This window comes from Exiguobacterium sp. S22-S28 (genome assembly GCF_043359615.1).
Taxonomy (GTDB): domain Bacteria; phylum Bacillota; class Bacilli; order Exiguobacteriales; family Exiguobacteriaceae; genus Exiguobacterium_A.
In genome coordinates, this window is the sequence record NZ_JBHFFC010000027.1 from 53,800 (window position 1) to 108,564 (window position 54,765).

General features: G+C 49.0%; 66 protein-coding genes (2 of these 66 cut by a window edge). 29 read left to right on the plus strand and 37 right to left on the minus strand.

The window, feature by feature from the left end:
* Positions 1-822 carry the 5' portion of a methyl-accepting chemotaxis protein gene (locus tag ACHA8N_RS10270; protein ID WP_393965620.1) on the minus strand. The gene continues 885 nt to the left of window position 1, outside the view, so 822 of the gene's 1,707 nt are visible here — the first part of the coding sequence; its start codon is at positions 820-822; its stop codon lies beyond the left edge, outside the window.
* 171 nt (positions 823-993) lie between these two features.
* Here ACHA8N_RS10270 and ACHA8N_RS10275 point away from each other — a divergent pair, with 171 nt between their 5' ends.
* A complete protein-coding gene (locus ACHA8N_RS10275; RefSeq protein ID WP_393965621.1) occupies positions 994-2,046 on the plus strand; it encodes a C45 family autoproteolytic acyltransferase/hydrolase in 1,053 nt (350 codons plus the stop codon).
* An 87-nt stretch (positions 2,047-2,133) separates the two neighbouring features.
* Here ACHA8N_RS10275 and ACHA8N_RS10280 read toward each other — a convergent pair whose 3' ends face one another.
* The 9 genes from ACHA8N_RS10280 to ACHA8N_RS10320 form a co-directional block, all read right to left on the minus strand.
* Entirely contained in the window at positions 2,134-2,979 is an 846-nt protein-coding gene (locus tag ACHA8N_RS10280) for an oxidoreductase (RefSeq protein WP_393965622.1), read from the minus strand.
* Between the two features lie 84 nt (positions 2,980-3,063).
* Positions 3,064-3,450, minus strand: a complete 387-nt coding sequence (locus ACHA8N_RS10285; RefSeq protein WP_393965623.1) for a MerR family transcriptional regulator — start codon at positions 3,448-3,450, stop codon at positions 3,064-3,066.
* A gap of 159 nt (positions 3,451-3,609) precedes the next feature.
* The gene (locus ACHA8N_RS10290) at positions 3,610-4,083 is read right to left on the minus strand and encodes a GNAT family N-acetyltransferase (protein WP_393965624.1); all 474 of its coding nucleotides are present in this window, start codon (positions 4,081-4,083) and stop codon (positions 3,610-3,612) included.
* An 18-nt stretch (positions 4,084-4,101) separates the two neighbouring features.
* On the minus strand, positions 4,102-4,689 hold the full coding sequence (locus tag ACHA8N_RS10295; RefSeq protein ID WP_393965625.1) for a GNAT family N-acetyltransferase: 588 nt from the start codon (positions 4,687-4,689) through the stop codon (positions 4,102-4,104).
* 51 nt (positions 4,690-4,740) lie between these two features.
* Positions 4,741-5,493: a VLRF1 family aeRF1-type release factor gene (locus tag ACHA8N_RS10300; protein ID WP_393965626.1), complete on the minus strand. Its 753-nt coding sequence runs from the start codon at positions 5,491-5,493 to the stop codon at positions 4,741-4,743.
* A gap of 14 nt (positions 5,494-5,507) precedes the next feature.
* Complete coding sequence (locus ACHA8N_RS10305) at positions 5,508-6,677, minus strand: hypothetical protein (RefSeq protein ID WP_393965627.1); 1,170 nt, start codon at positions 6,675-6,677, stop codon at positions 5,508-5,510.
* A gap of 15 nt (positions 6,678-6,692) precedes the next feature.
* Complete coding sequence (locus tag ACHA8N_RS10310) at positions 6,693-7,529, minus strand: YitT family protein (RefSeq protein ID WP_026828448.1); 837 nt, start codon at positions 7,527-7,529, stop codon at positions 6,693-6,695.
* Between the two features lie 12 nt (positions 7,530-7,541).
* Positions 7,542-8,672, minus strand: a complete 1,131-nt coding sequence (locus ACHA8N_RS10315) for a M20/M25/M40 family metallo-hydrolase (protein WP_393965628.1) — start codon at positions 8,670-8,672, stop codon at positions 7,542-7,544.
* Between the two features lie 162 nt (positions 8,673-8,834).
* Complete coding sequence (locus ACHA8N_RS10320; protein ID WP_393965629.1) at positions 8,835-9,176, minus strand: cation efflux transmembrane domain-containing protein; 342 nt, start codon at positions 9,174-9,176, stop codon at positions 8,835-8,837.
* 224 nt (positions 9,177-9,400) lie between these two features.
* Between ACHA8N_RS10320 and ACHA8N_RS10325 the strand changes: the two genes are divergently transcribed.
* Positions 9,401-10,543 carry an AI-2E family transporter gene (locus ACHA8N_RS10325; protein ID WP_393965630.1) on the plus strand — a complete coding sequence of 381 codons (1,143 nt, stop codon included), beginning with the start codon at positions 9,401-9,403 and terminating at the stop codon, positions 10,541-10,543.
* Here the strand turns inward: ACHA8N_RS10325 and ACHA8N_RS10330 are convergent.
* Positions 10,493-11,059, minus strand: a complete 567-nt coding sequence (locus ACHA8N_RS10330) for a DedA family protein (RefSeq protein ID WP_393965631.1) — start codon at positions 11,057-11,059, stop codon at positions 10,493-10,495. The genes ACHA8N_RS10325 and ACHA8N_RS10330 overlap by 51 nt on opposite strands.
* 54 nt (positions 11,060-11,113) lie before the next feature.
* On the opposite strand from ACHA8N_RS10330, the gene cls reads away from it, so the two are divergent.
* Together cls and ACHA8N_RS10340 are read left to right on the plus strand one after the other, a co-directional pair.
* Positions 11,114-12,553, plus strand: a complete 1,440-nt coding sequence (gene cls, locus ACHA8N_RS10335; protein WP_393965632.1) for a cardiolipin synthase — start codon at positions 11,114-11,116, stop codon at positions 12,551-12,553.
* 437 nt (positions 12,554-12,990) lie between these two features.
* Entirely contained in the window at positions 12,991-13,536 is a 546-nt protein-coding gene (locus tag ACHA8N_RS10340) for an HAD-IIIA family hydrolase (RefSeq protein ID WP_147511253.1), read from the plus strand.
* Here the strand turns inward: ACHA8N_RS10340 and ACHA8N_RS10345 are convergent.
* The 7 genes from ACHA8N_RS10345 to ACHA8N_RS10375 all read right to left on the minus strand — a co-directional run bounded on the left by ACHA8N_RS10345 (position 13,519) and on the right by ACHA8N_RS10375 (position 18,517).
* Positions 13,519-13,842 (minus strand): NUDIX domain-containing protein, encoded by a 324-nt coding sequence (locus ACHA8N_RS10345; RefSeq protein ID WP_393965633.1) that lies wholly within the window; start codon positions 13,840-13,842, stop codon positions 13,519-13,521. The two genes, ACHA8N_RS10340 and ACHA8N_RS10345, sit on opposite strands and share 18 nt — an antisense overlap.
* Before the next feature lie 12 nt (positions 13,843-13,854).
* Positions 13,855-14,427, minus strand: coding sequence for a YdeI/OmpD-associated family protein (locus ACHA8N_RS10350; protein WP_393965634.1), 573 nt, complete (start codon positions 14,425-14,427; stop codon positions 13,855-13,857).
* A 13-nt stretch (positions 14,428-14,440) separates the two neighbouring features.
* Complete coding sequence (locus tag ACHA8N_RS10355; protein ID WP_393965635.1) at positions 14,441-15,103, minus strand: Type 1 glutamine amidotransferase-like domain-containing protein; 663 nt, start codon at positions 15,101-15,103, stop codon at positions 14,441-14,443.
* A 171-nt stretch (positions 15,104-15,274) separates the two neighbouring features.
* A complete protein-coding gene (locus tag ACHA8N_RS10360; protein WP_247857294.1) occupies positions 15,275-15,583 on the minus strand; it encodes a PTS sugar transporter subunit IIB in 309 nt (102 codons plus the stop codon).
* Positions 15,580-15,909 (minus strand): PTS sugar transporter subunit IIA, encoded by a 330-nt coding sequence (locus ACHA8N_RS10365; protein WP_071500674.1) that lies wholly within the window; start codon positions 15,907-15,909, stop codon positions 15,580-15,582. The genes ACHA8N_RS10360 and ACHA8N_RS10365 overlap by 4 nt, the downstream gene beginning before the upstream one ends.
* Complete coding sequence (locus ACHA8N_RS10370; RefSeq protein WP_071500673.1) at positions 15,909-17,192, minus strand: PTS sugar transporter subunit IIC; 1,284 nt, start codon at positions 17,190-17,192, stop codon at positions 15,909-15,911. The genes ACHA8N_RS10365 and ACHA8N_RS10370 overlap by 1 nt, the downstream gene beginning before the upstream one ends.
* On the minus strand, positions 17,189-18,517 hold the full coding sequence (locus tag ACHA8N_RS10375) for a 6-phospho-beta-glucosidase (protein ID WP_393965636.1): 1,329 nt from the start codon (positions 18,515-18,517) through the stop codon (positions 17,189-17,191). The genes ACHA8N_RS10370 and ACHA8N_RS10375 overlap by 4 nt, the downstream gene beginning before the upstream one ends.
* A gap of 188 nt (positions 18,518-18,705) precedes the next feature.
* Here ACHA8N_RS10375 and ACHA8N_RS10380 point away from each other — a divergent pair, with 188 nt between their 5' ends.
* From ACHA8N_RS10380 to ACHA8N_RS10400, 5 genes are all read left to right on the plus strand, one after another.
* Positions 18,706-19,440, plus strand: a complete 735-nt coding sequence (locus ACHA8N_RS10380) for a GntR family transcriptional regulator (protein ID WP_393965637.1) — start codon at positions 18,706-18,708, stop codon at positions 19,438-19,440.
* Positions 19,437-20,141: a chitin disaccharide deacetylase gene (gene chbG, locus ACHA8N_RS10385; protein WP_393965638.1), complete on the plus strand. Its 705-nt coding sequence runs from the start codon at positions 19,437-19,439 to the stop codon at positions 20,139-20,141. Before ACHA8N_RS10380 ends, chbG begins: the two co-directional genes overlap by 4 nt.
* Positions 20,142-20,327: 186 nt before the next feature.
* Positions 20,328-21,344, plus strand: a complete 1,017-nt coding sequence (locus ACHA8N_RS10390) for an ROK family transcriptional regulator (RefSeq protein WP_393965639.1) — start codon at positions 20,328-20,330, stop codon at positions 21,342-21,344.
* Entirely contained in the window at positions 21,341-22,519 is a 1,179-nt protein-coding gene (locus tag ACHA8N_RS10395; protein WP_393965640.1) for an MFS transporter, read from the plus strand. The genes ACHA8N_RS10390 and ACHA8N_RS10395 overlap by 4 nt, the downstream gene beginning before the upstream one ends.
* 25 nt (positions 22,520-22,544) lie before the next feature.
* Positions 22,545-22,925: a VOC family protein gene (locus tag ACHA8N_RS10400; protein ID WP_393965641.1), complete on the plus strand. Its 381-nt coding sequence runs from the start codon at positions 22,545-22,547 to the stop codon at positions 22,923-22,925.
* 146 nt (positions 22,926-23,071) lie between these two features.
* Here the strand turns inward: ACHA8N_RS10400 and ACHA8N_RS10405 are convergent, their stop codons facing one another.
* A complete protein-coding gene (locus ACHA8N_RS10405; protein ID WP_393965642.1) occupies positions 23,072-24,640 on the minus strand; it encodes a sensor domain-containing diguanylate cyclase in 1,569 nt (522 codons plus the stop codon).
* 430 nt (positions 24,641-25,070) lie between these two features.
* On the opposite strand from ACHA8N_RS10405, the gene ACHA8N_RS10410 reads away from it, so the two are divergent.
* The gene (locus tag ACHA8N_RS10410; RefSeq protein ID WP_393965643.1) at positions 25,071-25,514 is read left to right on the plus strand and encodes a hypothetical protein; all 444 of its coding nucleotides are present in this window, start codon (positions 25,071-25,073) and stop codon (positions 25,512-25,514) included.
* Between the two features lie 229 nt (positions 25,515-25,743).
* On the opposite strand, the gene ACHA8N_RS10415 is transcribed toward ACHA8N_RS10410, so the two are convergent.
* From ACHA8N_RS10415 to ACHA8N_RS10425, 3 genes are read right to left on the minus strand one after another with little or no spacing between them, the layout of a single operon-like run.
* Positions 25,744-26,727 (minus strand): FecCD family ABC transporter permease, encoded by a 984-nt coding sequence (locus tag ACHA8N_RS10415; protein ID WP_393965644.1) that lies wholly within the window; start codon positions 26,725-26,727, stop codon positions 25,744-25,746.
* Positions 26,728-27,720 carry a FecCD family ABC transporter permease gene (locus tag ACHA8N_RS10420; protein WP_026833106.1) on the minus strand — a complete coding sequence of 331 codons (993 nt, stop codon included), beginning with the start codon at positions 27,718-27,720 and terminating at the stop codon, positions 26,728-26,730.
* Between the two features lie 55 nt (positions 27,721-27,775).
* Positions 27,776-28,702: an ABC transporter substrate-binding protein gene (locus tag ACHA8N_RS10425; RefSeq protein WP_393965645.1), complete on the minus strand. Its 927-nt coding sequence runs from the start codon at positions 28,700-28,702 to the stop codon at positions 27,776-27,778.
* Between the two features lie 170 nt (positions 28,703-28,872).
* Here ACHA8N_RS10425 and ACHA8N_RS10430 point away from each other — a divergent pair, with 170 nt between their 5' ends.
* Entirely contained in the window at positions 28,873-29,634 is a 762-nt protein-coding gene (locus tag ACHA8N_RS10430) for an arylamine N-acetyltransferase family protein (RefSeq protein ID WP_393965646.1), read from the plus strand.
* Positions 29,635-29,641: 7 nt separating this feature from the next.
* Positions 29,642-30,127, plus strand: coding sequence for an NUDIX hydrolase (locus tag ACHA8N_RS10435; protein WP_393965647.1), 486 nt, complete (start codon positions 29,642-29,644; stop codon positions 30,125-30,127).
* Positions 30,128-30,186: 59 nt separating this feature from the next.
* Here ACHA8N_RS10435 and ACHA8N_RS10440 read toward each other — a convergent pair whose 3' ends face one another.
* From ACHA8N_RS10440 to ACHA8N_RS10455, 4 genes are all read right to left on the minus strand, one after another.
* Positions 30,187-30,897 (minus strand): DUF554 domain-containing protein, encoded by a 711-nt coding sequence (locus ACHA8N_RS10440; RefSeq protein ID WP_026828470.1) that lies wholly within the window; start codon positions 30,895-30,897, stop codon positions 30,187-30,189.
* Between the two features lie 52 nt (positions 30,898-30,949).
* Positions 30,950-31,867, minus strand: coding sequence for a DMT family transporter (locus ACHA8N_RS10445; RefSeq protein WP_393965648.1), 918 nt, complete (start codon positions 31,865-31,867; stop codon positions 30,950-30,952).
* Positions 31,852-32,523 (minus strand): GntR family transcriptional regulator, encoded by a 672-nt coding sequence (locus tag ACHA8N_RS10450; RefSeq protein WP_393965649.1) that lies wholly within the window; start codon positions 32,521-32,523, stop codon positions 31,852-31,854. The genes ACHA8N_RS10445 and ACHA8N_RS10450 overlap by 16 nt, the downstream gene beginning before the upstream one ends.
* Before the next feature lie 100 nt (positions 32,524-32,623).
* Complete coding sequence (locus ACHA8N_RS10455; protein WP_393965650.1) at positions 32,624-33,391, minus strand: CPBP family intramembrane glutamic endopeptidase; 768 nt, start codon at positions 33,389-33,391, stop codon at positions 32,624-32,626.
* 162 nt (positions 33,392-33,553) lie between these two features.
* On the opposite strand from ACHA8N_RS10455, the gene ACHA8N_RS10460 reads away from it, so the two are divergent.
* From ACHA8N_RS10460 to ACHA8N_RS10475, 4 genes are read left to right on the plus strand one after another with little or no spacing between them, the layout of a single operon-like run.
* Complete coding sequence (locus tag ACHA8N_RS10460) at positions 33,554-33,877, plus strand: PadR family transcriptional regulator (protein ID WP_393965651.1); 324 nt, start codon at positions 33,554-33,556, stop codon at positions 33,875-33,877.
* Positions 33,878-34,639: an HAAS domain-containing protein gene (locus tag ACHA8N_RS10465; RefSeq protein ID WP_393965652.1), complete on the plus strand. Its 762-nt coding sequence runs from the start codon at positions 33,878-33,880 to the stop codon at positions 34,637-34,639. It begins immediately after the preceding gene.
* Between the two features lie 3 nt (positions 34,640-34,642).
* A complete protein-coding gene (locus tag ACHA8N_RS10470; RefSeq protein ID WP_199699991.1) occupies positions 34,643-34,816 on the plus strand; it encodes a hypothetical protein in 174 nt (57 codons plus the stop codon).
* A gap of 57 nt (positions 34,817-34,873) precedes the next feature.
* On the plus strand, positions 34,874-35,116 hold the full coding sequence (locus tag ACHA8N_RS10475) for a hypothetical protein (RefSeq protein ID WP_393965653.1): 243 nt from the start codon (positions 34,874-34,876) through the stop codon (positions 35,114-35,116).
* 78 nt (positions 35,117-35,194) lie between these two features.
* Here ACHA8N_RS10475 and ACHA8N_RS10480 read toward each other — a convergent pair whose 3' ends face one another.
* Together ACHA8N_RS10480 and ACHA8N_RS10485 are read right to left on the minus strand one after the other, a co-directional pair.
* On the minus strand, positions 35,195-35,752 hold the full coding sequence (locus tag ACHA8N_RS10480) for a GNAT family N-acetyltransferase (RefSeq protein ID WP_393965654.1): 558 nt from the start codon (positions 35,750-35,752) through the stop codon (positions 35,195-35,197).
* Between the two features lie 19 nt (positions 35,753-35,771).
* Positions 35,772-37,007, minus strand: a complete 1,236-nt coding sequence (locus ACHA8N_RS10485; protein ID WP_393965655.1) for an MDR family MFS transporter — start codon at positions 37,005-37,007, stop codon at positions 35,772-35,774.
* Between the two features lie 102 nt (positions 37,008-37,109).
* Here ACHA8N_RS10485 and ACHA8N_RS10490 point away from each other — a divergent pair, with 102 nt between their 5' ends.
* On the plus strand, positions 37,110-38,735 hold the full coding sequence (locus ACHA8N_RS10490) for an ABC transporter substrate-binding protein (protein ID WP_393965656.1): 1,626 nt from the start codon (positions 37,110-37,112) through the stop codon (positions 38,733-38,735).
* A gap of 178 nt (positions 38,736-38,913) precedes the next feature.
* Positions 38,914-40,068, plus strand: a complete 1,155-nt coding sequence (locus tag ACHA8N_RS10495; protein ID WP_393965657.1) for a globin domain-containing protein — start codon at positions 38,914-38,916, stop codon at positions 40,066-40,068.
* Between the two features lie 297 nt (positions 40,069-40,365).
* Here ACHA8N_RS10495 and ACHA8N_RS10500 read toward each other — a convergent pair whose 3' ends face one another.
* Positions 40,366-41,565 (minus strand): MFS transporter, encoded by a 1,200-nt coding sequence (locus ACHA8N_RS10500; RefSeq protein ID WP_393965658.1) that lies wholly within the window; start codon positions 41,563-41,565, stop codon positions 40,366-40,368.
* A gap of 233 nt (positions 41,566-41,798) precedes the next feature.
* Here ACHA8N_RS10500 and ACHA8N_RS10505 point away from each other — a divergent pair, with 233 nt between their 5' ends.
* Positions 41,799-42,095 (plus strand): hypothetical protein, encoded by a 297-nt coding sequence (locus tag ACHA8N_RS10505; protein WP_393965659.1) that lies wholly within the window; start codon positions 41,799-41,801, stop codon positions 42,093-42,095.
* An 80-nt stretch (positions 42,096-42,175) separates the two neighbouring features.
* Here the strand turns inward: ACHA8N_RS10505 and ACHA8N_RS10510 are convergent, their stop codons facing one another.
* The gene (locus tag ACHA8N_RS10510; RefSeq protein WP_393965660.1) at positions 42,176-42,934 is read right to left on the minus strand and encodes an SDR family NAD(P)-dependent oxidoreductase; all 759 of its coding nucleotides are present in this window, start codon (positions 42,932-42,934) and stop codon (positions 42,176-42,178) included.
* Positions 42,935-43,017: 83 nt separating this feature from the next.
* Here ACHA8N_RS10510 and ACHA8N_RS10515 point away from each other — a divergent pair, with 83 nt between their 5' ends.
* On the plus strand, positions 43,018-43,401 hold the full coding sequence (locus ACHA8N_RS10515; protein WP_147511224.1) for a MerR family transcriptional regulator: 384 nt from the start codon (positions 43,018-43,020) through the stop codon (positions 43,399-43,401).
* Here ACHA8N_RS10515 and ACHA8N_RS10520 read toward each other — a convergent pair.
* Positions 43,398-44,468, minus strand: coding sequence for a threonine aldolase family protein (locus ACHA8N_RS10520; protein ID WP_393965661.1), 1,071 nt, complete (start codon positions 44,466-44,468; stop codon positions 43,398-43,400). The genes ACHA8N_RS10515 and ACHA8N_RS10520 overlap by 4 nt on opposite strands.
* Before the next feature lie 131 nt (positions 44,469-44,599).
* On the opposite strand from ACHA8N_RS10520, the gene ACHA8N_RS10525 reads away from it, so the two are divergent.
* Both ACHA8N_RS10525 and ACHA8N_RS10530 read left to right on the plus strand, forming a co-directional pair.
* Complete coding sequence (locus ACHA8N_RS10525) at positions 44,600-45,265, plus strand: hypothetical protein (protein WP_393965662.1); 666 nt, start codon at positions 44,600-44,602, stop codon at positions 45,263-45,265.
* Positions 45,266-45,475: 210 nt separating this feature from the next.
* Positions 45,476-45,772, plus strand: coding sequence for a hypothetical protein (locus ACHA8N_RS10530; protein ID WP_147511221.1), 297 nt, complete (start codon positions 45,476-45,478; stop codon positions 45,770-45,772).
* A 71-nt stretch (positions 45,773-45,843) separates the two neighbouring features.
* Here the strand turns inward: ACHA8N_RS10530 and ACHA8N_RS10535 are convergent, their stop codons facing one another.
* The 5 genes from ACHA8N_RS10535 to ACHA8N_RS10555 form a co-directional block, all read right to left on the minus strand.
* Entirely contained in the window at positions 45,844-46,986 is a 1,143-nt protein-coding gene (locus tag ACHA8N_RS10535; protein WP_393965663.1) for a GGDEF domain-containing protein, read from the minus strand.
* Positions 46,987-47,166: 180 nt separating this feature from the next.
* A complete protein-coding gene (locus tag ACHA8N_RS10540; protein WP_393965664.1) occupies positions 47,167-47,418 on the minus strand; it encodes a phage holin in 252 nt (83 codons plus the stop codon).
* The gene (locus ACHA8N_RS10545; RefSeq protein WP_393965665.1) at positions 47,418-48,077 is read right to left on the minus strand and encodes a M15 family metallopeptidase; all 660 of its coding nucleotides are present in this window, start codon (positions 48,075-48,077) and stop codon (positions 47,418-47,420) included. Before ACHA8N_RS10545 ends, ACHA8N_RS10540 begins: the two co-directional genes overlap by 1 nt.
* Positions 48,078-48,091: 14 nt before the next feature.
* A complete protein-coding gene (locus ACHA8N_RS10550; protein WP_393965666.1) occupies positions 48,092-48,904 on the minus strand; it encodes a DnaD domain protein in 813 nt (270 codons plus the stop codon).
* A 135-nt stretch (positions 48,905-49,039) separates the two neighbouring features.
* Positions 49,040-49,240, minus strand: coding sequence for a hypothetical protein (locus ACHA8N_RS10555; protein ID WP_147511217.1), 201 nt, complete (start codon positions 49,238-49,240; stop codon positions 49,040-49,042).
* A 136-nt stretch (positions 49,241-49,376) separates the two neighbouring features.
* On the opposite strand from ACHA8N_RS10555, the gene ACHA8N_RS10560 reads away from it, so the two are divergent.
* Positions 49,377-49,757, plus strand: a complete 381-nt coding sequence (locus ACHA8N_RS10560) for a hypothetical protein (RefSeq protein WP_393965667.1) — start codon at positions 49,377-49,379, stop codon at positions 49,755-49,757.
* Positions 49,758-49,822: 65 nt separating this feature from the next.
* Positions 49,823-50,164 carry a hypothetical protein gene (locus tag ACHA8N_RS10565; RefSeq protein ID WP_393965668.1) on the plus strand — a complete coding sequence of 114 codons (342 nt, stop codon included), beginning with the start codon at positions 49,823-49,825 and terminating at the stop codon, positions 50,162-50,164.
* A 154-nt stretch (positions 50,165-50,318) separates the two neighbouring features.
* Here ACHA8N_RS10565 and arr read toward each other — a convergent pair whose 3' ends face one another.
* Positions 50,319-50,735: an NAD(+)--rifampin ADP-ribosyltransferase gene (gene arr / locus ACHA8N_RS10570; RefSeq protein WP_147511215.1), complete on the minus strand. Its 417-nt coding sequence runs from the start codon at positions 50,733-50,735 to the stop codon at positions 50,319-50,321.
* Positions 50,736-50,978: 243 nt separating this feature from the next.
* Between arr and ACHA8N_RS10575 the strand changes: the two genes are divergently transcribed.
* From ACHA8N_RS10575 to ACHA8N_RS10595, 5 genes are all read left to right on the plus strand, one after another.
* Entirely contained in the window at positions 50,979-52,094 is a 1,116-nt protein-coding gene (locus ACHA8N_RS10575; RefSeq protein ID WP_393965669.1) for a GGDEF domain-containing protein, read from the plus strand.
* A gap of 20 nt (positions 52,095-52,114) precedes the next feature.
* Positions 52,115-52,381 carry a hypothetical protein gene (locus ACHA8N_RS10580; protein ID WP_147511213.1) on the plus strand — a complete coding sequence of 89 codons (267 nt, stop codon included), beginning with the start codon at positions 52,115-52,117 and terminating at the stop codon, positions 52,379-52,381.
* 306 nt (positions 52,382-52,687) lie between these two features.
* Positions 52,688-52,975 (plus strand): hypothetical protein, encoded by a 288-nt coding sequence (locus ACHA8N_RS10585; RefSeq protein ID WP_393965670.1) that lies wholly within the window; start codon positions 52,688-52,690, stop codon positions 52,973-52,975.
* Between the two features lie 147 nt (positions 52,976-53,122).
* Positions 53,123-54,361: an MFS transporter gene (locus ACHA8N_RS10590; RefSeq protein ID WP_393965671.1), complete on the plus strand. Its 1,239-nt coding sequence runs from the start codon at positions 53,123-53,125 to the stop codon at positions 54,359-54,361.
* A gap of 124 nt (positions 54,362-54,485) precedes the next feature.
* Positions 54,486-54,765, plus strand: the 5' portion of a protein-coding gene (locus ACHA8N_RS10595) for a DinB family protein (RefSeq protein WP_393965672.1). Its footprint extends 218 nt past the window's final position; the window shows 280 of its 498 coding nt (coding positions 1-280); its start codon is at positions 54,486-54,488; the stop codon falls past the right edge of the window.

A 54,765-nucleotide genomic window follows, 5' to 3' on the forward strand; every position in this document is an offset into this window, starting at 1 on the left:
CGTCGCCACATGTTTTGACGTGTCCGTCATTTCAATGATGACGTGGTGCAACTGTTCCGTCATCGTGTTGAATGATGTCGTCAATTGACCAAGTTCGTCTTTTGAAACGTAATCACCGCGGACCATTAAATCACCGTCCCCGGACTGTTTCATCCAGCCTTGCAGTGAACGGATCGGTTGTGTGATCAGACGCGTGATATAGATGGCGAGACCGGCAAACAACAGCAGGGCGATGATGAAAATCCCAAGCATGATGTAGAGTGCAGTTTGCTTTTCGTGCTGGTTCAACGCATTCAGGTCTTTTGCCTGCTTCGTCATCGACATCATCAGACTTTTCGCGGAGTCCGCAACGTTGTCCCGCGTTTTTTCCAAGCTTTCCGTATAGACGCGGTACGCTTCGTCTTTGTTGTCTTGGACGGCTAAGTCTTGAATCGTACTCAGACCATTGTCGTAAGCAAGGACATTATCTTTTAACGCTTCCACTTGTTCTTCCGATTGTTTTGTCGGTACCGCAGTCCGCTCAAACTTATTGAGTGACGACCGGATTTGTGCTTGCCGCTGATCGATCTGACCTTGCAGATCTTCGACACGCGCCGGATCTTTCGTCAACATCATCTCGACCAGAAACGAATCGAGCGCCCGGGTGTCAATCCGGATTTGTGCTACCTCTTGCACCGGTATCAGATTTTCCTGATACATCGTTTGTGACGCATTCGCCATCTGATTCAGAAAATAGAGTCCGGCACTGGCCAGGAGAATCATTGCAATGATGGCTGTCGCAATCAACAGTTGAATCTTTCTTCGTACACTTACATTTTTCATCTATGTATCCCTCCCCCTCCTTTATCGGTAATTCAGCTGAAAATTTCAGTGTTTTTTGATTTTTTGACACCTGACCCTTCCGTTAATGTGTTCGGTCGAGGTCTCGCTTACGACAAAAAATGCCGGATTCGATATAATCAGAATCATACAGAAACCAAAGGAGTGAACGCTGTGCAGTCTGTCTCAAACGAAATCACGCAGTTCCGCGGAACGCATTATGAGTTTGGTCGCGAACAGGGACGCTACGTGAAACGGAATGAACTGCTTCATAACCGCGAAGACAACTGGAAGATCCGTGTTCCGCGTTTTCAAGTCGATCCGGCAGAAACAAAAAAGATGTTTCTGCGGTACGCCCCGCATATCTGGGACGAGTTACTCGGCTTGCAGGATGAACTGGAATTAACACTTGCCGATACATTGCTCCACTTTGGTCATTACCGGGTCGAAGGACCAAAAAGTGGCTGTTCGATCATGACCGGCGATAATTTCCTCGTCCGAAACTACGATTATCATCCGATGACATACGATGGACGCTTTTCTGTCTTCCAACCGACCGACGGCGGTTCTGCCATCATCGGACCGGCTTCCCGCGTCACGGGACGAATGGACGGGATGAACGAACATGGTCTCGCGATGGGCTATAATTTCATCAATCGCCGCCGCCCGGGCGATGGCTTCGTCAGCTTCATGATCGGACGGATTATCCTCGAGATGTGTACGTCCGTCGATGATGCCATCTCGCTTGTTAAGGAGATACCGCACCGGGGATCGTTCAGTTACGTCGTCCATGATCGGTCGAATCGGTCGTTCGTCATCGAGGCGACGGCACGGGACATCGAAGTCCGGGAGACGAATCTCTGTACGAATCATTTTGATTTGCTGCAACACGAAAACCGGTTCCACCTCGACGACTCGAAACGGCGGATGATGGAGCTGAAGACGCACCAACACATGATTCAAGATGCCGAATCAGCGTTCCGTCTGCTGAACGATTCCGATAAAGGTGTCTTTTCCGATCTCTACAGCCACTGGGCGGGGACAATTCACACGTCAGCCTATTTCCCGTCGGACATGAAAGTCTGGTTTGCTTTAGGAGGCGACCAGCAACCGGTCGAGTTTGACTTTAAGGACTGGCTCGCTGGAAATGACTTTACGCTCTCGCACATCAACGGTGAAATCGAAACGGATATCCAGTTCGCGAATACCCTTCAGACTTGGCGCTGATGGTTCGAACGTGCTTCTGATTTTGATACATCTTCCTACAAAAAAAGAGGCGGAATCGTGAGATTCGCCTCTTTTTTCTCGTCTCTGTTAATTTTCAAAGTCGACCGTCAACGTCGTTTCTTTCCAACGCTCGATGTTTTCCGTCAGAGTACTCAATTTATGGGAAGCTGCTTGATATGCCGCTTTTCCAAGTAACAGGCGTAGCGGTGGCTGTTCCGCTTCCACTAGCTGAAGAATGGCGTCTGCTGCTTTTTCAGGATTACCCGGTTCCTGCCCGCTTTGTTGTGACACGCCTTGAAGCATCTGACCGACGATCGTTTCCTTATATTCCGGAATCGCTGTATCCGTTTTCGCTGAAGACCGTCCGCTCCAGTCCGTCCGGAAACCACTCGGCTCGACTAGGGTAACATTGATGTTCAAGTGTGCCACTTCCTGTGCCAGACTTTCAGAGATGCCTTCCACCGCGTATTTCGTTGCATGATAATATCCGAGAGTCGGAAACGAAACTAAACCACCAATCGAAGAGAAATTGATGATATGTCCACTTTTCTGCTGACGCATCTGCGGCAGGACCGCATTGGTCATCTGCATCAGTCCCCAGAAATTGATTTCAAACATCTTACGCGTCTCTTCTTCCATTCCCTCTTCGACCGAACTGAAATAACCAATTCCGGCATTGTTGATAAGAACGTCGATGCGGCCAAACCGGCTCAAACTTTGCGCAACGGCTTCCGTGATTTGGTCCTGATTCGTGACATCAAGCGGCAAAGTTAAGACACGGTCTTCTGCTCCTGCCGTCAACGTCTCAATCTGACTGACGTTTCGAGCTGTCGCTACGACACGGTAACCTGACTTGATGGCACGCTCTGCGATTTGACGGCCAAATCCGGTCGAACATCCGGTGATGAATAGTACTTTTGACGCTGTAGACATAAAAACACTCCTTCAATTGTTAGTAGGCAGTAAACATCGCCTTCTCTAACAATCTACATCTTCAAGTTAACTTGAAGTCAACCATCAAATCAGCGGATCCCTATTTTTTAATTGACGATGCATCAGCACATCATACACCGCGATCTTTCGGATGATCTTTTCCAAGTTCATTTGCGTTTTCGCTAATGTTTGTTCGACTTCCTGTTTGTGATGCACTAACATCTCTCGACGGTCCGTCAATCGGTCGTCGCCTTCTGTGATCATAGCCGTATAGCTTTTAATGCGCTCAATCGACATTCCTGTATTTTTTAAGGCAAGCACCAGCTCTAACCAAGCCAGCACTTCTTCTGAATACACTCTGCGTCCGATATCATTTCGATCGACTTGCGGCAAAATCCCTTCTTCCTCGTAATAACGCAACGTGGAAGCGGGTAATCCCGTCAACTTTCCGACTTCCGTAATGGTGTACATGATTTTTCTCCACCTTCTCATTTTTTATTTGTTCCAGTATAACGTACTTACTGAAGAGATGACTCACGTTTGCGTGTGGCGGTCGGCATCGGTTTTCTGTATTAGTCAAACCAAAACGGGAACCCGTATGAACGAGTTCCCGTTGTAAGCAAATGAATGTCAGTTTACCGTTTTCACCATATGTAAATCCGTCGTGACGAATCCCGTTGTTTCATACAGCTGAATCGCCCGAGTGTTATGGGCAAAAACGTGTAATTTGATTTTTTTGATGTTCATCCGTCGTGCGACCTGTTCGAGCATCTCCATCGCTTGCCGCCCGTATCCTTTCCCCTGGTAGGTGTCTTCAATTCGGAAATCAAAAATAAAAGCAGTCCGTCCGTGTGTCGATTCACTTAATTGAAACCAGATCATGCCAACGGAAGTATGTTCCGTATCGTCAACAATCGAAAACAGATAATGCTGTTTCGTTTGAATCCCGTCCGGTAATAATTGCGCATACTCCGCCGTCGAACGGTCGACGGCTTCGACCTCTGCCCATGTCCCTGCCTTGATCTTCTCCTGCGCATATTCGTTGATCGCTTCCGGTAAATACGATTCATAAGCTACTTCCGACATTTTTTCAAATTGAATCATCATCCATCCTCCTTTGTTTTAGTTCAAACGGGTGTCTGTCTGCAGATCGGTCCCAATGAATGCACTTGACCAATCCCGTGCGAGCATCGCATAAACAGCCAGATCATGATACGTACCATACAGCCGTTCCGCATCGCGCAAAATTCCTTCTTGCTGAAACCCGAGGCGCTCCGGAATCTTCCGGCTCCGCGAGTTGCCGACTGCACATTCGATGACGACACGATTCAGCTGCAACGTCGTAAAGCAATAGTCCGTCACAAAGGCAACAACCGTTGTCATCAATCCTTTGCCGCGCCCGTTGCCGGTCAGGTAATAACCGATGGAAGTTTGGCGTAACGTCTGATTGATTTCGTGTAAGGCGACCGTCCCGACGAGTTCGCCTTCAAAATAAATCCCGCAAGTCAATCCGTTGCCATTCGCATAAGCCGTCAACCAGGCCGGAATGATTTCGTCCCGGTAATCATCCGGTCCGGTCGTCCCGTCGACCCAGCCGAGCCACTCCCGCAGATGTTCCCGATTGGCGTCGACCAGAGCATAAAGTGCCTCTGCATCTTGACGCTCAATCAACTTCAAACTCAGTTGATCCGTGATGTGGTGCATGAACATCTGTCTTCACTCCTTATGTAACGTCTAAAGTTATACTTTAGACGTTGACCGTTAAAACACCTGCTTGAGAATCTGTTGTTGGCTGGATTGGGACAAATTTTTATGAATGACTTCTTTTGGTTTCGTCGTTAACGCCTGTTCAAGGAAGTTCGCTTGCGACCGTTCCCCGATGACAACAATCTGTTCCCAACCGAGGGAACGATTCAGTTTTTCAACCTCTCCCGACAATTCCCGGTAAAATCGTTCCGCCTGCTTTTCGACCCGATCCCGGAAATCATCCGTTTGACTGCTGCTTGAGGCCCCACTACGGCTGCTTCGTCCCTGATAACGCCGCCACTGTCCTGTATCAAGATCCAGTTCATAGTCGTGCGTCGCGTCGACTTCGCCGAGCCGAACGTCGAGCACAGTCGCGGAATCCAGATTCGTCAGCACAATGCCGGTCCGCGGGAATTGTTGATCGAGCACTTCAAGTTGATTAAGATTCGGTTTTGCGTGATAACTGATTTCATCCGTCACATCGAGTTGCAAAAAATACACTTCATGAAGCGAGTCGTCGCTTGAGACAAAGGCGACGATGCTGCGGAGTAAACTCGTCCGCTCGTTATTGATCGCTTGTTCCAGTTTCGTAAAAGCCGATTCGACATCTTTTTTATTCTCCTGCTCCGTCAAGAGACGTTTTTTCTCATTCCGTAAAATCGTTTCCCATTGATTCCGCTTATCCGGTGCCGTACTGAGATACACCGACAAGATGTGCGTCGAGCTTTCAAAATCCTTTAGCCGTTTGATATCTTCTCCAAGTCCCATGATAATGCCTCCCTTTAGTAAATGAATGACGCTAAAATACCGGTGATGAAAACGGATGTGATCGTGACCGTCGAGAAGCCGGCAACGACCATCTTTGGTAAAATTTCATCTTCGATGATCTGGACCTCGTCTTCCGTCTCCCCGATATTTTTAGCCGCTTCTTGACTGAGAATCAATGTACCTGGAAAACCATATAGTGACGTCAAACCGATTGCAATCGCCATCGGGTACGAATAACCGAGGAATTTCCCGGCAAGCATCGCGAACAACACGATCCCGAGTACACCAAGGATGAAGGCGATCAACAGTGGCACAAACAGTTCGACGAGATCCGCAAATGACGTGGTTGCGAGTGGTCCGAAGATGATCAATAGAATCGCGAGCATCATCAAGCCGTACGCGTCGATTCCGTTCAAGACATTTGGTTTCAAGACACCGGTCGCCCGTAAGGCAATCCCGAGTAACAAGGCGATGACGAACGTATTGAGCCAGCCGTTCGTCAAGCCGCTTAGGAATGACGAGACGATGACGACGACACCGACGACAAACAACGTTCCGGCCGTCGTTTGGAACGGCTCCGGCAAAATCGTTTGTTTTTCCGGTGATTCCGCCGGATCAAGGGCGGCTTTTTTCGTGATGCTGCCATCCCGGACCCCGTCCCGGATCCGTAACGCTTCCTTGCGCAGGATGACCGACGTCAGCGGAAAACCGATCAAGCCTTGCAACGCCGCAATCAAGACCGGAAAAACGGCGACCGAGATCAATCCGGCATTCAACGCTTGTTCCTGAACGATGATGACGGAAATCGTTCCGCCGCTGACCGCGGCAATCGCGCTGAGGACATAGTTCGTATCGAGGAACAGCCGACCGATCGTAAAGAGTAACACACTGATCCCAATCACCGCTGATACCCCGATCAGAAACGTTTTCCACTGCCGTTTAAATTCATCGAGACTGATGAGCGTTCCGAGATGGACGATGATCATCCCGACGACGGTTTGTCCGAGTGGCAGCAAAGCCGACGTCGGCAGGAGATCTTCCGGGAACAGGTTGGTCTTGAATCCGATCAAGAAGATGATGGAGGCAACAAATAAGGAAGATAATAAGGCCTTTGTTTTTTTCGAGATATAATCGCTGACCGTCCAGATGAGCATGATGATCGTAAAGGCAATAATCGGTTGCATACGTATTCCTCCCTTTTAAACGACCGGTTGGTAGTTAAACCCGAGACCATGAACGTCGGCGACATTGTAAACGATGATGAAGGAACCGCGGTCAATTTGGTGGATTGCCCGGATGACAGCGGCATATTCGGAACGTTTCATGACGACCATCAGCATTTTTTTCTGTTCTCCCGAGTAACCGCCTTCAACAGTAAAGACGGTCATCCCTCGGTCAAGCGACGTCAGCAGGTAATTGCGGATCTCGTCCGCATGCAACTCACTCGTGACGAAGATTGCTTTTTTCCGTTCAAGCCCGATTTCGATATACCCCATCACAAACGTCGTGATGACGATCGAGGCGACCGCAAACAAAAATTCTTCCAAACCAAAGACGAAAATGTTAAAGACGACAATCGTCGCATCGGTCAAAAAATAGCCGACGGACGTATTCAACTTAAAGTATTTGTGGAAAATCAACGGTGGAATCGTCGTCCCGCCGCTGGACGCTCCGAACCAATAAAGCGTAGCGACACCTATCGCAAACAGCACACTCCCAAAGGCGACCGAGAAGAAGCGGTCGGAGACAATCATCGTTTCCGGAATGATTCCTAGTGCAAGAGGCAACATCAGACTGCCGAGAACGGACTTTAAGAAGACTTCTTTGCCTAAAAATACGAAGGCAAACAATAACATCAACAGATTGAGAACCAAGACGACAATCGAACGGTCAATGCCCAACACTTCTTCCAACAGAATCCCGATCCCGGTGACTCCGCCCGCTGCAACATGATGTGGTCCTAAAAAGAGATTGATGCCGGCAGCGAGGACAAAAATGGCCAGGATAATCAAAACAGTTTCACGAAACAGTTTCATCACCCGGCCCCCTTACGCTGACGGATCTGGGAAGGACGGCATCTGCCGGACCAGTTCCAAGGCAAAAACGACGGCTTGTTCGAACTCGGTGATTGGAATATATTCTTCGACCGTATGAATCTCTTCATAACCAATCGACACATTGACGACGACTTTGCCTTGTTCATTAAAAACGTTGGCATCCGTGCCACCACCACTCCGTTCAAACCGGGCAGGACGACCGATGGTTTCCAGACAGTGTTTGGCATGTGCGAGCAACGGATGGTTGTCTTCGAAATGATAGCCGGTGATGAGCGGTGTCGCCTTGAAGTCGAGTTTAGCGCCGAATCGTGTCACCTCCTCGTTTAAAATCGTTTCGATTGCTTCGACCTGATCGAGACACTTTTGATGATCAAACGAGCGGACTTCCGCGACGAGCTCGAGGTGTTCCATGACGACGTTCATCGCCGTTCCCCCCTTCACCTGACCGATGTTCGCCGTCGTTTCGTGATCGATCCGCCCCAGTTTCATCCGGCTGATTGCTTGGGCCGCGACTTCAATCGCCGAAATCCCTTTTTCCGGCTCAAGTCCGGCATGGGCAGCGCGACCGGTCAGTCGGATATCCAAGCGGTACATCGACGGACTCGTCGTGATGATGCCGCCGACCGGTCCGCCGTTATCAAGGACGTAACCAAATTTCGCCTGCAGCATCGACATATCGACCGCCTTTGCACCGAGGAGCCCGACTTCTTCTCCGGCTGTCAGGATGAATTCAATCGGACCGTGCCGAATCTGCTGTTCTTTTAACCGTTTGACTAACTCCAGCATGATGGCGATGCCGGCCTTATCGTCCGCACCAAGGATCGTCGTTTGATCGGACTCAATCCGTCCGTCCCGTTCAAGCGGACGAATGCCTTGACCGGGAGAAACCGTATCCATATGCGACGAGAAAAAGACCGGTTCGATCGACGTGTCTCCGTCGAGCCGGGCAACGAAGTTATTGGCACCCAGTCCCGTCTTTTCTTTCGTCGCATCTTCGTCGATGGTCAGACCAAGCGCCTGAAAACGCCCGATCAAGTCCTGTTGAAACGGACCTTCCGCATAAGATACGGAGTCGATTTGAACCAGTTCCATGAATTCTTGGATCAGTCGTGTCGTTGACATCGGAGTCCCTCCTATTCATTCCGCCCATTTACGATTAGCCGTAAACGCGACGGTGAGCCACTTGGTTTGCGGCAACCAATCAAGTGCCGCGTCGATTTGTTCACGTATCAAATCTTGTGCAAGGTTGAGCCTTTGCAATGATTGAATATGTTTGAGAGGACACTATACGACGAACGTATAGGACGGATGGTCAGGTAACTGACAGCGGGAACATCGATTAAGTAGGAGAAAGACGATGAGATATTGAAAGAAAACAAGAATGGGTTCCAATGATTCTTTGCCAAACGGGAAGTGGACATCATCCTTAACGGTGATGAACCGACCACCTCGAAGCGAAAAAACACTTAAGACGACACTCAGTAAGGCATAAAGTCCGTCAAACAGAACAAAAGAGGAAGAAAGAAGGAATCCGGCGGCAATGCCAAACACCGATAAGAAAAGAGAACTAAAGATGGAATGTTGCAACAAACGGTCTTCGATGACCGGATCTTTTACTTGCGCCAACCGCTTCACCTCCCATGACGGAAGTGGCTATCAGGTCTGCTGAACGATGACGGCATGACACATCTCTGAACAATGAATCGAAGTTAATTTATGATTACCCCTTTTTTGAAGCAAATAACAATTAAATGTGAAAAAGCACATATCTTTCAGAATTTTCACGCTATTTAAAGCGATTTCGGGGAAAGAATACAACATGCCACTTATTTTCAAGGGAGGAGATTGCCTTGTCCGGATTGATTTCCAATCGTTCCTTTCGTATCGGTCTGTTCATCCTGCTTGTACTTGGCATCATCTATATGGCACGACAGGTCGACTTTCTCTTTTATCCGTTACTTGTCCTGTTTACGACGATTTTCACCCCGTTCATCATCGCCGGGATTTTATTTTACCTCTCCGTCGGTTTCGTCGATTCACTCGAACGTCGTCTGCGGTCGCGTAAACTGGCGATTTTTATCGTCTTGCTTTTATTACTTGTACTCGTCATCGTATTCCTTTTGACGTTATTCCCGCTGATCACGAAACAGCTTTTTGCCTTCATCAGTGCCGTCCCCGGTTTTGCTGAACGTCTGTACACACAATCCCTGTCGCTTTACGCCAAATACGGGACGTCGATTCCGTCACTCGAGAGCCAGTTTTCATCGGTCGAAAGTTCGATGAAAAGCGCGACCGCACTCCTCGGGAACGTCTTTTCCTCGATTGCCGGTTCCGTGCTTTGGCTGATTCAGTTGATTGCCTCGACCATTTTCACCTTATTCATCGCCCTTTTTTTATACGTCTTCATGTTGGTCGACGGAAAAAAATTACCGAATGCGTTGGTCCAGTTCATCCCGATCAGTTACCGCAAGGAAGCCCTGCTGATTTTAAAAGACATGAACGGGACGATCCGCTCTTACGTCCGGGCGCAATTGATCGTCTGTACATTCGTCGGAAGTCTCGCAACACTTGTCCTGTGGTGGCTCGATGTCCCGTATTTCTTACCGCTTGGTCTGTTCATCTTCGCGACGAATATCATCCCGTATCTCGGACCGTTCCTCGGCGCTGCGCCGGCCGTCTTGATCGGCTTCTTGGATGAACCGATCAAAGGTTTATATGTCATCATCGGCATCACGATTGTCCAGCAACTGGATGCCAATGTCATCTCCCCGCTCGTTCAGGGAAAATCCTTGAAGGTGCATCCGATTACGATTACGGTCGTCCTGCTCGTCGCCGGGCAACTGGCGGGAATTCTCGGTATGTTGCTGGCCGTCCCGTTTTATGCCGTCGCAAAGGTGACGGTGCTGAATGTGATTAAGCTCGCTAAATTACGCAAGACGGCGTTACTTGCGGACAAACCAATCCCGAATTCGGTCCCAGAAAAACCACACTAAAAAGAGACAGAGTGCGAGCAGACCAGGAAGCAACAGGACACCACCATGGGTCGCCCACCATGTCGAAAAGCGGTTCAACAGACCGTAGGCGCCGAGCCGATTAACGAGAATCGTCCAGAGCAACGCATAGACGCCGGTTCCGGCTAACGTCACGAGCACATAGGGGCGAAACGGATAGGCGAGCAGTCCTGCCATATAATGAATCGGACGCCGGACACCCGGCAGGAAAAACGACATGGCAATGGCGACCGTTCCTTTCTCCTGCAGAATCACTTCGGCTTTCGCAAGATGTTTATTGGTCAATAACTTTCGAAAGAAGGGAAGTTCGCGAAAAATACGGGGAATGCCGTAAAACAGATTAAAACACACGAAACAGGCGGACCAGACGGATAAAAAAATCAGGATAAGTGCTTGATCCTGGCGTAACCAGCTACTGATTTGGCGGATGACCAACAAATCATCCGAAATCGGGATGAACAAGATACTCGAGATGAACCGGATCCATTCCGAAAACATGCTGTCTTCCCTCCCATCGAAGTCATTCTTTCTGAAAACGAGGTGTTCGTATTGATGGACTATACCCTAATCTTGCCGGTTTTGCTCTATGTTGTCCTGTTTGCCAACGTCGCTGCGGCAATCGCCATCCTGTTTTTCGAACGGCGTGACGTCAGTGCCACCTGGGCCTGGCTGATGATTCTCTTTTTCTTACCTGTCATCGGCTTTTTGATTTACTTATTGTTTGGCCGGTCGTTGAAACAAGAGACATTTTATCACGTCCCGGAAGCACGCCGATTGGCGCGCGAAGAAGAGCTTGTGGCGCAAGCGAACGACGAAGTCCACCGCGCAGCACCGCTTTACCCGTACCGGAAGTTGATTCAAGCCAACCGCTCGTCAGGGGCCCTGTTGACGGAAGCGACCGATATCCGGACGCTGTTCGACGGTCATCAAAAATTTGATACGTTGCTCGCTGACATACAGAGCGCCCAAGTCGAAATCAACATTCAATACTTCATTTTAAAGCGCGATCCGCTCGGCGACCGTCTACTGAACGCTTTGTTCGAACAGGCAAAACGCGGCGTCAAAGTCCGGATTCTGTATGACGCCGTCGGCTCGTGGAAACTAAAAGCGAAGGACTTCGCGGCGTTCAAACAAGACGGCGGTGAAGTCCGCTCCTTCTTCTCTTCGCCGCTCGGTATCTTAAACCTGCGGATCAACAACCGGAATCACCGGAAACTCTGTACGATCGACCGGCAAATCGGGTATATCGGCGGCTTTAACGTCGGATCGGAATACCTCGGAGAAGACGAACACTTCGGCTACTGGAGGGATACCCACCTCCGGGTCCTCGGTCCCGTCGTCGAAGAACTCGAGTTCCATTTTGAACAGGACTGGGATGCTGCAAGCAACGAGCGGACGGACTGGTCGACCGCCCCGATTCCACCGCTTGAAGTTGCGACGGACCGGGTGCCGGTTCAAATCGTGACGTCCGGTCCAACATCGGAAACGGAATATTTGAAAAACATGCTGATTCAGATGATTCATACGGCGGAAAAATCAATCTACATCCAGTCGCCCTACTTTATTCCCGATGCCAGCTTCATGGATGCCTGCCGGATTGCCTTAGCTTCCGGTGTTTCCCTCAAAATCATGATTCCGAACCAGCCGGATCATCCCTTTGTCTACTGGGCGACATATGCGGCAGTCGGCGAATTGATTCAACATGGAGCCGAAGTCTACACGTATGAGATCGGCTTCATGCATGCGAAGACGATTGTCGTCGACGGGAAAATCGCCTCGGTCGGGACAACAAACATCGACGCCCGCAGTTTCCGGTTGAACTTCGAGATGAATGCGATTTTGTACGATGCGACGATTGCGGAAGAACTCGAGCTGCTCTTTTTGTCCGACGTTGCCGACAGTGCCTTGCTGACCCGGGAAAAATATGCCACCCGTCCGCGAATAATCCGCTTTAAGGAAAGTATCTCGCGGCTGTTGTCGCCGATTTTGTAAAACTTGCTCGGTTATGAATTGAAGAACTTCACTCGAAAGGAGAACTTGTAAAAATAGTCAAAATTATGAAATAATAATTTTGGAACTCATTTTAATTATTGGCTATTCAGCAATGAAAAGGAGGATGGATATGGGGATTTTGTTGATTGTGACAGTAGCGTTTTTGCCGATTTTTTATAATATGCATAAACGCTTGCGGATTTTAGAAGATAAACTTCGTGAATATGAGCGGTAAAGGGTCAAATGAATTTCACTCATTAATTAACTCATTTATCGCTAAACATACTCATTTTACATAATTTTGAGTATGTTTAGCGCATTTGACTATGTTTAATGAGTTCATTTTCCTGTTAAATATGTTCATTTGCCATAAAAATGAACATGTTTAATGGCAGAGAGTGGCGTACCGAATAAATCAATGAAAGGAGATAAAAATGATGAAAAACATTGAAGCTGTATTTTTGGATCGAGATGGAACGATCGGCGGCGACTCTACAATTCACTACCCGGGAGAATTTGAACTGTTTCCTTATACTTCTTTGGAAATCAATCGATTAAAAAAAGACCAGATTCCATTATTTTCATTTACAAATCAACCTGGTATCTCCAAAGGGTTAGCAACCATAAAAGACTTTCAACAGGAATTGACTAGATTTGGTTTTGATGATGTTTACATATGTCCACACACGCCTTATGAAGGTTGCACGTGCCGGAAGCCTGATATCGGAATGTTATTGAAGGCGTCAAAAACTCATAATTTAAATCTAGAGAATTGTGTCGTCATCGGTGATCGTTGGACCGATATGCTGGCAGCTTCAAAAGCAGGATGCCTTAAAATATTAGTGAAAACAGGCGCAGGTGAAACTTCGCTTAATGATCATCATGACGAATTAAATAACATCTATATTGACTACATTGCAAGTGACTTAAAGGATGCCATCAGTTGGTTGTACAGCAAGTATTATTTAACTGACCGAGCATGAAACAAGATAGAGTATCGCTTCCTCGTCCGGTGTCAGCACGTACTGCTCGGCACGGCCGATTGGCGCATCGATTTGAATCGAAAATCCGGTCTCTTCAAGCAGCTCCCTGTGAAGTGCTTGCTCCGGTGTTTCTCCCCGCTCGATTCCCCCACCCGGCAACAAAAGATTATTCAATTGGGTCTCGACGGTTAAGAATGTCTGCTGTCGTTGATCGTATGCGACGCCATAAACACTCTGTTTGTACTGGTAGTGCCGCCCTTTCAATTTCACACCAAAAGTCGGTCTCTTCTTTTCATCAGATATCATCGGTCGTCTCTCCTAATAGTTCCCCGTTAATTTCCCGCCGTCGTCCCACCGTCCGAGCATTTTTCCTTGTGCCGTGTATTTCAAAAAGTTGGCCAAGCGTTTTTCATATTCCAGACTACCAGGTTTGTATTCCTGAATATAACTGATCCGGACCCGGACATCCAGATCGGGCAACGTCTTAAAAAACTGATAAGTTGTTGCGTCTTTTTTTAATTCCTCGAGAATCGCTTCATCGATGTCAAACGGTGTCTCTAAGTTCGGCAACACCTTTCTTCCCTGTTCGTGCATCTTTCCGAGTGCCGTCAAACGACGGACCCGTTCCTTGTTTAGTTCCGTCCAGTGACTGTTTTTACGGCGCGGCGTAAAGCGTTGGGCTTTTGTTGAGTCATCCATCTTTTTGCTGATTCCGTCAATCCAGCCAAAACAAAGCGCTTCCTCAACCGTCTCGATATAATCCAGCTGGTAGTCACCCGCATCCCTTTTATAGAAGACGAGCCAAATCTCGTTCTCTGTTAAATGGTTACTTTCCAACCAATTGCGCCACTCTTCGATTCGTTCGACATGTAATTGTGTCGTGATGTCCATGAATTCCTCCGATTCAATCAAATCGTTTCCAGTGACCTTCTGAAATCACTTCCACTACACCATCAACAACCTGAATCGCCGTTTGATCATCAATCGCATAGGATGGTCCTGTGAGATCAGCCGCCCATTTGACGGCCTCGTCTAATGTATTTTCCGGTAACAGTTCGTGATCCAGATGCGGGAAAATCGAAAAATCAACCAATCCCAGCGTTTCATCCGACGTTGTATGAGGCGGTGTCCACTCCACGAACGCCTGACCAATCCGCGGCGTCAGCACCATGCTACCGGCACTTAATCCGACGTAGACTGCTTTTAGCGAAGTCAATCGCTCTGCAAGTCCAGACTTTTTCATCCAGTAGTTTAAAAATAGGGGATCTCCGCCATTCACCAACAGCACATCTGCCTGTTCGACAAGTGGTACCCAGAGTGATTCATCCAAGCTTGGTAGTGCCGTCAATTCGAGAACACCCACCGACTGAAATCCTAATTCACACATCGGTGTTGAACCGGTTCCTGTGATGAATGAGTACGCATGGTACGGACCCTCCTTCATTCCGTAAACGGCCGTCGGAATACACAAGGCATGTGCCTCCGCAATCGGTTTTCCGAGTAAGTCGACGAGTGCACGACGTTGACTGTCATTTTGAATGCCGCCTGAAGTCAGCAATGCTTTCATAAGAACCCTTCTTTCCGGATTGAATGATGAAGCGATTCACGATTCTATACTACTTCTTCACATTTCATGTTTATCCTGTTCCTGTTGCTCTATCGATTTAGGTTCAGACAAAAAACGTCAGCAAGTAAAATCGGCAGAATAGACCGGCTTTACTTACTGACGTGGAGACAATCAAGCTTCTGTTAATAAGGATTGAGCCTGTTCGAGGACCAAGTCCCCTTTCATCAGACCATACGCCATCTGATTGATGATCGCGACGCGAACCCCTTTTGGTTCTGCTGCTTGGCGAATCTTCGTTTCTAAATACCGGACTTGTGGTCCGATTAAAATCACATCCGTCTGATCCAGATGATGCGATAATTCACTTTCGGGAATGGCTTCGATCGTCACATCAAGAGCTTGTGCCTCAGCTTGTTCACGCATTTTCCGAACTAAGATGGATGTCGACATGCCGGCCGAGCAAACGAGTAAAATATTCATGATTTTTCCTCCAGTCGTGTGAGTCGCGTATACAGTTCGACCATCTCGACAGCTAAATCTCTGACGGTCATCGCTGTCATCAAATGGTCTTGGGCATGAATCAATAGAATCGATAACGGCGTCTCAAGCCCTTTTGCTTCGTCCTGCAGTAAGGTCGTTTGGGCACGATGCGCCTGTAGACTTTCTTGATTGGCTTCTTCCAGTTTGGTTTGTGCTAACGAAAGGTCTCCTTTTTTAGCAGCCTGAATGGATTCCATTGCTGCCGAACGGGCATTCCCTGCATGAAGAATCATTGTAAACGATAGGATTTGCAGTTCTTCTGTCATCAGCTTGCCAGCTTCCCTTCTGTTTGTTTTTTCATCGCCCGGACACCTGCTGCGACGAACGGGACATAAATCGCTGTCGCGAGCGTCAAGTTGACGACTTGTAGTGCGATTCCGCGCCAACTCCCGCCTGTCACGAGATAGCCGCTGATTAAAGGCGGTGTCGTCCACGGTAAAATCGCGACGGTTTTTGGCACCAGTCCAGTCGACAACGCGACATAGGACACGATCGTCAATGTGACCGGCACCAAGATGAATGGAATCAACATGATCGGGTTCAAGACGATCGGTAAGCCGAAAATCACCGGTTCGTTGATGTTGAATAATCCAGCGGGTGTCGATAACTTGGCGACTTCGCGGTAAGGATGATTTTTCTGTTCACGGATGACAAAGAAAATCGCAAAGAGAAGAGCCAGCGTCGTACCGGAGCCCCCTATGAATACGAAGGAGTCAAGGAAAGGTTTCGTTACCGTATTCGGGACGTCGTAAGCAGAAGTCCCCGCTTGGAATGCTTCCAAGTTCTGTTGAATCAACGGCAGATAAATCGGTTCGATGACGGCTCCGATGATGTTTGTCCCGTGTAAGCCGAAGAACCAGAGGATATGATTTAAAAAGGCAATTGCAATCGCAGCCGGAAGTGTGTCTCCAAACCCTTGTAACGGTTTTTGGATACTGTTGAAGATGACTTCAAACAGGCTTGATTCAATGGCGAGTGTCATAAATAATTGGAATCCGCCGACGAGGATCAAAATTAACGTTGCCGGAATCAATGCTTGGAACGAGCGGACGACACCATCCGGAACACCATCCGGCATCGAAATCGTCAACCGTGTCTTCAGTAAGATGCGAAACAGCTCGGTCGTCAAAAGAGAAAGAATGATGGCGACGAATAGTCCTTGCGCGCCGAGCCAGGCAAAACTGAGTCCCCAGTCTTTCGTGACCGGAACGAGAATGATATAGGAGGCGACGGAAATCAACCCTGCCGACAACGGATCGACATCGTAACTTTTAGCCAGGCTGTAGGCGATCGAAAAAGCCACCAGCAATCCTAAAATCGCAAACGATCCGTTCCAGATGTTACCCCCTAACCCTTGCCAGTTTCCTTCTCCAAACAGCCCGTTCATCCAACCGACGAAATCAAGACTGCCGATGGCGGGGAAGTTATTGATCAGTATCGCGAGAGACCCGACGATGATCAGGGGCATAATGGCGACGAATCCATCCCGTATCGCGACGAGATGGCGTTGGGCCCCGATTCTTCCTGCGATTTCAATGAATTTATTCATGTCCGTTGCGCCTCCTTGGATTGAAATTGTGGTAACCATGCTGCGTGCGCAAGCAACATCTCCTCGAGTAGCGGTTGCGCACGCTTTTCATCTTGAATCAATGGATTCATCAAAAAGGCTAAGTAAGCGTCTTTGGTTGATCCGCTTAATGCGGCTTGAATCGTCAGTTCTTCCATCTGCTTCATCTGCACAATCAATCCTTTGACGGATAATGGTAATGGTCCGACCGCAATCGGGAGCGGACCGTCTTTCGTAATGACGGCGTTGACTTCGATGACGGCATCGACCGGTAAGTCGGAAATCGCTCCGCGGTTTAATGTATTGACGGTCTGGATGTCTCCGCGGTTGTTGTAAATCGAATCCATCAGGGAACAGGCAGCATCACTGTAATACGCGCCACCGCGTAATTCGAGTTCAGCCGGTTTTTCGTCCAACTGTTCATCCTCATAGGCTTCGAACAATGTCCGTTCGACTTCCTGGACAATCTCGGCCCGGGTGCCGTTCGTGTTGTAGGCGGCGAGGTCCTTCTCGAGCGTCTCGGCGGTTTGGAAATAGTACTGGTGGTAAGGATTCGGCAACATGTTGACGGCTTGCAAGAACGAATCGGACCAACCAAGACTGACGATATTCGCCGGTGAAAAATCAAGCTGTTTCGACATCAGTCGCTGCATCACCTCTTCTGTTCGGTCGCTTCCGTCGACGAAGACCCGGCGTCCAAAGACGAAATGATTTAAACCGATGAACTCGATCGAGACGCGCTTCACATCGACATGTAAGACTTCGGCAGTCGAGTTCCGCATGTTAAACGGAATGTTGCAGACGCCGATGACTTTTTGGTGCGGACCGTGCTTCAATAACGCTTCCGTCACGATACCGGCTGGATTCGTAAAGTTAATCAACCAGGCGTCGGGACAGATTTCATGCATCTCTTTCGACAGTTCGAGCAGAACGGGAATCGTCCGGAATGCTTTGAAAATCCCGCCCGCGCCATTCGTTTCCTGACCGATAAAACCGTGTTTCAAAGGAATCCGTTCATCGAGTGCCCGTGCTTCCAATCCCCCGACGCGGATTTGTGTGGATACGAAGTCTGCTCCTTCCAGTGCGTGGCGCCGATTCAAGGTGGCGCTTAAACGAATTGGCAAGCCGGACCGGCGCAGCATCCGCTCCGCAAGCCGGGTAATGATGTCCAACTTGTCGGTTCCGGATTCAATGTCACATAAGACGATTTCAGAAACCGGAAAGGATTCATACCGTTTGATGAACCCTTCGATTAATTCAGGTGTATAACTTGATCCACCTCCGATGATGACGACTTTGATGCCCATGATAACAACCTCCCGTTTTTTTGTAACCGCTTCCTCTTTTTCTTATTTGTAATGTATCATACAAAAAGAACAAATGTAAATACAAATAACAAATGTATTAATACAAATTTTTATAATTTGTTATAACATTTGCATTCAGTTGTCTTTTATCGCTACAATAAAAGAAAACTCGTGAAGGAAGGTCCGTCATGGAAACCAACCAATCGCTACATTCTTATATCAAAGAAGAATTGTTAGATCGCATCAAATCGGGACTCTATCAAGCCGGTCAGCAATTACCGACCGAATATGAGCTTTGTGAAGATTTTGATGTCAGCCGGACGACCGTCCGCGCCGCCTTGAATCAATTGACCCTCGAAGGGTATTTGATTCGCCAGCAAGGAAAAGGGACGTTCGTCGCCGATCAAAAAGTACGGCAAACCTTGTCCGATACACCAGACACGTACACCGAACAACTTGCCGTGCAAGGCAAACGGGGTCATGTTGCGGCCGTCGATTTAACGGTCGTCCCGGCAAACGCGGCAATCGTCGCGAAATTACATGTCTCGCTGAGTGACCCGATTCAACGGATCGAGCGGATTCGCCGGGCTAATGACGAACCGACTCAATACGAAATTTCCTATATCCCTTGGCACATTGCGCCAGGCATCACGAAAAAACAAGCGGAACATTCCCTCTATACGACGCTCCGCGAGACATTCGCGATTTCCGTCGCCAAAACGACCGAATCCCTTGAAATTACGTTGGCAGATGAACGTATCAGTGCCCATTTGGATTGTGAGCTCGGCATGCCGTGTTTCTATATTGAAACCGTTGCGGAGAACAAGGATGGAGAACCGATCGAATATTCCCGCTCTTATTTCAGAGGCGACAAGACGAACTTTGTCATCGAACGGCATTATGCTGCGGGTGACGCCTTATGAACATTCTCATCAATGCCGATGATTTCGGATTAACACAAGGTATAACAGACGGCATCATTCAAGCACATCAAAGCGGAATCGTGCATGCAACGACGATGATGATGAATGGACGGGCCGTCCCCTATGCCGTGCAACAAGCGAAACGATTCCCGGAACTGAAGGTCGGGGTCCACCTTGTGCTGTCTTACGGACGCCCACTGACGACGACCACCACGACATTAACGGATGCGTCCGGTCAGTTCCGCTTTACAAACCAGTACACGGAACAGACCCCACCGGCTGCAGAGGATGTCTTGGCGGAATGGTCTGCCCAAATCGATGCGTTTTTGGCAACCGGTCTGCCGCTGCATCATATCGACAGCCACCACCACATCCACGGCTGGGAACCGTTGCAGGAAGTTGTGTTGGAGTTGGCGCGTCGTTACGATGTCCCGGTCCGATTTGTTTCAACACTTGAAGACCATCCCGAACATGCGCTGACCAATACGCTGTATACCGGTTTTTATGGCGCAGGGATTTATCTGGACTTGTGGGAGGAACTGCGTTCACTCGATGCCGAATCGGTCGAAATCATGGTCCATCCGGCTTACGTCGATGCCGATCTTCAAGACGTCAGTTCTTATACGGATTACCGCGAAAAGGAGCTTGCCCTATTGACTGCCCTCTCGTTACCGGACGATATGACGCCGCTTACGCGATGATAGATGGTAAGGCGAAGCAAAAACATACGAGGGTGGCAGATCACAAGTCTGCCATCCTCGTTGTGTTCAAAAAGAATCAGCTGGTTGTCCGATCGTTTCAAAAGCATTTGCCATTTGCGTCTTTTCTTGCTACACTCAATCCGACCACTTATTAAAATATTTTAAAAAGTAAAAAGGAGACTACCTATGGCTGGAACCAATACCGATTTAGTAGTACAACTCCGGCAAGCGATTCTGTTTCAAAGGATCCGGACGATTCCTGAACTGAGTCGTGTGTTGTCGGCCAGTTTTCCGACGGTCAAAAAGCATTTGGATCTCTTGATTGCACATGGTGAAATCGATGAACAGGTATCGGAGCTCTCGAATGGCGGACGTCCGGCGAAACAATACCAGTACCGGGCGGAATACGCCGAGGGACTTGCCCTCTACCTTGAACTCGATGCCATCGGCTTTCAGATCTTCGATGCCGTCGGGACAAACCTATCGTTTGGCACGGAACCGGTCGAAAAAAATCAACCGCACGTTCCCGCTTTAATCCGCTTGATTCACCGATTGCTTGAACAGAATCCACACATCAGCTTTTTGAGTGTCGGCGTCGCGGCATCCGTCGAAAACGGGCAGGTTTTTTTTGCACCGGATTATCCGTCCCTGCAACAGGTCGATTTGAAAGGCGTGCTCGCATCACAGTTTGATGTACCGGTCGTCGTCGAAAATGACATGAATGCGGCTGTGATCGGATTTCACGAAGTACATCAGCGCAGTCAACAGTCGTTAATCTATTTGTACTTAGGAAAAAATGGTCCCGGTTCCGGGATTTTGATCAACGGACAACTCGTCCGCGGCAGCAGTCATTTTGCCGGTGAAATTTCCGTCGTCCCGCAATACGACAAGAAAACATTCGGACAGGCGATTGCCAAGCGCCAAACCGCCTTGGACGCCCAGACGATTGATGCCATCAGCCGTTTGACGACGACGTTCGCTGCGACGCTGAATCCACATCTGTTGATTTTTAACGGGTCGGAAGTGACGGAACACGATCTGGAACAGATCCGAATCAAGACAGCCGAATATATCCCGGAAGCGCATATCCCGCTTTTGATCCGGAGTCACTGGGAAACCGATTATCTGAACGGCTTGACCCGACTCGGCTTGCAGCTTCTGACCGAACAACCTTTATCAGCGAACAGAAGGACATCTTCATGAGTGGTATCTTGTTACTCAGCATCATCTATCTTGCCTTCATCAGTTTAGGATTACCGGACTCCTTGCTTGGCGTCGCCTGGCCTGTCATGCGGACGGAGTTCGGTGCCGATCTCGAAGTCGCCGGTTGGTTGTTCATGACGATTGCCGGCGGAACGATCATCTCGAGCCTGTTCAGCGGCAAGATTCTCAACCGGTTCGAGACGAGTCATGTTACAGCGTTTTGTGCCGCGATCACGGCGAGTAGCCTGCTCGGTTTTTATCTCGCTCCGTCGTTGATCTGGCTGTTTCTGCTCTCGATTCCGCTTGGACTCGGAGCCGGCGTCGTCGATGCGGCCCTCAATCATTTTGTCGCGACCCGCTACAAAGCCCATCATATGAACTGGTTGCATTGTTTTTGGGGCGTCGGCGCAACGACCGGTCCGTTGATCATGGCGGCAATGATGAGCGAATCCGGCGACTGGCGCAGCGGATATTTGACCGTCGCCTTGACCCAGTTTGGACTTGCTCTCGTACTCCTTCTCAGTCTACCGCTCTGGAAACAGGCACCGGTCGCTGTCTCGGACGTACCGGATGATTTATCATTAACTGATACTGCGTCCAAACGATTGGTTGGTCTGCCGTTCGCACTCGCTTCATTTGTCCTCTATTGCGGTGCGGAAGCCTTGATCGGTTTGTGGGGCAGCAGTTATCTCGTCCAAGTGAAGTCGTTTTCGGTTCAGACGGCCGCGACCTGGATTTCCGTCTATTACGGCAGCATCACGGTCGGGCGGTTTTTGAGTGGTTTCTTATCGCTCCGTTTGACGAACCGTCAGTTGATCCGGGCCGGACAAGGAACCGCCTTAGTCGGCAGTCTGTTGTTTTTCCTGCCACTGGATGGTTTGATGTTGACCGGTTTCATCTTGATTGGACTTGGACTCGCTCCGATTTACCCGGCGATGTTACATGAGACACCGGTCCGGTTCGGACGGGATGCGGCGAAACGCTTGATGGGGATTCAGATGGCGTTTGCTTACAGCGGCAGTACGTTTTTACCGCCATTGTTCGGTTTCCTCGCCTCGTTCTTGACGTTGCAGCTGTTCCCGGTGACAGGATTCCTGATGATTTTGTTCCTGTTGCTCTGTTCCGAACGTCTCAATCGTGTTCTTGCCAAACGGGCGTTGTCCCGCGCTTCCTAATTCTTCAGAAAAGGAGTCTGCTCTCATGAAAATTGAACATATCGCCATTTGGGTCAAGGATCTTGAACGAATGAGAACCTTTTACGAAAGGTATTTTGAGGCTCAGGCCAATGACTTGTACCATAATCCGACAAAAGGATTTTCGTCTTATTTCCTGCACTTTCAATCAGGAGCCCGGCTCGAGTTGATGCATCGGACGGATATCGACCACGAGGCGCCGCGCGACCGATTTGGTTATGCGCACATCGCCTTTTCACTCGGCAGCCGCTTCGCCGTCGATCAGTTGACGAAACGACTCGAACAAGACGGCTACACTCGCCTCGACGGTCCCCGTCTGACGGGAGACGGATATTATGAAAGTGTCTTTCTCGATCCGGAAGGGCTGACGATTGAATTAACCGTTTAACTGAACTTGTGTAATGAAGCAAACTGAATAAAAACAATCTTCTGCAGCGGTGTATTGTGATTCATCCTGTATATGTCGTGTGGATGAGAAAACGAACAACAGGCACTGGATTAAGCATCCGGTGCCTGTTGTTCGTTTAAAAATGATTATGAAACGTTTTTCTCACCCTTTTGAATCCAGACGGTTTCCACACGGTTTCTTCCTCGATGTTTAGCTTTATACAGCTGTTGATCCACTTCATTGTAGAACACATCCAAATCACATTTGTCACAATCCAAGTAACCCGCTCCGATTGAAACCGTAATTTTTTGAGGACCTGGAAACTCAGATTTTTCGATCACCTCTCTCAAATGTTCCGCAAAAGCGAATATACTTTCCATCGGAAGATCTTGAAGAATGATTGCAAATTCCTCTCCTCCAATACGTATCGGCAGACCTGAACTCGGAGTATGTTCGCGTATTATATCTGCAAGTGTAATCAATACCTGATCTCCTACCAAATGACCATATGTATCATTCACTGCTTTAAAATAATCAATGTCCAGTAGTAGATATCCGAACACTTCTTCATTTTCCTTGATCAGTCCGACCAATTGATCTAATCTTCTTCGGTTCGCAAGCCCGGTCATCGGGTCAGTCAAGGCAGTCTCTTCAAGGCTTTGGATCAGATTTTGCTGATTCTTGGCGAATGATAAAACCATTTGCCGAATGCTCTCTACTTCCTGATAAGGAGAGTGAAGAGTTGACACTTCCTGAACAACCTCATTGATTGGTTTACGGTAATTCAATACTGAAAGTTCCTTCAGTGGTTTGGTGATGAACATGATCAAACCGATCAGTAAAAAAAGTGCCAACAAGACAAACGATGTGCCAATCAATAAAGCACGTGTGGTAGCCGTGTTAGCCGGGGATAAGGCTTCTTGTTCTGATGTCATCGAAATGATTCCCCACTGGCTCTTCGGTACTGTTGCATAGCCAGCAAAAAAACGTTCACCTGTCTGGTCTTCAATGACACTTTGACCGGTCTTACCGTCAGCTAAATCGATTGTCGCTTTATTTTTTTTAGCCTTCCTACCAATCAAATCCCGATTACTATGATAGATGTATGTTCCTGAATTATCATAGACGGAGACATTACGCTGTTCGTTTCCATACGTTTCTTCAAGTAAGCGTGTTAAAAAATTCCGCTGTTGCAACCAGACTAACCCGTTCACCATCCCATAATACCGGCCATCTTTGTATAAAGCTGTTGAAACCACCATCATCAGTCGATTGTTCGGTCCAATGTATGGGCGAGAAATAAAATCCTTACGCAGCCGAAGACCCGTTCGAACCCCTTCCGTATCTACACGATTTCCAACCAAATTCAAGTCGGGGTTGTTTGCTTTCCCATACCCCTTCGCATCAATCACGGTCACCGTATTAAAATTAAAGTTTGATTTCCTTAACGTGGACGTAAGCTCCGCAAGTTGATTAGGATTGTCCCAATTCTCGAGTACACCTGAATGTTGCGCCTTCAGCGCATTTTCCATCATCAAAAACGTATCGTTCGTAAGGGCACTTAGCTTTTTGGCATTCGATTGATTTTCTTTTAGTACAATCTTTTCAAGGGATTGTCGGTTAACATAATAATTCGTCATAAAAACAGCAGTCAATGTCATCATCATGCCCAGTGTCGTTATGACAATGATCCAAAATTTTAGCGATCGTTTCACAAAAACAAACCCCTTCTTAAACAGTAGGTAAATCAAAGCATCTGCCCTTGATTAGACCAATACCTTTTTTTCTATGTAGTTCTCTTTTGCAGAAACATTATTTATGTATTCTATGTAATTTTAGTGAAGTAATCGTTATATTTCTCTTATTGTATAATAAATAGTTATCCGGGACTTCTAATAAACTCTCTTTTTTCAAAAAAATTACAAGGAACAAGTATCCTAATAGGAAGTTATATGATTTTTGATGCATGAAGATAACATGAGCAATCAAACTGAAACAGCTTCATTCATGTAATCTGGATTTCTCCACCTCTTATTCTTCGTCTCATTTCAAACATGGCTGGTTCAAGAGTTGAAAATTGAATAGTTCTTCATTTTTTGTTGTTTCCCCTTTATACTATGGATATATCTACAGGAGGTGGTAATGATGCACCTAGAAAAAATTGTATCTGTTACGCAAGAGGTTCGTCTGTCACTTGACACGGTCTGGCAACGCTTCTCCACCTTATCCCCCTCCAACACGTTTCATTGTTCTTCTTCGCCATGCTCAATTACTGTACTCGAGCATGTTTTTCAGAATCATGGTCCGCTGAGAGTCATCATTTCATCCGTTGAATCCAAGAAAAACCTTGAGCTACGTTACTTTTATACAAAAATTGATGCTCATCGGAAGATTTTAGCTTTGTCATCCAATGGAAAAAGAGTGGTCATCGCGCTCACACCAACAGATGAAGCAAGCACAATGCTCACTATTTCGCATGAAATTCGGTCTCGTTCATATTTTGAGAAAGAGATGTCTTTTACGAACACTGTCATTCAGACGTTAGTCCAATCCATAGAAGATCAAGAGTTAAATCTCCTCTGTAAGTAAGCAGTTTTTCCATCAAGAACGGCTGCCCCAAGCAAGATGCAATATTCTCTTCACTATAACGTGTAATGAAAATATCCTCATCCTCTTTAATCACTACTTACTATTGTGAAAAAGCACAGATATCTTCGACGTCAAAATCAAACAAAGCCGGCTTCTTTTTCCATATAGAGAAAGAAGCCGGCTTATTTCTTTTATATAATCTAATACGTATTCAAACATCTAATCGAGTTCACGCACGCTCTTTCCGCAACAGATACAGGAAGTACGGCACACCGATGATTGCCGTGATTAATCCGGCTGGAATCTCAAGCGGCGGATGGATGCCGCGTCCGAGCGCATCTGCGACGACAAGCAGTCCACCACCAACAAGCACAGCCATTGGAATCAACAGATGATGCCGGTGTCCGATCAAGCGTCGTGCCATATGCGGAGCGACAAGACCAAGAAAGCCGATCGATCCGACCATCGCGACCGCGACACCCGCCAAGGCGACGGCAAGGGCGAGGAACACATAACGTGTTCCCTTCATTCGTAATCCGAGACCAATCGCCGCGTCTTCACTGAGCGATAAGATGTCGAGTTGCCGGTGACCGGACCAGATGACGAGTCCAAGCATCAGGAAGACTGGTGCCAGGACGTACACTTCCGTCCAACCTTTACCGAACAAACTGCCGGCGAGCCAAACAAGCGAATCATTGGTCTGGAGAGGAAACTTGATCAACAGATATTCCGTTCCCGATGCACAGATCGCACTGACGGCGATGCCGAGCAAGGCAAAGGAACTGTTTTGCAGTTTCCCGTGATCCGCCAGCAGCATCAACGCGACCATCACAAGCGTTGCTCCTGTTAAGGCGGCAAGCGGCGTCAAGACAAGCGGACCATCAGGAATCAAGGCAATCGTCAAGACGGCGAACAAGGCGGCCCCATTCGTCACCCCGATGACGTCCGGCGAGACGAGCGGATTGCGGATAATCGCCTGTAACAAGACACCGGACAAAGCAAAACAACCGCCGGCGAGTAACGCGAGGAGCGTCCGCGGCAACCGGTAGTTCCAGACGATGAAGGAACCAACGCCGTTTCCTTGAAGGGCCGCGACGATTTCACCCGGTTTCAGAAACACGGAACCGATACCGAGTAACAGGAAACTGAGCACGGTGACAAGGAGTGACATGAGGACTAGACCGAGCCATGGTTTTTGACGGAGTCTATTCATTTAGGCAATCCCCCTTGTCTGCCGTTTCGCTAGATACAAAAAGAACGGCGCTCCGAGTAATGCGGTCACGATCCCGACCGGTGATTCATACGGATAGGCGATGAACCGGGCGAGGACATCAGCGTATGTCAGCAACAGACCGCCGCACAATGCCGAAATCGGTAAGACATAACGGTAATCCTCGCCGACCAATCGCCGGACGATATGCGGGACCATCAGACCGATGAAGCCGATTGCTCCGGCGACCGCGACCGTTACCCCGGCCAGCAAGACAACAGCGACGGCTGCCAGCATCCGAATCCGGGTGATGTTCTGTCCCAGTCCGACGGCCACATCTTGACCGAGTTGGAAAATCGCCAGCGACTTGGCCAAGCTGAAGGCTAAGATCAAGCCGATGATTGACCAGGGTAAAATCAACCGGACTTCGATCCATCCACTGTCACTGATTGAACCGGATAACCAGTACAGGACATTGGTGATCCGGTCGTTGAATAGAATCAACCCTTTCGTCAAGGACGTCAGCAACAAGTGGATCGCCATCCCGACGAGGGCCAGTTTCAGACTTGTCATGCCGCGGACAGAGGCAAACGAGAAAACCAGTAATCCGCCAATCATTGCACCGAAAAAGGCGAAATAGACCAGATTCGCTGTCCCGAGTGCCGGAAACAGCAACAAAGCGAGGACGACAAACAGCGACGCCCCGGCGTTGACGCCAAACACTTGTGGTGAAGCCAGCGGATTACGTGTGACCGCCTGCATCAAGGCACCGGCGACGGCTAAGTTTGCCCCGAGTAATAAACCGAGTAACAACCGCGGCAAACGGAGTGTCGTCAAGACCAGTGTCTCTTTCGAAAGATTGCCGGATGACCATTCCCGAATGGCTTCGAGCGGTTGAATCGTCGTGACGCCGAGAAACAGACTGAGGTAGGACCCGAGTCCGATCAGGACAAGGAGTACGACGAGCAAGCGGATCAATCGTGTGTGTCGGATCATCCACTGATCCTCCTTTCATCAACAAAAGCCAGATTGCTCTGGCTTTGTCTGTCGTTTACTTGTTTTTTTGATTCAGCAGTTGAATCGCTTCATCGACGATTTGTTCCGCGGCGTCGAGTCCACGGTAACGGGTCCATAAGTCGCGATTGACTTCGTAGACTTCCCCTTTTTTAACTGCTGTGATCTGATTCCACAGCGGATTCTTTTTCCACTCATCGAGCAGCTTCGGATCGGCTTCTGCCATGAAGATGACATCCGGATCCCATTTGACGATCTGTTCCAGTGTGATCGTCACGGTTGGTTCCGCTGTTTTCGTGATGGCATTATCAATCCCCATTTTTTCGAGCAATTCGCCGTCAAACGATGTTTCGCCGTGTGCCGTCAATGAATCCGACCGGAAGACACCGACCATGATCTGGCGTTGATCGTTCGGATCGACTTTTTGTTTGGCTGCTGCGAGACGCTCCTCGTGTAACTCGAGACGTTGATCCATCTTGTCCGTCTGACCGACCGCTTCCGCGATGCTCTTGAACGACGCGATGTTTTCCTGATAGGTCGCGTTCCGGCTCTTTAAAATGATTGTCGGTGCGATTTGTTGCAACTGTTTGTAGATTCCTTTATGCCGGTTGAAATCACCGATGATCAAGTCCGGTTTCAGAGAACTGATGACTTCGAGATTCGGTTGCTGGCGTGTTCCGACTTCCGTAAAGGAAATCTTCTTGCCGAGCAGCCCCGACACATCGTCTTTGTTTTCTTGCGCGATTCCAACTGGTTCGATCCCCAGTTCGTCAAGTGCGTCGACGAATGAGAATTCCAGGGCGACGACGCGTTTCGGATTGTCCGGAACGTTTGTTGTCCCTGCTTCGTGCGTGACTTTATGCGTCTGTTTCGTCTCTTCTTTTGCTTGTCCGGCGCATGCCGCAAGCATCAGACAACTGACCATCAAGACGGCTAATGCCCATGATGTGCGTGTACGTGACATGGTAATGCCTCCCTTTGAGTTCGGAATGAGAATCATTCTTAATTAATCCTGTTTCAGCATAACAAAGATTTATTCGAAACAAAAGACCAAATCTTATTTCCGGATAACATATGTCATTTTTTGGACGGATTGTGCGATAATGAAAAGACGAAACAAAGGAGGAATTTCCGTTGTCATCACTCATAAAAGAGATTGCCGCCCGGATCAAGTATCCGCTTGGACATATCATCTCGTTTGACGATTTACCCGCGTTACTTGAAGCATTTGCTTATCATCTCCCGTTTGATAACCAGGCGGTCCTGTCGAAACGAACTGCCCCGTTTAATCCGGATCGTCTCGAGCAGACATTCGTGACGGATCGGACTGGAGGCGTCTGTTACGATTTAAATCATTTGCTTTATGAAATCTTGCGGATCAAAGGATTTGATGTCGCGCTCGTCAAAGCGACCGTCTTCGATCAGGAAAATGACAGCTGGTCTGCAACCGGTCCGACACACGTCGCTGTCCTGCTCCGACATCAAGGGGACACGTACGTTGTCGACACCGGCTTTGGCGTTAATCTCGCATTACGTCCGATTCCGTTGACCGGCGAAACGGTCACCTCACCAAGCGGCAGCTTCCGGATTGCGCCGAATGGTGCCGGCTACCAACTCGAGATGTTGCGGACCGGTCAGGACGACGAGTTTGTCATCGGCTACCACTTCTACACGCAACAGACGATGTTGCCGGAACAACTGTCGTCTATTGAACAAGTCATTCAAGACCATCCGGCGTCCCCGTTCAACAAACGCAGTCTGCTCGCGATCCGGACACCCTCCGGTCACCGTATCCTGACGCAACAAGCGTTGACGATCTGGATTGACGGAAAGAAAACAATTCAACCGGTCGCCTCGGACGACCAGTACGCTGCCTGGAAACACGATTTTTTTTGAAGGAGTGATGACCTTGTACCGGTATACGCTTTGTTTGATTCGCAAGGCTAATCACGTCTTGTTGCTGAATCGTCAAAAACAACCGGCGATGGGCATGTGGAACGGGGTCGGCGGAAAAATCGAGTCTGGTGAATCGCCGATGGAGTCGGTCATCCGGGAAACTTATGAAGAGACCGGTATCCGATTGACTGATGTCCGGTTCGCCGGAACGATCCTCTTACAGGCGGATGAGACGGTCGGGATCTACCTGTTCCTCGCCGACATGCCGGATGAACAGATGCTCACAACGCCGCTTGCGACCCGTGAAGGAATTCTTGATTGGAAACAGCTCGATTGGATTCTTGATTCGGAAAATACCGGTATCATCAGCAATCTCAAAGCCTATTTACCGTACGTTTTGACAGAACCGTCACCGATGTTGCATACGTTTGATTACGCCGGTCATCAGCTGCTGGATCATCAGATTTCGCCGCTCGAACATGTCATCAATTAAAAAAGACGTCCAATTGTTTACTGACAACACCTGTCAACAAAGCAATTGGACGCCTTTTTTTAGTTCAAACCAAACCATTCCAAGCCCGTCACGATCAAAGCGACCATCACGATACCAGGCAGGAGATTTGCGACCCGGATTTTCGTGATGCCGGCGAGATTTAAGCCGATTGCTAAAATCATCACCCCACCGGTCGCTGTCATCTCGACGATAAACTGTTGCAGGATGGCATCCGGAACGAATTGGGTGATGGCGACGGCGCCGAGGGCAATCGCTCCTTGATACACAAGAACCGGAATAGCGGAGAATATGACGCCGATCCCGAGCGTCGAACTGAGAACCAGTGCCGTGAAGCCGTCAATCAGTCCTTTGGTATAGAGGACGTCGTGATCTTGGCGCAATCCGCCGTCCAGTGCTCCGAGCACGCCCATCGCCCCGATGACGAAGATCAGTGTCGCCGTGACGAATCCTTCGGCGATGTTCGACGGTCGCCCCCGTCCGATTTTGAGTTCAAGCCATTCACCGACACGGTTGAGTTTTTCGTCAATCCGTAACCATTCGCCGATTGCTCCGCCTAAGACGAGACTGCCGATGACGATTAAAAAGTTTTCGCTTTTCAGCCCCATCTGGACACCCAACACGACGACGGCGAGACCAATCGCTTGGACAACGGTTTCTTTCATCCGTTCGGGAATTTTATGGAACAACAAGCCAAGTAATGTTCCGACAATGATTAATCCTGTATTGACGAGTGTTCCGGTTAAGACCATACTGTGCCTTCTTTCTGTATTAAAATTTAAATAAATATGGTAATTGAAATAATTAATGTTCTGGAACCGGCTTTTGTTCTGCCTGTTTCAAACTATGGATGGTCATCCCGAGCATGACGAGGAGCATCCCGAACAATGCCAAACCGGTCGGAAAGACGGCATGTAAAAAGACCATCTCACCGAGAATCGTGAATAAGATCTCAAACGATTGCGTCGCTTCGACTGCCGCCAACCGGATCGGTTCGGTCCGAACAAGTGTCGTCGCATAAAAAAACAGCGATGTCGCAATCACGCCGGAGAACAGCGCGACCAGTCCCGACTGTCCGACTTGTGACGCCGATGGCAGCCCCACCTGCAGGTAAGCCAAACCCGACAAGACCAACCAAAACGGCAGACTGGCAAGTGTCATTCCGAGAATCCGGTCAAAGACACCAAGCTCATCGCCGTACCGTTCCATCATCTTCCGGTTGCCGAGCGGATAGGCAACCGCAGCCAGAATCACCGGCACGATCCCAAGAACCAGCGTCGTAACCGACACCTCACCCGCAACCGACAGTTGCATCAGCAGGACACCGGCAACAATCAACAGCGAATAGCGGAGCGACGCCCAGGGAATCGTTTGCTTGAACAGTGGTGCAAGCAACGGTCCGGCCAGAATCGTCACTTGCCAGGTGCCGGCAATCAACCAGCCCGGTGCGTAGTCCGCCGCGAGACATATTCCGCTGTAAAAAATGCCGAAGCCAATCGTGCCGTACGTCAGCCAAAACCGAGGTGCTGCCCGGAGCGCTGACCAGACACGTCCAAGGCGGCGCCGGTAGCCGACAATTACAAATAATAATGGCACCATCAAGTAAAACCGTAAGGCGGCGCTGTAAATCCAGTGCCCCCCGCTCCCTTGCATCGATTGATTCAAGATGAAGGTGACGGCGAAAAACAGGGCTGACAGGATGCCAATCACGATTGGTCGCATGACGTCTCCTCCTCTAAGGCCGCGACCAGATGTCGTCCGAGACCGTTCCAATTTTGTTCCGTCGTCCGGACGAGTGCTTCTGCGTCCCGCTTCTCACAAGCCGCGAGAATCGCCTCGTGATCGGCCATCGAGTCGTGCCCGTGCCTAGAAAACTGGGCATACTCCAACCGGCGGATCAGCGGTGTCAGCCGGTTCAACGTCTCGATCAGTTGACTGTTTTCGCTCCGGGCAAGGAACAACCCATGAAAGGCATCGTCCAGCCGCAGTGCGGCTTCCGCATCGTCTTGCATGATCGCTTCCTGAAACGCCTGATGGATGTCTCTTAACTGTTTGATATCTGCTGCTTTGAGTAACGGCAATGCGAGACGTGCCGCTAATGCATGCAGTGTCGCGACGATCGGAAACGTCTGCCGGGCTTGCGTTGCGTCCAACCGCGTGACGTTTGTCCGTGACCCGCGTTTCGCGACGACGAGTCCCTCCTCTTCTAATTTCTTTAACGCTTCGCGGACCGGTGTCCGGCTGACCCCAAATGCTTCGGCAAGCTCCTGATCGTTCAGCTTTTGCCCCGGTGCGAGTGTTAAGGTGATGATTTGCTGTTGCAGTCGTTGGTACACTTCTTCACTTAACGAGAGTCGTGGAATCGGTTGATTTTTCATACAACTAATATATTACATATCAATTCTAACTGTACAGTCTTTTTTTCCAAAAAAATGAAGCAACCAAAATCGGTTGCTTTCTAAAGGCGTGCTCTGTTTCTTATGTCGCAAGCGGTCGTTTCAAATGACTGAGATCATGCCGCTTGAGCAGCAACAGCTGAATCAGAATCGCCAAAGCAACAAACACTTGCGTCACGAGATTCGGGATCGCGAGATTAACATTCAGAACATCCGCGGCGATACTTGAAAAATCCCACAAGGCGTGGAAAAAGATCAATGGCCACAGATTGTTGAGCTTCAGTGCAATCAAAGCAAAAAACAATCCGAACAAAAACGTATTGCCGAGTTGAAAAATCATCGCACTTACCGGAATGAAGGCCATCAAATTCAAAAGATGAAACGACGAGAACAAGGCGGCACTGATGACAATCGCCCGGTACGGGTGTTGCTCCGGATGGAGATGGCGTAAGATGATGCCGCGGAATAATACTTCTTCGTTAAAGCCGACGAACAAGGTCGTCACGAATATGATGGCGACGAGCTGAATCGTTGCTGCGGACAGATCATCATAGGAAGCAACCAACGCATTGACGACGAGCACGACTTGATACAGCACAATCAACAAAATCGGAATGTACCAGACGAGTCCCCGGATTTTTAACGGGGAGAAACCGACGGCTGCAAACGAACTGTTGCGACGGATGAACCAGACTAAAAAGACGGCGGTCAAGATTTCACCAAAAATTGCAATCCGCAACAATTCCGGATCCCCGTAGTAGATGCCGAACCCAAATGCCGAGACGGCCATGACGATCGCCATGACCAGAAAGACTACTGCCGCTGAGACGATGATTGTCCGCTTTTCCATGCGAATTCCCTCCTCAGAATTCGGCTGACCGTTCCTCGCTTTTACACGTTATTTACCTCGTTCCCCTCAAACATAATCCTGACTTTCCCTTTTACCTTGCAATGCATGATAGCATGACGTACAATTACCTTGTATTACATGATAGTGAAACGAGGAATCGCGATGTCATCCACCCAAATGTTAAAAGGCATTCTTGACGGTTGTCTCCTCGCCTTGATTGCAGAGGAAGAAGTATACGGTTATGAACTGGCAACGAAACTCGCCGCCCACGGTTTTGCCGACGTCAGTGAAGGGACGATCTATCCGTTGTTGATGCGGATGCAAAAACTGGGTTGGATCGAAGCGACGCAACGGGTCTCACCGAACGGACCAAAACGAAAGTATTATGCCATCACCCGCACCGGACGCGAGGAACTGGCGGCGTTCACGACGCGCTGGCAGCAACTGGCGGCAAGCGTCCAGCATATTTTAAAGGAGGACTCCTGAATGCAGACGTTATCCGACGAATCAAGACGGTTTCTAGAAGATTTGACACTCTACTTGCTCGCATCCGGAAAAAATGAACAGGCGACGCAAGACATCGTCACCGAACTCGAGGATCATTTACAGGAAGCCGAGGCGGACGGTAAGTCGGTTGCGGCCATCACCGGTGACAGTCCGGCCGCCTATATTCAATCGATTGCCTCAGAGATGACGACCGATTACCACGAATCGGTTTGGCTGCTGCTTCAAATTCTCGCAGGTGTCTTCAGTTTTCTGTTGTTTCAAGACTTGCTCGACGGACCGCTGTCCTACAGTCTGTACTTTTTAGTCGGCTTTATCCTCTTGATCAGTTCTTTGCTAATCGTTTTGAGTCGATGTTTGCGTTACAGCGCGACGCACGCCCCTTCGAAACGTCCATTCCTGTTGTTTGGTCTATCCATGGGCGTGATCTTCTTGTTGCTGATGGGACTGTTTTTAACCGATTCACAGATCACGTCACCGACAATCCACTTTTCCTGGTTGACCAGTTCGATTACGGGACTGATCGCCTTCCTCCTCATCGGATACAGTGCGTACCGGGCGAAGACCTGGATCTTACCGCTCGGGCTGCTGGCTTATCTAGTGCCGCAATTTTTCCTGCGTTATCAGCTTAATTGGTCCGCTTTATCCGCTGTCGGTGTCGGCTATGTTTGTGCTACTGTTTTGATGACCGGACTGTTTTTTTACGAAACGAAGTCAAAAAATTCTCTACACACGGAGGATTGATCCATGTCTGAAACCTTTTTGTTTTTGATCATTATCGCTTCTCTGACCATTTGGATCAGCCTGTCAAAAGAAGTATCCAAATCATCTCAAGATTTTAACCGTCCCAAAATGCTGACCTTATTGACCGCCGGATCAATCTCTACGATTATTTTAATCATTGCGCTTGTCCAGTCATGACAGCCGTCTGATGAGAAGAACTGTCTTCACAACACGACAGGAATTGAGGTGCTTCAGTTGAAGATTAAAACGTTTCTCCTCGGCTTCATCAGCGTCTATCTCTTGCTGAGCGTTCCTGCACTCTTTGGCATCGGGGCTGTCATCGACTGGGTCCCCGAAGCAACTTTCGCTCAAAAATTCACTGGAATCGTGATCGACGGTCTGACGCGTCACGCTCTGATTAAAAGTGTCCTTGCTACAATCATCAGTCTGTCCGTAAGCCTGTTGTTCTTTAGAGACAGGGTCCGTAAAAGATGGTGACGGGACGCCTGCTTCCTTTCCAACGATTTTTTCCAAAAACAAGACGTCCCTCTTTCGAGAAGGACGTCTTTTAGTGTTTTACCGGATGCCGGTCGACTGTGCTTCATACCGTTCCCGTGTCCAGCGGTACAGCCGGCTCGTCACGGTCCGCCCGTCAATCCGTTCCATGACGAACGGTCGGTCCAACACATGTTCAAATCCCAGTTTTTCGATGACACGGCGTGACGGGCCATTGAAGTCAAAATGCGCACACCAGACAAGATCGACTTCCATCGTCTCAAATGCCACTGCGAGGGCGGTCCGGACGATTTCCGGCATCCGTCCCTGCCCCCAGTAGTCCGGGTGAAGAACAAATCCGAACTCGACCTGCTTCAAGTCGGCCAGTGCCTCGACCGGACGCCGGTCATGAAAACCGAAACTGCCGATGATTTGTCCCGTCGCCTTGTCGACAATCGCATAGCCGTCGTTCGCCTCTTGAAAAATCGTTATGACGTCCTGACTTTCAGCAAGCGACGCATGCGGTGCCCAACCGGCGTTTGGTCCGACACGCGGATCTTTCGCATAGGCATACAGACTGGCAGCGTCACTTTCCTGCCAGCGCCGTAACCGGTGCCGCTTCGTTTCAATGATGTCCATGTTTCTATCCCCTTCCTGTTTAAGAAGCCTGCTGTTTTTCGGCGATTTTTTCGTTCCGGAACAAGCCGAGGTAGACCAACCCGAGTCCAAGACAGACAATCAGTCCGATGTAGACACTCATCATGAACGGAGCAAGTACCGCTCCGAGGATGAGCGTCGACCGGGACAATAAATCGGCACCGGCGTGTGACGTGCCGGCAAAGGCTGAGTACGCGCCGCGTTGATCGGCCGGCATCATGTTGGCTTGTTCCGCGTTCAGTGTCGGCGAATAAAGCAACTCCCCGATCGTCGCGATGAAGATGAACGTCAAGAGCAGCGTCAGGGAATTGGCACTCGTCACCGTGGCGTAACCGATGATGTACAAAACAAGGCCGCTGACAAGCGCCTGTTTGTTCGAGAAACGGTTCGAAAACCGCTGGATGAAAAACGTCAGACAGACGACGAGAATCGTATTTTCGATATTGATCAAACTGAGCATCCGGACACCATTGACGGTCAGATCGCCGATCGTGACGGTATCAAATTCGTCCGCTAAACGGACGGCAACGTAACTGCCCATCGAAAACTCAGCGGCGAGAATACACATCGAACCGAAGACGACTTTAACGAACGGTCGGTCACGCCAGGCAATCTGATAACTTTTCCCGAGATCGCGGAACACGTTTCGAAGCGGTTGTTTCTGCCAGAGGTGTTTCGATTCGTCGAGCAAAAAATGATAGGCAACCGGTAACAGCAGGGAGGTACACGTCAACAGGCTGAACAAAAACAGCCGGTTGCTGACGTAGAGCCAACCGCCAAGTGCCGTCCCGAGGGCAATCGACAGATTGATCAACCAGTAATCGATCGCATAGACGGCCCGTCGGTTTTCCGGTGTCGTCGCGTCAATAATGATCGCACTCATCGCCGGTCGACCGATGTTGCTCGTCACGGTTAAAATGGCGTAGGCGATCGTAAAGAGCAGCATGTGATCGCTGGCGAGACTGATCGTCATCACCAAAAACATCAATCCGGTCGCCGTCGTCGACAAGACGAGCAGGCGTTTCCGGGGAAACCGATCGGCGAGGTAGCCGCCAATCAAACCAATCAGGAAGCTGAGAATCACTGTCCCAATCAAAAAGATGCCGGCAAAAACTTTGTTGTACGCTTGAACAAATAACAGGGCCATGAACGGCATGATGGCGAACGAAATCGTCCGGTTAAAAAACGATGTTACAAGTCTGACTTTAATTGGTTGAGGCATTTCTTTCCATCTCATGTTGTCACCTTCCATTCTCTACCTGTATGATAAACAAGACACAGCGACTAAAAAATGGACATCGTCAAGAAAAGATGTCCCCTTTTAGAATGGAGGAATGAGATGGATGCTTATCTGTTCACCTTATGGAAATCCTGCCGGGAAGGATCGTACTCGATTGCCGAATTGGCTGACACGATCCATTTAAGTCCCAAACAAACAAAACGGTATTTGAACCGTTGGCAGGAAGAAGGATGGTTACACTATACGAGCGGTCGGGGTCGCGGGCATCTGACAACACTCGTCTGGCTGCGTCACGTCGAACGGGAATACGCGAAACAGATGCTGGAGCGGATCGAACGGGAATCGGTCGACGCCGTGACGGAAGAGCTCAGTTGGGACTGGTCACCCGCTCAAACCGGTCGTTTCATACGGCAACTCGAGCGCAAGTTCGGCTATACGCAGGAATCGTCGGATGCGTTATTGATTCCCCGCAGACGTCCCTTTTTGACGACCAATCCGCTCGAAGCCGCCGACATTCACAGCGCCCACCTCGTCCAAAATGTCTTCAGCCGGTTGTTTGCCATCGACGCGGACGGTAAACTGCAGGGCGAACTGGCGCACCATTATGCCTGGAACGGATGCACGTTATCGCTCTATTTACGCAAAGACGTCCGGTTTCACGACGGTTCGCTGTTGACGAGTAAAGATGTGACGAAAGGTCTCCGGAAACTGATTGTCTATCCCGCTTATGCCAAATCGTACCGGCACGTCCAACACGTTCAATCCAACGGACCGTTCCAGGTCGATATCACGTTAGACCAGCAGCGCCATTCCCTGCTGCCGAAACTGGCGACGATTCATACGAGTATCAGTAAAGACAACATCGGGACGGGCGCCTTTCAATTGACGCAAAATAACAGTAAAAAAACGATTTTGTCGGCGTTTCCGAACTATTTCGGCATCCGGGCTCTGCTCGACCGGATCGAGTTCATTCAGATGCCGGACGCCTACGATCCGGTTTACCGGACATCGCGGTCGGACTCCGGTGAGACGGATACGATTGCGACCCAGTCCGGCTTCGGTCTCGTTTTTTTGAACCCGCGTCCCGGCGGTCCATTCGAGCGCCCGGAAGCGCGGCACTACATACACCGGTTGATTGCCGCGATTCGCCCGTTGGTTCAGTCTGTCAGCGAGCGGAGTTTTCCGAACGACCGCGGGTTTCTTGAACAATACAGTTCCGTTTATCCTCTTCCGGAGGGTCCTGCCGTTCCGTTTGACCAGCCGCTCCGGATCAAACTGACCGACTTCACGGACAAAGTAACCCGTTGGTTATGCGAAACACTCGAAGTTCACGGCATACCGTATGAGCTGGTCCCTGTCGGTTTTAAGGAGAGTATCACCGACTTTCACGCTTTTGACACGATTGATCTCGCGATCCACGCCGAAGTCTTCGAACGGAACTTGCCGGTTGCTTTCCATCAATTCCTGACGAATGATTTTTCACCGCCCATGAAGATGTTTGGCCGGATGCCGGAACTCGAGGCATGGATAACGCAATACGACGAAACACCGTTTGAGGATTGGCTGACTCTCCATCAGACGGTGGAACGATACTTGATCGACTCGTCTTATTTCATTCCGCTCTACGATGATACACGAATCATTCCGTTTCCGATTGAGTTGCAGAATATCACCATCGATTCATTCGGCTACTTGGATTTCTCAAAGCTGTGGATTTCGTCTTGACCTCCGACTTGCCTCGGAGGTTTTTTGTCGGTTGCTTGACGAATTGATGGCGTACTTGTGACAAACATCACGTACTATTTTAAATCTAGTATTTAATCTATTGCATTAAAAACAGATGTGACGGATACTGAACTCGAACCTGATCCGACCATCCCTCACTCGAAAAGGAAGTGTCTTTATGTTAACGTCATCGACGATCGCCATCATCAAATCAACTGTCCCGGTTCTTGCGGAACACGGTCACAGCATCACACGTGTTTTCTATCAACGCCTGTTTGCCAATCATCCGGAGATGAAACATATCTTTAATCAATCCAATCAGAAAAATGACCGGCAATCGCAGGCTCTCGCGACAGCCGTCTATGCCGCAGCTGCACACATTGATCAGCTCGACGCGTTAAAACCGACGTTATTGCCGGTCCTCCATAAACACCGCAGTCTGCAGATTAAACCGTTTATGTACGACATCGTCGGAACGGAACTGATCGGCGCAATCCAGGACGTCCTCGGTGACGCCGCGACGCCCGATATCATCGATGCCTGGACTGTCGGATACGGTGAAATCGCCCAACTGTTCATCTCGCTTGAAGCGGAGCTCTATCAACAGGATGAACAGGCAACGGGCTTTGAAGGTTATCAGCCGTTCGTCATTGAAGCGATGACGGCAGAAGCAAGCGATATCAAGTCGTTTACGTTACGTCCATCAAACGGACGACCGCTTGCTCCGTACCAAACCGGTCAATACGTTACGGTCCGCCTCCAGTCGCCGGACGGTCTCTGGCAAAACCGTCAGTACAGTTTAACGACGGTCGCAAACGGCACGTCGTACACGATCGGCGTCAAACAGGACGGGTCCGTCTCGAACCAATTGCACGGTTTATCGGTCGGCGACAGCGTGTTGCTCAGTGCCCCGGCCGGTTCGTTTACATTAACAGATGCCTTAACTCCGTTTGTCGGTCTCGCCGGCGGCATCGGTTTGACACCGCTCCTCGCGATGACAGAAGCGGCCCTTGTGGCAGGTCGTAAAACGACATTATACGTTGCCATCCAAGACGACCATGACCGGCCGTTCGCCGAACAATTGGCCCGGTTTGAAGAACAGGGTGCGACCATCATCCGCTACGCCGAACGCAATGCGTTGCCTGATACAACACCGGGACGTTTGTCCATCGACGATGTGATGAATATCGACGGGACAGCTGACACGTTCGTCTGCGGACCGGAAGCGATGATTCAGTTCGTCCGCCGCCACTTTAGCGGTCATCCGGACAAGCTGCATTTTGAAGTCTTCGGACCAAGTCTCGCACTCGAAGCGCCGACTGCCGTCTCATAACTTCCCTTTAATCAGAAAAAAACGACGCTCCCCGTTCATGCGGGAAGCGTCGTTTGTTGGTATAACCTCATCGGCAACCGGTCCGTTCGAACCGGTTGTATGTACTTGTTTATTTTTCAAGCTCCGGTGTAATCCGTCGCCATAAAACATTCAACATGACCGTCATCCCGCCGATCGGGATCAAAAACATCAAGGCAAGCATCGCCATTCCATCCATCCTCTGCATTCTCCTCTGTAAGCGTTTTTTTAAGTATAACGCGTCCCGTTTCCCCTGCCCTCCGCCTGAAGGCCGATTTGTCATCCGACTTCGTCCCGTCGCACTTCCGCTGCTGGTGTTTTACGCTGAAGTCGAAGGATCAGCAAGATGAGCAGACCACTTCCGGAAAAGAACAGAAACACGGTGTCGATAGCAAACACGGTCGTCAAATACGCCGACAATCCGAAAAACAGAGCTGAACTGAAGGTCGAAGCGGCGACCATCGCCGAACGGATTCGCCCAAGCAGGACATCCGGTGTCGTCTGTTGGAGTAACGTCGAAAAGGGAATTCCGAACAGACTAAGTGCCATCCCAAGCAACAACATCCCGCTGAATGCAAGCGGCAAGGTCGTCGTCAGTCCAATCAGTAACGTAAAACTTCCCTGCAGGACCATCGACAGGTAAAACATCTGCATCAAGTCAATCCGGCTCGCAAGTTTAGCATACAACAGCGACATGCCGATTCCGCCGATGACCAGTGCCAGTTCAAGCAACGAAAATGTGTTTGCCCCGCCTCGAATGACATCTTTCGCAAAAGGTGCGAGCAACGCGTTGACCGGTGTAATCATCCAGTTGGCGAGGATTCCGAAGACTAAAATCCGAATCAAACGGGTGTCGCGCGCTAAATAGGAAAACCCTTCGCGTAAATCGGTCCAATAGGTCATTTTCGGTTTCCTCTCGACTTCCTCTGTCAATCGTAACGGGAATAGAAGGAACCAGGCGACCAGATGCAAAACGGCTTCCATCGCTAAAATCATCGTGATGGAAAAACCGGTAATCAACAAACCACCCGCCAGTAATCCAGCGAGCGTCCCGATCCGGTCAAGCGTACTCAAGTAAGCATTGGCGACCGGTAATCGTTCGGACACCACAATCCGCGTCACGACTTTAAACGCTGTATTTCCCCCGACGACTTGCAGCACGGTTTGGACAGCGAGCAGACAAAGCAACGGCAGAAGCAACGCATCTGTTTGTGCCAAGATGAACCAGACCGCCGTAAGTAACAAGCACCGAACCAGTACTGTTGTTTTCAGTAACCGGATGGGTTCGATCCGGTCAATCCACGGACCGAGCAAACTGGAACTGATAAAACGAATGACAAAAACGGCACCAATCACTAAGGAAACGGCCGCCGGCGACAATAGCTTCGCACACGTCCAGTAGATGGCGATATATGAAATACTCGCACCGACAATCGCAATCAAGTCGGATATATAAAAATAACGAAACAGGCGTGGCATTTGGTCCCCTCCTTCACATCCATCAGCTGTTCAGTCATTTTTCATCCGCTCCTATTTTACATTTTTTTACATAAACAGAACAGAATCATTTCCATATTTTACAGCCTCGTGTTTTCCCGACATCTGTTCGTCATATTCGATTAATCTTGTTATCGACTTCTCATCGGACTGTAACGAACAATTTGGGACAAGTCTACTATACTGAAAACAGAAGGAAGTGAAGAGCCATGAGAATGCATACACGAACAGTCACCCCTCACGAATCGACGGACCATCCATCTGAAGCACGGCTCGGCTATTACTTTTTACTGATCGTCTTGCCGCTTGGTCTGGCACATCTTGCCCAGTCCCTGATCCCTTCAGTTGATTCCCATCAATCGTTTTTATTATCGACTCTTACCATTTGTGCAATCAGTCTGTTTTCGATTCTTGGAATTCGGACCGACGGCAGCCCGAAAACTACATTTTTCAGCTACGCGCTGTTCTTAGTCGTCAGTTTATCGTCGACATTTGCAATACCTCTGATCTGAGATGGACTACATACAGGTTTCATCCACCTCAGACATAAAAAAGCCAGTTTCCGCATACGGAAGCTGGCTTTTTGTCTGATTTAGTTGTTTGCACCCACATACGTGAAGAGTGGTCCACGCAGTTCAAATGAATAATCTTCCGCGTTGACGATGCCGACAATCGCGTCACTGTCGAGCAACTGATCAAGGAATCCGGCCATCTCCGCCGCCCTATGATACTTGGCGACATGTTTGCTGTAATCGAATCCAGCTTCCCCCCGTGACCGGTCAGCAAATTCTGTTTCCGTTGCAGCAGGAGCCAACACTTTTGCCCGCAGTTTCGCACCGGAGTTTTTCAGTTCCTGCGCCAGTCCTTCCGTATAGGCACTGACGTAGAATTTCGTCGCGCAATACGTGACGGCGTTCGGTACGATCCGGTAGCCGCCGCCGGACGAGACGTTCAGGACCGTTGTTCCGTCGACATTGTGGTAATCATGGACGTACCGGCTCGTTAAGACCGTCAACGCTTCGATGTTCAGGCGGAGCATCTTCTCGATTTTTGAGACCGACACGTCCTTGACGTTGTCAAAATCACCGAATCCGGCATTGTTGATCCACGTCTCGATGTCGAGGTCTTTTAATGACTCATACAGTTCATGGACATTGTCCGATTCCGTTAAATCGACGGACCGTAAGATGACATCCGTGTCCGGTGCGAGTGCTTTAACTTCATCGCGTAATTTTTCAAGTTCATCCGTCCGACGAGCGACGAGGACCAGCGATTTCCCTTTTTGCGCGAGCACTTTCGCTGTTTCGTATCCGATTCCTGAGCTGGCACCCGTAATGACTGTGTATTTCATCTGTAATTCCCCATTTCTGTTTGGTATAGTGAAAGTCTACACGTTAGAGTGAACTCTAAGTCAAGGAAGAAAGGTGATGAAACATGTATACAATTTCAGAGATCAGCCAATTGACGCAAACGACGGCCCATACGATCCGCTATTACGAAAAAGAGGGGTTGCTGTTCCCGAGCCGGACGGCAAACGGTGTCCGGCGCTATGACGAGACTCAACTTACTTGGCTGCGCTTTGTCCTGCGCCTTCGGGCAACACATATGCCGATTGATCAAATCCGGGAGTACGTCGAACTGTTTCTCGCCTCGTCCGAAACGCACGATACGACACACGAACGGCTCCGTCTGCTCGAAGCCCATCAGCAGAACGTGCGCGACCAGCTCGCGGAACTCATCCGGACGGAACAGATGATTACGGAAAAAATCACGACTTACCAACAGCTTCATCCGACAACCGTCAACAAAACGATTTAAGAAAAGACCTGCCGAAGCCGTTCAAATCCGGCGTCCACTGTTTGCGCATCAAGTTGTGCGTACGCATCACCGACACTGATTTCTGTTGAACAATACCCGTCTTTGTCGACAAGATAACCTGCGAACCCGAGTCCCGTTTCCTCCTGTATCTTTTCCAATTTTGGTGAAACATCGGCCGTCTGACCGGAAAAGTGCAGATGAAACATGTTGGAAACCGGAACTTTTGGTGTTGTGTGAATGCCCGGCAACGCATTAAACCGTTCCGCCAGTTGTTTCGCATCCTCATAGTATTGCCCCATCCGATCCTTTCGCAGTTCATAATAATAATCAGCCGAAAGGATATACGGGTACAAACTGATTAAATCCCCGCCATACCGTCGTTTCCAAATTCGTGCCGTCTGACAAAACGTTGCCGGTCCTGCAAGAATCGCACCGGCAATTCCGCCAAGTCCTTTATAAAACGAGATGTAGACACTGTCGAACAAACCGGCAATTTCAACAGCCGTCTTTTCATAATACGGCAACATCTCAAACAATCGTGCGCCGTCGAGATGCAAGCGGATCTCCCGCTCGCGGCAATACCGGCTGATCGCTTTCAGTTCACTGAACGCCGGCGCGACACCTCCGATTTCCCGTTGCGGCAGTTCAAGCAACAGACAGGCGATGTCCGGTAACGCTTTGATTTCATCCAGTGTCATCACTCGATCGGCTTCCCCGACAAGGATCGTTTTGATGGGATGCAATTCCTTTAAACCATCCTGCTCATGGATTTCGAGGTGACACAGCGGATGATAGGCGACGGTGCGGTTATCCGTCTCGTCCGACCAAATCCGTAGCGCAATCTGTTGCGCCATCGTCCCGCTCGGGAAAAAGACGGCGTCCTCCATCCCCAGTACATCCGCAAATTTTTGTTCGAACGGTTGAATGATTGAACCGGTCCCGTATTGATCACTTGCTGTCTCGTCCGTAACGTCTTCTAAAGCCGTCTTCAGCACCCCAATATTCCGTTTGCCGTGCCCGCTGATTTGTCCCGTTGCTTGTTGAAAAGTCGTGCGTAAACGATTCATGTAAAACCCTCCATTTTTTTAGGAAATAATGACTATTTTTTGAAAAAATCAAAATATTCTAGTCCTTGATTTGTTATACTCAGTGCAGACTTATTTATCCGCTGTTTTAACGGCAACAAAGAGGTGACTTCATGCTGACATCACTCCGACTCAAAATCGGTTTACTCCTTTCTTTTGTTCTGCTCATCGTCTTGTTGATCAAGTCTTTTGTTCCGCAACTGCTGGTTTCTGTCAGTTCTCTTTTCGACAGTCAGACAGACAGCTCCTGTACGACACGATGCGGAAACAATGATGCTTTGCCTGTACCGTCTAGTTCCGACGCAGTATCTTTTGATTCACTTGCCGAGGTGGCGGAACCCAAACCGTTGCTCTTACGGACCGGTTTTGACTCTGCCATCGCTGCTCCCCCTTATCCCGTCATCTTCGCGCTGCTTGCCTTGATGACCTTTGGCTTACTCGTTTACTACATCAAAGTAGTCCGCCCGGTGCGCTTTCAACCGGTCGATTTTGTGGCGAGCCGTGTCCAGGTGATCCACTATCCGTCTCATGAGTTACCGGCAGAAGACATTCGTCAGCATATGCTGCTGTTCAATCGCCGTTTGCCGAAAGCATTACAACGGCGGACAGAGGAGACGATCACCGAATGGTTTACCCGGATTGAGTTTCCGTCTCCTGTCAGTCCGCACTACTTAGAAGTCCGGTACGGTGATCAGGTTTCGATTCAGGTCCATCAATTCACTTTTTTTAAGCAGACCACCGAAGATTTTTTACGCCGTGTCCACTCCACGCTCATTTGATTCCGTCCGTCGTTGCCTCGGCAAGACACATCGGAGACAAATGAGTTTTTTGCCGTGTCGCTTGTTCATCCTTTCTTAATCGTTTATCTGCGCTGTTTAAGTAAAAACTGATATTTTCCTTAAAAAATGGGTAATATAGACTATATGCTTAAGTAACTTCTTATAATTTTTTGAACTATTTTTTTGAGAAAGAGAGCGAGGCGAAATGAGATGATCTCAGCACAAGAAGCCTATTTCATCACGAACGGTTTGAATGAACAGTTTCAACACCCTCGAATCGACTGCGACTTTTCTATTTTCTCGCTCGAGCCGTTTCAACTCTTATTGCACGTACAAGATGCTGAAATGGACGAATTGAGTACGGAAACCCGGTATGTGTTGAGTCGAAAGATCCGGTCTCAACTGCATCAATTGGATGCGAAAGTCGACGGTTCACCGGTCAAAACAGTGTTCATCATTTCAGCCCCATTGATTTCTGAGCATTCCTATTGTGTGCTTCTGCAATAATTAAACGACCGTAGAGACGCAAAAAAACTCTGATTCCGGCAAAAGCCGTTCAGAGTTTTTTTGTCTATCGATTAACTGGCTTCGTGACTCGAAATCCGATTTCGACCGCTTGACTTTGCCCGGTACAACGCCTGATCGGCGAGAACAATCAAGTCTCCCTCCTGCATCCGGTCATGGGGACGGACGACCGCGAGACCAATGCTGACGCTGACACGACACAACGGTTGATAGGCCATATGTTCGATGTTCAGCTGAAGAATTTCACTGCGGATACGTTCAGCGACGTGAAAGACTTCATCCGCCTGCTCCGTCAAGATGACGGCAAATTCTTCGCCCCCATAGCGGGATACTTGACCAAAATCATCCGCATATTTTTTCAGCGTTCCCGCTACTTTCTGCAGGCACCAATCTCCCTTTAGGTGACCATACGTATCGTTATACCGTTTAAATTCGTCGACATCAATTAGAATGAGGGCGACATCTGTCCGGGCTTCCTTGGCAAAAGCAAATGACGTTTCCAAATGTTCGTCAAACGCCCGGCGGTTCGGAATACCCGTAAGCGCATCATGTAATGAACGATGGATCAACACCTGTTTGCTCCGTTCGAGCCGGAACGTCTGCAGGAACGCGAATAAAAGCAGGACGGCGACACTGACAACGACGGCGATGACCCACTTGGCGGACGAAGATGCTTGTTCGGAACGTTTCGTCGCTTCACGGATGATTTTGTCGATATCTCGATTGATTTTAGCATTGATCGGCCGGAATTGATTGATGTACTCCATACCGCTGTATCGTTTCAAAGCAGCCTGTTCAATCTGATTATCCCGAATCCAGCGAATCTGCTGTTCATAAAAACCGTCCGTCTGTACAATCAACGGCATAGCTTCTTCCTTTAATAATTGTTTCAAAATAGGATGACGTTCATCCATCATTTTAAGTGTGGCAATCGTTTCTTTGAGTTCGGCATTTGTGTTTTTGAATTGCTGGAAGGTTTGATCATTTTGGTCCAACAGATAACTGCGGACAGTCAACTCTTGGTCAAGCAACAAAGGAAACAGTTGCGAGGCGGCATTTGAAATCGGAATCGCTTCCGTCATGATCCGGTCATTTTCTTGTTCGATTTTCAAAAATGCGTTATAACTCCAAAAGCTTGTAAACATCAATGAAAAAAGTGCCAGGAGCAGATAATATTGCAACGTCGTTAGTTTCACGTTCAGTCTGACCTCTTTCTTTTCCGTCGCCTCCTTTGTTGTCTAAAAGGCGATACGGGACGCTACCTTATTATCGGTATCTCAGGATCAAACCATTAGCGCTCTATTCGAAATATTGCCCGATGTCTGCACATTTCAAACAAATTACCAGTTGAAGCAACACATTCAAACGTATTTTTACTATTTTTCCCGTATATTGGATTTCTTCAGTTGATTCAAGTAGTCTTGTGCTTGTTCTGCCGGATGAGTCAAGTTGTTATTTTTCCACCAGGCATACACTGTGCTCGCGATACTGAGAACAGCGAGCACAGCCGTCTCGACTTCTGTTGTCTCAAACGGTAACGGATCATATCCGCAGGCAAGCAAGGTCAAGTTCAACCCACTGTACAACGGAACAAGAAGACGGAAAACAGCCGCATACCGGCTCTTCATCAGCGTGTCCCAAACAGATGACGCCACGTGACAGGACCGATGATGCCATCTGCCGCTAACCGGTGCCGGCGTTGAAACTGTTCGATGATTTGCGTCAACTTCTGATCGAATTGACCGGTCAGCGGTTGCCGGAGTCGTTTTTGAATCAGTCGGATCAGTGTCCGGTCCATTCGTGTTGCCCCTGCGTACAACGGTCGGCCGGGATAACGGGGGCCGAGTAACGGTTTTGTTTGTCCGTTGACGGCATCATAGAGCTGAAAATGCGGATAGTCTGGAAAACTGCCCCAATCACCGCCCCACTGCATCTGATAGCATTTCATCGCGGTGACGATCCGTTTCATCCGCGGATCAGGCGGTGCCAAAAATTCGGCTCGTTTGCCACCGTCCGCATAGACAAATAAATCGACGGCAACACCAAAGTTATGATTTGATGTCCCGCCTTTTGCATACGTGACGATTTTCCCCGGACGCGTCCGCCCGATCGCATACAAGTCATCTTGTTCCTGTTTTGTTCGAAATGCCTGGGCAATGCCGATCGGCAATCCTTCTGCCGCCAGTTCCGTAATGACGGCGCGGGTAATGGCAACGACGTCCGGATCCATCTTACTCGTTAGTTTCCGGTCGGCCTGTTCGAGTAACCACTGAAGTGATGGTGTCATAAAGTCCTCCTTGATCAAATAAGTTCTGCCAATAGTAAATCGAGTTCTCCTTGATCGGGAACGGTTTCTTCAAACCGTTGTTTTTGCTCCGCCTCTGCCTGTTGCTGTTGCCGGCGTTCACGCTCGACCCAGTCGGGTAATCGACTGCGTTTCTTACGACGAGACGATTGGTTCACTTTCGTTGTCCGGCGTCGGGCTTCATGGTGATCAATCTGCTCCTGTGTCAACAAATTCCGCTCCTTTAAGCTGTCGATGATGATTTTGACATAGTTGAAGTTGCGGACGTTCGCCGCTGTTGCCTGTTCAATCGCATGATGCAGCACAGCTGGACTGGTTTCTTTTAACAATGTCTCCAGCTGCCGATGAATCGACGGAGTGACACGACCGATTTCTGTCTCAAAATGGGCAATGATTTCGGCAAGTCCGTTGTAAAGTGGTGGTGGTTCTTTTTTTAAAGACTGTTTCTTAACCCCTTTTTCTTTGGAGGCGACAGGCGTCTCCCCGGCTGCCGTCTCTTGACCCGGGTCCTGTCTGGAAATGTCCGGGGACGTCGGTGAAATGCGGTATCCGTTTGACGTTTGACCGCCATGCCGGTCAAACCGTTCGACCTTTTCGATCCGTCCCTTTTCGATGAGTGTCTGAAGACAATTTTTGACGGTCGTCTTGCTGCACGGAACGCCGTCCGCAAGCGTCTGATGCGACGGGAACGCCAGTCCATCCCGTCCGGCATAACTTTGAAGAAGCAGGAAAATCATTTTTTCATGGACGGATGAAAAAGCGGCTCCGTCGCGTAACAGGTGATGTTCGACACGTAAGTAAGGTTGCATGCGGTTGTCCTCCTTTAGGTTCAGGAGGAAATTCCTCCTTTCTATTAACCAATAACAGGACGCCCCGCCCATTTGTTCGAAAAAAAACAGGCATGGTCTTCGGAATCAACTGTTCCGAAAAGCCGTGCCTGTTTTTCACATGAATTGAAGATACACATACGGGAGAACGCCTGCGAGAACAATGCTGAACGCCGCCATGCCAAGCGTGATGACGATTGCCTTTGACATCGAAATCGTTTGTTTTCGATAGGCCGAAAAAACGGCCTTGATGATCGTCAAGAGCATCAGACCACTCAAGAGAAAGGAGCCGATGAGGAGGACAATCAGTAGATCCATGACATATCCCCTTCCATCATTTAGGATATCGTGCGTATGACTTGATGATAACTTTCCTTGACGGAAATCTCAAGCCGGTTAGACTGGAAAGTAGAACGCTCTCACACTCATCATTCATTTAAAAAGGAGCTTTTCGATGTCACAACGACAACATACTCTACTCGCACGTCTCGACCAGATCGGTCACCAGCTCGCACACACACAGGAGGCCTGGTTATTGCTTGGACTCGGCTCGGTCGGTCAAGAGTTGGAGCGGCTTGATGACTATTCCGACCTCGATTTTTTCGTCATTACGAAACCGGGACGGAAACAACGGTTCCTCGACCAACTGGATTGGCTCGAATCCGCCCATCCGCTCAGCTTCATTTTCCAAAACACGGTCGACGGCTTCAAGTTGTTATTCGCTGATGGAATTTACGGCGAATGCGCGATTTTCGAACTCGATGAGATGCCTAAGATCGCCTTTTCTCCCGGTCGGATCGTCTGGCAAGACCCGACGTTCCCGGAACAGATTTAACCGTTTCTAAACAAACACCACCCTCGATTCGGCGGGATACGCTTGAGTTTGCATTAAATGAGGCGTTGACAAATCTGTATGTCGGCTTATGTCGGTACGCCCGCGGTGAACGATTATCCGGTCTCCAGCTTGTCGAACAGCATGCTTTTTCCCAACTCCTGTCCGTTTTGCATCTGCTCGAGCCGGAAGTCGACTATTATCCGGATCAGTACGGCAATGAACGCCGGGCCGAGCAACGGTTCCCGCATGCGCAGGAACGGTTTGCTGACGTGCTGCAAGGATATGCCCGCGTACCGGAATCGGCACTTGCGCTGCTCGACTGGCTTGAACAAATCCAGTCGGTCAATCCGGCGATGGCAGCTGAAATTCGACGGCTGGCGGTGGAATGTCGAACGAAAAACAATTGATTTAAATAGACCAACAGCTGTCTCACGGCAATGACTCTGCTCGACGATCATGCGTCAAACGGAAACTCTTGTCTTGTAGCCGGTGTACCCTTCCTGCAAATCATAGTATCCAAACGAAGACTGACAAATTTCATCACGCCTTTTTGTGTATCAATCAATCCAAAATGACATTCTTTCCTTCTGCCGTCAACTTGGCGAGGGAGTTTTTCATTTGCTGAATCATGTCGTCCGAGTGTCGCTGCCATACGCCGAGTTCCGCCATGACGACGAGTGGTTCCTTCGACCGATAGGATCGCGTCGGATTACCGGGAAATCGTTGGTCGGTCAAGTTCGGATCGTTTTCGAACGTTCCGAGCGGCTCTACGAGATAAATCCGCTCTTTCCCGTCACCTTTTGCGAGCTCGGCTCCCCATTTTGCAGCTTCCAGCGTCGCCGTGAAGTAGATATAATTCGATCGTTTCTCCTGATAGTTGGATGCGTGATTGATCTGTAGCTGATCCCCGACATGCAAAATGGCTTTTGTTCCGTGCAAAAACGGTCCCCCATCAAGAACTTTCGTTTGTCCAGTCATTGTTCCCCACTCCCCTTCCAACATTCTTGTTTGTAGTGTATAGCAGGATGGAAGAGAAAAGTAGACTATTTCCTTGAATCTATTCGCGATATAATTCCAGTAGAGAAGAATCCGTCCCAGACAAAAGCTATCTCCCTCTCTTTTTCTAGTTTTGTCATAACTGATAGTCTGCCTTCCTTTCTGATTGACAACTTTTGTCAGAATGGTATCGTAAAAGTATCAAGGTCAAGGATGTGGAAAATCATGTTCATTGTCGAGCTGTTGATCAATGCCTGTATCGCGTTCACAGGATTTTATATCATCTCGAAAGTCATTCATTCTACCCGTTTTTCCTCTTATCCGGCCAAGTCCATCATCATCGGACTTTTAACGGGACTGCTCGGCGTGCTTTTGATGTTTAAGGGGATTCAAGTCAATGAATCGTTACGTATGGATTTACGGCACCTGCCTCTTGTTCTGCTTGCGTTTTACGGGATCCGCTTTCCGCTGATCATCGCGACATTGATCATTGCCAGTTCTCGCTTTTTATTTGGCGTCACGCCGCAAGCCTTCGTCGCCTTTGTCGCGATTTTGGCAATCAGCGCCGGTATGATTTTTATTCACCGTACGTTCTTGAACCGACCGTTCCGTCAAAACGTTGCTTTGAACGTCTGGGCCTTATCGATGGTCACTATAGCGGTATTGATCAACTTAGGCTTCAGTGATGCAGCACTTCGCTTGCTACTGTCGACATGGACAATCGGGCTTGCCGTCGGTATTCTTTCCAGCTTGCTGACCCTTGATTTTCAGACGCTGAACCGGCAAGTCGAACTGTACAAAAAATCAGCTGAACTCGATCATTTGACTGGATTGTACAATCGCCGGGTTTGGGATGCCCGGACCGCCGGACTGGAACAAGAAGGACGAATTTACAATGTCCTTGCGCTCGATATCGATCACTTTAAACATGTCAATGATACATACGGTCATGGAAACGGCGATCTTGTCTTGCAACAGTTTGCGAACATTTTAAAACAAGAAACCCGTCCGCATGATATTACCGCACGGATCGGCGGTGAGGAGTTTATGATTCTCGTTTACGATCTTTCTCCGCAAAAAGTCGTCAAAGTCGCCAACCGGATCCGCGAACGGATTGCGACGGAACGTTTTCAACTCGACGGTTTCCCGGCCATTGAAATCACGACCTCGATCGGCATTTCCCATGGAAAACGTATACCGATCCAGCGGATGAACACACTGGCAGATGACGCTTTATACACTGCGAAACAACAAGGCCGCAACCGGACGATTTTATTGAATCAACAGGATGAACAGCACATCGCAGCTACACAATCAGCGACTGAAACCATACGTTCTTAGTCTATAATTGGAGGGTCCTCATGTTTAAACCAAAACGCGAGTTCATTACGACTTCGGAAACGATTTTATTTGTCAGTTCTTTTTTTATGTGGATTTACGTCACACATACGATCGTCTTCATTGATTCGTTTGATTCTCTTTTCTTTACGAATTCTTGGTGGTTGATGCTTCCGATTACGACTTTTCTTCTTTTCTTACGCTCTTTCGTCGGCAGACGGGTTGATTTAACCTTTAACTGGGAAGATGACGAAGAAGAAGAAACAAAATCAAACCGAAAACAAGGCTAAACGAAAAGGCAGCACTGTCACTCCGATTTTTCAGGAGTGTGACAGGCTGTCTTTTAAACTGAAGATGAACACCAACGTTCCTCTGTCGAGAGTCGGCCGATCAAAATCTGTTTTACGTCCCGTCAGCCTCAGTACTTCCGGATCTTTCAAACATCGTTTAATCAATGGAACATCTTCTTCTGCAATTATGTACAGTACGATGTACCGGTAAACCGGACTCTCCCTTACAAATTTGTACGTTTCATTTACAAGTATATCCTTTTATAATTAAGTTATCTTACTTGTTTGGAAAGGAGTAATGTTTAGATGAAATTTCCAAAATGGCTCCTTTACCTCGGTGCAATTCCGACGTTTGTGTTCACTTTTTATGCGATTACGAGCCCATCGTTTCGGACTGAAGTCGCAGATTTATTCCCGATTTCCGCACTTGTCCTCGCTGTCATTCTCACCTTGTTTGTCGCTTACTGGACGCTGTTCTTTCTTTTTGTGAATGGACTCCGCCGTCATCTTGATTTGATTGTATTATTTTCCTTGCTGCTGCTCTGTTTTATTTTGACGAGCTTATTTGCAACACTCGATTATTTCATCGCTTAATGATTTCATCTCTTGCCATCTATCGGATGGCTTTTTCCATTTTCTTCTTGCAATGCCGTCCACCGTCCCGTAATATCAATTGTAATAAATTTCTATATATTCAAAAAACAATTGTCGAAAACAGATTGACTTTGGGGGCGATGCTGGATGGATTTCAAAACATGGAAACACCCTGCTTTATTATTGACGAGTGTCGGGATTTCGAATCTTGGCGCCTGGGTCTACTTCATCGCACTGAACTTGATTGTGCTCGACCGGACGAATTCAGCATTTGCCGTCTCCGTCCTTTACATGCTTGTCCCGATCGCTGCCCTGTTGACGAGCTTTTGGTCGGGAAGCCTGATTGACCGGGTCGACAAACGAAACATGATGGTGCTTCTTGACGTGTCTCGAGCTGTCCTGATTGCGATTCTTCCGTTTATCGATTCGTTGTTTGTCCTCTATACCCTCGTCTTTTTGATCAATATGGGCAGTTCCTTGTTCGAATCCGCTTCCCTGATTTACATGACGAAACTCGTTTCGAACAACAACCGGCAACGGTTTAACGCCTTAAAAAACTTCATTCAATCCTGCGGCTTCATTCTCGGACCGACGATTGCCGGTCTCCTGTTCCTTGTCGGCTCACCGGCATTTGCCATCTATATGAATGCCGGTGCGTTGGCTTTGTCCGCCCTGATCCTGTTTTCCCTGCCGGATTTGGAGAAACGAACGACGTTTGCCGAGACGGAACGCCTCAGCTTGCGGATGATTGCCGACGACTGGAAAGAGACGTTGCGGTTTACGCACAAGCACCGGTACATCACACTCGTCTACGGTCTGTTTTGTGTGATGACGATTTTCATGTCCGGTCTCGATTCTCTCGAAGCCTCATTCGCGACACGGGTGCTGGCGTTTTCTGAAAGTACATACGGCTTCCTCGTCAGTATCGCCGGCGTCGGGATCATCGCCGGCTCCGTCATCAACGCGACGTGTACGAAGTGGCTCAGCCTGCGTTTCTTGATCGGCTTCGGTGCTGTCACGACACCGATCGGTTACCTGCTGTTTGCGACGGCGGACAGCTTCTTCGTGGCAGCGGTCGGCTTTTTCCTGCTGACGTTTGCCTTATCGTTTGCCAACACCGGTTTCTTGTCGTTTTATCAAAACAATGTCCCGGTTTCAATCATGGGTCGCTTCTCCGGCGTCCTCAACGTCGCCGAGTCGGTTTTTGTCATCGGACTGACGTTATCGATCGGGATGCTCGCCGAAGTCTTCTCGATCCGTTCGACCTACATCGTCTTTTCGCTTGGCTTCCTGTTGATCGGACTGATCACGTTACCGATTGTCTTGAAGCGTACGAAACGGACGTTGTACACGCTGACGGTCGAAGAAGAATCCAAAGTCTCTTAACTCTACAACAACAGGGGCCACGAGGATTTCTCCTTGTGGTCCCTGTTGTTTGGTTCGTTTAGACCGTTGCCGGTCAGGATATAGTCAAGAAACCTGCTGATTTTCAGCCGAAGGAGGACTTCCCATGACAGGAATCGACTGTCTGCTTCACCTGCACCAAGAACTCGATCGGTATTCGGAAGACGAATTGCACTACATCTCACGTCCGGGTGTCTGGTCGCTTGGTCAAATGTATGACCACATCTTGCTGGTCGCTCACGAATATCTGGATGAGGTCGAAGCATGTGCTTCATGCACCACTCGCTCAGCTGCCGGAAAAACGCCCTATGGCGAAGAGTTGTTTCGACAAGCTGCTTTTCCGCCCGTCAAAATCAGGCTCCCGGACGAGATGAATGCACCACCGA

Bases quoted from the DNA above. Each gene is read 5' to 3' on its own strand.
- ACHA8N_RS10280 (WP_393965622.1), bottom strand. From the start codon at position 2,979: ATGTCTACAGCGTCAAAAGTACTATTCATCACCGGATGTTCGACCGGA.
- ACHA8N_RS10285 (WP_393965623.1), bottom strand. From the start codon at position 3,450: ATGTACACCATTACGGAAGTCGGAAAGTTGACGGGATTACCCGCTTCC.
- ACHA8N_RS10290 (WP_393965624.1), bottom strand. From the start codon at position 4,083: ATGATTCAATTTGAAAAAATGTCGGAAGTAGCTTATGAATCGTATTTA.
- ACHA8N_RS10295 (WP_393965625.1), bottom strand. From the start codon at position 4,689: ATGTTCATGCACCACATCACGGATCAACTGAGTTTGAAGTTGATTGAG.
- ACHA8N_RS10300 (WP_393965626.1), bottom strand. From the start codon at position 5,493: ATGGGACTTGGAGAAGATATCAAACGGCTAAAGGATTTTGAAAGCTCG.
- ACHA8N_RS10305 (WP_393965627.1), bottom strand. From the start codon at position 6,677: ATGCAACCGATTATTGCCTTTACGATCATCATGCTCATCTGGACGGTC.
- ACHA8N_RS10310 (WP_026828448.1), bottom strand. From the start codon at position 7,529: ATGAAACTGTTTCGTGAAACTGTTTTGATTATCCTGGCCATTTTTGTC.
- ACHA8N_RS10315 (WP_393965628.1), bottom strand. From the start codon at position 8,672: ATGTCAACGACACGACTGATCCAAGAATTCATGGAACTGGTTCAAATC.
- ACHA8N_RS10330 (WP_393965631.1), bottom strand. From the start codon at position 11,059: ATGTTTTCGGAATGGATCCGGTTCATCTCGAGTATCTTGTTCATCCCG.
- cls (WP_393965632.1), top strand. From the start codon at position 11,114: ATGGACTATACCCTAATCTTGCCGGTTTTGCTCTATGTTGTCCTGTTT.
- ACHA8N_RS10340 (WP_147511253.1), top strand. From the start codon at position 12,991: ATGAAAAACATTGAAGCTGTATTTTTGGATCGAGATGGAACGATCGGC.
- ACHA8N_RS10345 (WP_393965633.1), bottom strand. From the start codon at position 13,842: ATGATATCTGATGAAAAGAAGAGACCGACTTTTGGTGTGAAATTGAAA.
- ACHA8N_RS10350 (WP_393965634.1), bottom strand. From the start codon at position 14,427: ATGGACATCACGACACAATTACATGTCGAACGAATCGAAGAGTGGCGC.
- ACHA8N_RS10355 (WP_393965635.1), bottom strand. From the start codon at position 15,103: ATGAAAGCATTGCTGACTTCAGGCGGCATTCAAAATGACAGTCAACGT.
- ACHA8N_RS10360 (WP_247857294.1), bottom strand. From the start codon at position 15,583: ATGAATATTTTACTCGTTTGCTCGGCCGGCATGTCGACATCCATCTTA.
- ACHA8N_RS10365 (WP_071500674.1), bottom strand. From the start codon at position 15,909: ATGACAGAAGAACTGCAAATCCTATCGTTTACAATGATTCTTCATGCA.
- ACHA8N_RS10370 (WP_071500673.1), bottom strand. From the start codon at position 17,192: ATGAATAAATTCATTGAAATCGCAGGAAGAATCGGGGCCCAACGCCAT.
- ACHA8N_RS10375 (WP_393965636.1), bottom strand. From the start codon at position 18,517: ATGGGCATCAAAGTCGTCATCATCGGAGGTGGATCAAGTTATACACCT.
- ACHA8N_RS10380 (WP_393965637.1), top strand. From the start codon at position 18,706: ATGGAAACCAACCAATCGCTACATTCTTATATCAAAGAAGAATTGTTA.
- chbG (WP_393965638.1), top strand. From the start codon at position 19,437: ATGAACATTCTCATCAATGCCGATGATTTCGGATTAACACAAGGTATA.
- ACHA8N_RS10390 (WP_393965639.1), top strand. From the start codon at position 20,328: ATGGCTGGAACCAATACCGATTTAGTAGTACAACTCCGGCAAGCGATT.
- ACHA8N_RS10395 (WP_393965640.1), top strand. From the start codon at position 21,341: ATGAGTGGTATCTTGTTACTCAGCATCATCTATCTTGCCTTCATCAGT.
- ACHA8N_RS10400 (WP_393965641.1), top strand. From the start codon at position 22,545: ATGAAAATTGAACATATCGCCATTTGGGTCAAGGATCTTGAACGAATG.
- ACHA8N_RS10410 (WP_393965643.1), top strand. From the start codon at position 25,071: ATGCACCTAGAAAAAATTGTATCTGTTACGCAAGAGGTTCGTCTGTCA.
- ACHA8N_RS10415 (WP_393965644.1), bottom strand. From the start codon at position 26,727: ATGAATAGACTCCGTCAAAAACCATGGCTCGGTCTAGTCCTCATGTCA.
- ACHA8N_RS10420 (WP_026833106.1), bottom strand. From the start codon at position 27,720: ATGATCCGACACACACGATTGATCCGCTTGCTCGTCGTACTCCTTGTC.
- ACHA8N_RS10425 (WP_393965645.1), bottom strand. From the start codon at position 28,702: ATGTCACGTACACGCACATCATGGGCATTAGCCGTCTTGATGGTCAGT.
- ACHA8N_RS10435 (WP_393965647.1), top strand. From the start codon at position 29,642: ATGACCTTGTACCGGTATACGCTTTGTTTGATTCGCAAGGCTAATCAC.
- ACHA8N_RS10440 (WP_026828470.1), bottom strand. From the start codon at position 30,897: ATGGTCTTAACCGGAACACTCGTCAATACAGGATTAATCATTGTCGGA.
- ACHA8N_RS10445 (WP_393965648.1), bottom strand. From the start codon at position 31,867: ATGCGACCAATCGTGATTGGCATCCTGTCAGCCCTGTTTTTCGCCGTC.
- ACHA8N_RS10450 (WP_393965649.1), bottom strand. From the start codon at position 32,523: ATGAAAAATCAACCGATTCCACGACTCTCGTTAAGTGAAGAAGTGTAC.
- ACHA8N_RS10455 (WP_393965650.1), bottom strand. From the start codon at position 33,391: ATGGAAAAGCGGACAATCATCGTCTCAGCGGCAGTAGTCTTTCTGGTC.
- ACHA8N_RS10460 (WP_393965651.1), top strand. From the start codon at position 33,554: ATGTCATCCACCCAAATGTTAAAAGGCATTCTTGACGGTTGTCTCCTC.
- ACHA8N_RS10465 (WP_393965652.1), top strand. From the start codon at position 33,878: ATGCAGACGTTATCCGACGAATCAAGACGGTTTCTAGAAGATTTGACA.
- ACHA8N_RS10470 (WP_199699991.1), top strand. From the start codon at position 34,643: ATGTCTGAAACCTTTTTGTTTTTGATCATTATCGCTTCTCTGACCATT.
- ACHA8N_RS10480 (WP_393965654.1), bottom strand. From the start codon at position 35,752: ATGGACATCATTGAAACGAAGCGGCACCGGTTACGGCGCTGGCAGGAA.
- ACHA8N_RS10485 (WP_393965655.1), bottom strand. From the start codon at position 37,007: ATGAGATGGAAAGAAATGCCTCAACCAATTAAAGTCAGACTTGTAACA.
- ACHA8N_RS10490 (WP_393965656.1), top strand. From the start codon at position 37,110: ATGGATGCTTATCTGTTCACCTTATGGAAATCCTGCCGGGAAGGATCG.
- ACHA8N_RS10495 (WP_393965657.1), top strand. From the start codon at position 38,914: ATGTTAACGTCATCGACGATCGCCATCATCAAATCAACTGTCCCGGTT.
- ACHA8N_RS10500 (WP_393965658.1), bottom strand. From the start codon at position 41,565: ATGCCACGCCTGTTTCGTTATTTTTATATATCCGACTTGATTGCGATT.
- ACHA8N_RS10505 (WP_393965659.1), top strand. From the start codon at position 41,799: ATGCATACACGAACAGTCACCCCTCACGAATCGACGGACCATCCATCT.
- ACHA8N_RS10510 (WP_393965660.1), bottom strand. From the start codon at position 42,934: ATGAAATACACAGTCATTACGGGTGCCAGCTCAGGAATCGGATACGAA.
- ACHA8N_RS10515 (WP_147511224.1), top strand. From the start codon at position 43,018: ATGTATACAATTTCAGAGATCAGCCAATTGACGCAAACGACGGCCCAT.
- ACHA8N_RS10520 (WP_393965661.1), bottom strand. From the start codon at position 44,468: ATGAATCGTTTACGCACGACTTTTCAACAAGCAACGGGACAAATCAGC.
- ACHA8N_RS10525 (WP_393965662.1), top strand. From the start codon at position 44,600: ATGCTGACATCACTCCGACTCAAAATCGGTTTACTCCTTTCTTTTGTT.
- ACHA8N_RS10530 (WP_147511221.1), top strand. From the start codon at position 45,476: ATGATCTCAGCACAAGAAGCCTATTTCATCACGAACGGTTTGAATGAA.
- ACHA8N_RS10540 (WP_393965664.1), bottom strand. From the start codon at position 47,418: ATGAAGAGCCGGTATGCGGCTGTTTTCCGTCTTCTTGTTCCGTTGTAC.
- ACHA8N_RS10545 (WP_393965665.1), bottom strand. From the start codon at position 48,077: ATGACACCATCACTTCAGTGGTTACTCGAACAGGCCGACCGGAAACTA.
- ACHA8N_RS10550 (WP_393965666.1), bottom strand. From the start codon at position 48,904: ATGCAACCTTACTTACGTGTCGAACATCACCTGTTACGCGACGGAGCC.
- ACHA8N_RS10555 (WP_147511217.1), bottom strand. From the start codon at position 49,240: ATGGATCTACTGATTGTCCTCCTCATCGGCTCCTTTCTCTTGAGTGGT.
- ACHA8N_RS10560 (WP_393965667.1), top strand. From the start codon at position 49,377: ATGTCACAACGACAACATACTCTACTCGCACGTCTCGACCAGATCGGT.
- arr (WP_147511215.1), bottom strand. From the start codon at position 50,735: ATGACTGGACAAACGAAAGTTCTTGATGGGGGACCGTTTTTGCACGGA.
- ACHA8N_RS10575 (WP_393965669.1), top strand. From the start codon at position 50,979: ATGTTCATTGTCGAGCTGTTGATCAATGCCTGTATCGCGTTCACAGGA.
- ACHA8N_RS10580 (WP_147511213.1), top strand. From the start codon at position 52,115: ATGTTTAAACCAAAACGCGAGTTCATTACGACTTCGGAAACGATTTTA.
- ACHA8N_RS10585 (WP_393965670.1), top strand. From the start codon at position 52,688: ATGAAATTTCCAAAATGGCTCCTTTACCTCGGTGCAATTCCGACGTTT.
- ACHA8N_RS10590 (WP_393965671.1), top strand. From the start codon at position 53,123: ATGGATTTCAAAACATGGAAACACCCTGCTTTATTATTGACGAGTGTC.